This window comes from Pseudomonas gingeri (assembly GCF_013385635.1).
Classification (GTDB): Bacteria; Pseudomonadota; Gammaproteobacteria; order Pseudomonadales; family Pseudomonadaceae; genus Aquipseudomonas; species Aquipseudomonas gingeri_A.
Map to the genome: position 1 here is coordinate 1 of NZ_JACAPR010000019.1, position 57,671 is coordinate 57,671.

A 57,671-nucleotide genomic window follows, 5' to 3' on the forward strand; every position below is an offset into this window, starting at 1 on the left:
CTTTCATGGGGCTCGTTCAGTGGGAACAACAACGGGTGACTTTTCTAGAAGGGAACTGTTGACCTCAGACTGGGGGCATCCTTTTCAAACCATCCAAAGCATGCCCTCAGATGTGCCCCCAATGAAGCAATCCACTGGAAGTGAATGGAGCTCTATGGTTCGTGGAATGGCAAAAATGATCAAATGAACAGCCTGCCAGAAGACGTCTAGAGACTGTCAGGGTCCCCGCAGAACATCTGGATCCGCGAGCGCAGCCAGCGCTCTCCCGGATCGTTGTCCTGGGAGCCGCGCCAGGCCATGTGCAGTTCGAAGCTCTGCACTGGCAGCGGCGGGTCCTCGGCCCGTACCCCGCCAGCGGAGGTCAGGGCATCGGCGGTGTAGTCCGGCACGGTGGCGACGATATCGGTGCCACTGATCAGGGTGCTCAGGCCGTTGAACTGCGGGACTGCGAGCACCACATGCCGTTTGCGACCGAGCTTTTCCAGTTCGGTATCGATAAAGCCGCTCAGGTCTCCGGCAAAGGATACCAGCGCATGGGGCCGCGCACAGAAGTCGTCCAGCGACAGCGGGCCGGGCATGCTGTCGGCGCGCAGCAGTTTCGGCGAACTGCGCCGCAGCACCTTGCGCTTGGCGTTGGCCGGTAGGTCGGTGGTGTAGCAGACGCCGATGGAAATCTCGCCGGAGCCCAGCTTGGCCGGGATCAGCAGGTAGTTGACACGGCGGATCACCAGCACGATACCCGGGGCTTCGGCCCGCAGGCGCTTGAGCAACTGCGGCAACAGGGCGAACTCGACGTCGTCGGACAGGCCGATTCGGAACACCGAGGTACTGGTCGCCGGATCGAATTCGGAGGCACGGCTTACCGCGGTGGAAATCGAATCCAGCGCCGGCGAGAGCAGGGCGAAGATCTCCACGGCGCGGGCCGAAGGCTCCATGCTGCGGCCGGTGCGCACGAACAGCGGGTCATCGAACAGGCTGCGCAGGCGCGACAAGGCCGCACTGATGGCCGGCTGACCGAGGAACAGCTTTTCCGCCGCTCGGGTTACGCTCCGTTCGTGCATCAGGGTTTCGAAGACAATCAGCAGGTTCAGATCGACGCGGCGCAGGTCGTTACGGTTCATCGGGCTCGCTTCACAGGTCGGTCAATAACGAATGAGGTGAATCTTACGGGCAAAGGCGCCTGATTCGCACTGGAAAAATGAACTTTCCTTTTATGAGTCAGGGCCATGGCAGCCGCTGAAACCCGGGGTCCAGTTTTTTTCCTGCGGGAAAAAACCGCCTTTCCTGCCGTCTTCAGCCCCGCTTGCCGACATTGTGTACAATGCCCCCCCAATCAATGACAGGCATGTCGACTATTAATGGGCACGGATAGTCTTCAGGGGAAAGCCCGGATAGAGTTCGTGTCATTAGAGGTTCATTTGGCGAGGTTTGCGATGTCACGCACGATCCGTTTTCACAAGTTTGGTCCGGCCGAGGTGCTCAAATGCGAAGAGCATACGGCCACTCTGCCTGCACCGGGTGAAGTGCAGGTGCGTGTCGAAGCGATTGGCATCAGCTGGTATGACGTGCTCTGGCGGCAGAACCTGGCGTCGTCCCATGCCCGCCTGCCGGCCGGTATCGGTCATGAAATGGCCGGTGTGGTCACGGCCGTCGGTGATGGCGTGGACGATCTGTCGATCGGTGACAAGGTCGCCAGCTTCCCGGCACAGAGCCCCAACGACTACCCGGTATACGGTGAACTGATCGTCCTGCCGCGTTCGGCCCTGACCCGTTACCCGGATGTGTTGACGCCGGTCCAGGCCAGTGTCCACTACACGCCGTTGCTGATTGCCTATTTCGCCTATGTTGACCTGGCACGGGTCAAGCCGGGGCAGTTTGCCCTGATCACCGACGCCAGCCATTGCGCCGGGCCATCCTTCGTGCAACTGGGCAAGGCCCTGGGCGTGAAGGTGATCGCCGCGACCAAGACCGCCGAAGAACGGGATTTCCTGATTGCCCTGGGTGCCGAGAAAGTTATCGTCACCGAAGAGCAGGACCTGCTCATGCAGATCAACAAGTACACCGACGGTCGTGGCGTCGACATGGTCTTCGACGGCCTCGGTGGGCCGCAGATGTCGATGCTCGGCGATGTCCTCGCCCCCCGTGGCAGTCTGGTGCTCTATGGCCTGCAAGGTGGCAACCAGACACCGTTCCCGGCCTGTGCCGCGTTCCAGAAGAACATTCAGTTCTTCGTGCACTGCATCGGCAACTTCACCGGCAAGCCGGAACTGGGCATCGTCCAGGACGAGGCGGCTGTACAGCGGGCCTTGCGCGATATCAACCAACTGACGGCGGATCGTGTCCTGCCGCCCCTGGAAATCCGCGCTTTCCCTTTCGACGAGTTTGTCGAGGCGCATCGTTACATGGACGCTTGTCCATGCCGTGGACGGGTGGCATTGCAGGTCGATCCGGCCTGATGTAACGCTCGCAATCATCAAGCCCCGTATCAGTCGACTGATACGGGGCTTTTTATTTTGTCCAACAAATTATTGAACTTTTTGTACGAAAGTTGCCCGCTGAAATTGCTTCTTGCGGCAACTGAACCGGTTTTTTTCAAAATTCTGTATCTGTTAATCGCCCTGTAAGCACTGATAATTAACCGGTAACTTTCAGCTCAAGGAATGAGTCATGAACGAGTTTCAGTTGTTGTACCGGTGCGATGCAATTGCACAAGCTTCAGTCAGGGCGTTCGCGGGGAGTTGGCGCAAACAAGGGGGCTCGAGACGCTGAGCTCTTTCTCATTAGAATTTGTTTGTGTGATCAATAGTTGTAGGTAAGTGTAAGAATATTCCTAGGAAGTTCTTATCGCCGCAAGGATCTCCCACCGTTGACCGGCAATTCAGTGACTTTGGTCACACTCGCATATCCTTGCTGTGGATGTTACAGGTCTGGAGTAATACTCTTGTTGTGATTCAGCTTGTCTAATAAAGGACGGCGAATACGCTCCTGAACATAACACGCGTTGATAATGACGAGCGCCGGTTGCCCGACACTGAACCCAACCCAGGTGTAAAGGCTATGAGCTCTATTCACGAGCAGGCAATGAACTATGTCTATCAACAGGTTCTACAGCGGTTGATGAGTTACTTCAGCCGTGCCGAACGTATCGCATTGCAATTGTTGATCCAGCGCTTGATCGTGGCCGCGGGCGGCATCGAGCGTATCGGTGAGTTCAAGGTCATGGTGCCCCATGGTGGCGGCAAGGACAGCAGTTATACGCTGGCTTTCCTGCGTGCCGCCCAGTTGAGCATCGCCGGGCGTTCCCCGGCCACGTTCAACCTGCGTATCGCCACCCTGCGTCATGCCGGCGTGACCACCACGGTCATGCACAATATCCACCGTGGCTACTGTGCGCTGTTCGTCTATGACGACCCGCGCGTGGAGCTGCTGATGGTGGACAATAAACATGTCCGCCCATTTCACCACCGCACGCCGATGTCCGATCTCAATCGCGACCTCAATCGACGCAACCTGCTGATGAACGGCCACCTGACGGCGGGTGACGGCCGGGCGACGTTCTGCAACAGTTGCTACCTGTCGATGGCGGATTTTCATGAGCGCGCGAGCGCCTGGGACAAGGGCATCAGTGCCCTGGTCATCGGCGATCCGCCGCGGGAGCAGAAGCAGTACCTGACCTGGCTGCTGCGTTCGACCGAGCGGCCTGACCGGAACCGCCAGGGTGGGCGCCCGCTGGAGTTCGACGAGGCCGTGCGGACCTGCAATGAGCTGAGCCTGGAATACTATCGGGAGCTGTACGGCGACACCCCGGCACAACCCCAGGGCCCGGCCATCGGCCACGCCAGCACGCCCATGCTGGTGAGTGTCTATGACTTGGTGGGCAGCAGCATCGAGCAGCGCTGGCCGTTGCTGACCGAATTCCTCGGGTTTCGCTTCGATGACCTGGCTTTCCACTTCAGTGAGTCGGATTGCGCCAACCCCTTGCTGATGGCGCATATGCGCGGCTTGCAGGCGCAATACGTCAGGGGCTTGAGCTACCAGACGGGCATCACCGAGTACCTGCAACTGGCCGCGGTGATGATGCGCAAGAAACTCATGTCGGCGCGCCTGATCGAGCAGGCCCTGGCCGCCTACGACACCCCGGAAAAACTTCTCGAGCGTCGCTCCCTGGCCGGGGTGTATGCCCAGGAGGCCTATGGCCTGCGGGAAGAGCAACTGATCTGCCTGCTGTTCGCGCCGTTCGTCAACCAGGGGCGTGGCCTGGAGCTTTTCCTGCGGCACTGCCATCCGGGCATGCTGGTGGCGCTGCCGGAGCTGCATCGGGCCTTGTCGGCGCAGCCGAGCAGCGAGCAGGTCGAGCAGTGGCTGAAGGATGTCAGCGGCCTGACGCTTGAGCTGTTGCAGGACCTCTACCAGAAAACCCGGGTCGACTTCAGCACCGCCGGCTCGCTGATTGCCCGGGTGCGGGCTGGCGATCCGGATAAACATCGTATTGACATCATCAATCCCGACAACGGTGAAGTCTGCAAAGAAGTCCTGTCGGGGCGCTAAAAGGATTGGTATTGATAGCTTCAGAAACTTCCGAACCCGGTTCGACCCCAACCGAGCCCGGCGCGGTTCCAAGAACGCCCAGAGGACGCAAGCATTCCGACTTTGCCTACCAGTCGGTCTACCGTTACCTGGTCAGCCTGATCAACGAGGTGGAAACCGATGCACGGGTCAAGCTGCCCTCGCTGCGGCATCTGGCCGAACGGCTGAACGTGTCGATCTCGACCATCCAGTATGCCTACTCCTTACTGGAGAAGGAGGGACGGGTCTATTCCCAGGCCAAGTCGGGCTATTACGCGTTGCCGGTCTCCTGCAACGCGTTCGTCAGCGGCAGCGCCGACCTGCTGGAGCAGATGTATGTGCATTCGCGCCGTCCGGGAACCCTGGTGCTGAGCAGTGATGAACCGGCGTTGCTGTTGTCGCTGGACAATCCGCTGCTGCTGCTTGAGCGCGAACTGGTGCGCCAGTATCCGCGCCAGCAGCAGCCGCAGTTCCAGCCATTTGGCGAACTGGAGCTGCGCACGGCCCTGGCGGTGCGCTACACCACCTCGGCGCAGCGCTATTGGCATGCCGACGACGTCTATATCGGTGCCGATCTGCGCAGTGTCCTGGAAACGCTGATGGCGGCGCTGTCCCTGAAACAGGCGACGGTACTGGTCGAGTCGCCTTGTGACTGGGTGATCCTGCGGCTGTTGCAGGCCGGCGGGGTGAACGTGGTCGAACTGCCCCTGGACAGGCACGGCGCGTTTGACCTGGCAGGGTTCGAGCACCTGCTCCAGACCCAGCCGGTCAAGCTGTTGCTGATGTCCTCCAGGATCAATATGCCCTACGGCAGCCTGATGCCGCTGGAGCAGCGACAGCAGATCGCTCGGTTGCTGGAGCATTTCGGCGTCTGGTTGCTGGAGAACGACAGTCATGGCGAACTGGCCTTTAAAACCGGCGGCGTGTGTATGCGCGACCTGGTCGACCCTGATCGCCTGCTGGTCTTCGCCAGTTTCGAGCGTTTCATGGGCTGCGAAGCGCCATTCGGCTACCTGTTGTCACGGCATCTCGGAGTGGAGTTGCAGCGGCATTTCCTGCTGCGCTCGTTCCGCATGTCGCCCACGCGGCAGAAGGCGATTGCCCGCCTGTACAGCAGCGGACGCATCGACCAGCACCTCGGTACGCTGCGCCGGTTGCTCAACGAACGCATGCTGCAGGTCAGCCAGTTGCTGCGCGAGCGCCTGGCCGACAGCCTTGACTTCGTCACGCCCCAGGGCGGCGCCACCGTCTGGGCCCGGGCCGCACGCCCGACAGACATGCGCAAGGTGTTCGAGCGCCTGCTGGAGCAGAAGATCGTCATGGCCCCGGGCGAGTTGTTCAGCCTGCACGGGTTGCACCGCGATTGCCTGCGCCTGAGCACCACCTCCAACGGCCACCGCCATCTGGAGCAGGCCCTGGGCACGCTGGCCGACGCCTTGCGCCTGGAGTCGACCCCCTGAACGCATTGCCCGACCCGCCTTTTGTCCAATTGTGTTTGCCAGGCGCGGGGATGGCTGTTATCTGTATGTATAACCAGCATTCGATAACCGTGGTCCTGCCTGCCCGTGACGATCCAGCCCCTCGACGACCCGTTTTACTATTTGAACAATTTCCAGCGCGTGCTCGACTGGCTGGTACAGCGTTATGCCGATCTGCTGGACGAGCAGGAAAGGGCGTTCATCGACGATTTTTCCGGATTGCCCAAGGTTTCACGGGCTCTGCTGGTGCGCATGGTGATGCGCAAGGGCGAGCACTTTCGTGCCAGCAAGTTGAACTATGGGGAAATCGGCAGCAGCGAAGCGGCGGCGTTACCGCTGCTGGCCCTGGGCTGGGTCCGGGACGATAGCCCGTTGGAGTTGGGTGCGCTGTTCGCGGTTCTGCAAAAGGCCGAGATCGTGCAAGCCTTCGCGGATTTTATCGCGCAGCCCAAGGCCAGGAAAAGCGAGCTGCAGGTGGCCCTGGTCGACCAGTTCGGCGACGAGGCGCGTTCGTTCGCCCGGTGGTGCCCGCAGTTGCCTGACCGACTCTACAGCCTGCAGGTCATGGCGCTGTGCGACCGCCTGCGGCTGATGTTCTTCGGCAATCTCTACCAGGACTGGTCGGAGTTCGTGCTGGCTGACCTGGGCATCTTCAGTTACGAAAAGGTCGAGTTCTGCGCCGAGTCCCGCGGTTTGCGCAGTCGGGCCGACGTGGACGGCTACCTGCACCTGCACACGGCCCGTGAAGCCCTGGAGGCGGGGGTGGACAGCGCCCGGGTGCTGGAGCATATCCACCAGTTGCAGACCGACAACCCCTGGCTGGAGCGGCGGCGGGGCAAGCTGCTGTTTCAACTGGGCCAATACAGCGAGCGCCTGGAGGACCTGCCCGGCGCCCTGGCGATTTATGCCGGTTGCCAGTATCCCGGCGCGCGCCTGCGCAGCATCCGCGTGCTGGAGCGCCTGGGTGAGCATGAGCGGGCCATGGTGTTGGCTGGCGCGGCCGAGGCGGCGCCGGAGAGTGCCGAGGAGCAACAGCATCTGCAGCGGATCCTGCCAAGGCTGCGCCGCCGTCTCGGGTTGCCGGCGTTGCAGCGCAAGGCACCGACGCCGGTGACGCGGCTGGACTTCAACCTGAGCCATGAGCCGGAGGAGTCGGTCGAACAACGGGTTGCCCGGCATCTGCATGAGGATCATGCGCCGGTACACTTCGTGGAAAATACCCTGATCAACTCGTTGTTCGGCCTGCTGTGCTGGCCGGCGATTTTCGCACCGCTGCCGGGCGCGTTCTTCCATCCGTTCCAGAGCGGGCCGGCAGACCTGCACAGCGAGGACTTTCATCAGCGCCGGGCCGAGCTGTTTGCCGGCTGCCTGGAGCAACTGGCGGACCAGCGCTACAAACAGACCATCCGCAGCACCTTTGTCGCCAAATGGGGGCTGCAATCGCCCTTTGTGTTCTGGAACGTATTGACCGAGGAACTGCTGGAGCAGGCTCTGGAATGCCTGCCGGCGATTCATCTACAACACTGGTTCGAACGCCTGCTGCTGGATATCAAGGCCAACCGGGCCGGTATGCCCGACCTGATCCAGTTCTGGCCGGCGCAGCGGACCTATCGGATGATCGAAGTGAAGGGGCCGGGCGATCGCCTGCAGGACAACCAGCTGCGCTGGCTGGAGTTCTGTCACCAGCACCAGATGCCGATCGCCGTCTGCCATGTGCAATGGTCGGAGCCGGTCACTTGAGCTACAGCGTTGCCGTGCGGGCCCTGTGCGAATTCACCGCCAAGGTCGGCGACCTGGACCTGCGCTTCACCCCGTCACCGACCGCCCTGGAGGGTATTGCCGGTCACCGCACGGTGGCCGCGCGTCGCAACGAAGGTTATCGCGCCGAACTGGCGCTGGAAGGGCATTACCAGGGCCTGCGGGTCAGGGGCCGAGCGGATGGCTATGACCCGGTGCAAAACCAGTTGGAGGAGATCAAGACCTATCGCGGCGATCTCGCCACCCAGCCGGCCAACCATCGCCAGTTGCACTGGGCCCAGGCGCGGATCTACGGCTGGCTGGCCTGTGAGCACCTGCAATTGGCCGAAATCAACCTGGCGCTGGTTTATTTCGATATTCTCAGCGAAAAGGAAACCCTGCTGCGCGAAACCTGGACGTCCGCGGACCTCAGGGACTTCTTCGAACGGCAGTGCTCGCTGTTCCTGCACTGGGCCGACCAGGAAGCCGCCCATCGCAGTGCCCGTGACCTGGCGGCGCAGGCGCTGGCGTTCCCCCATGGCGATTTCCGCCCCGGCCAGCGCAGCCTGGCGGAAACGGTGTACAAGGCGGTGAGCACCGGTCGCTGCCTGATGGCCCAGGCCCCGACCGGTATCGGCAAGACCATCGGCACGCTGTTTCCCATGCTCAAGGCCCTGGCGCCACAGCAACTGGACAAGGTGTTTTTCCTGACGGCCAAGACCCCGGGGCGCCAGCTTGCCCTCGATGCGGCGCGGATCCTGCACGACAGCCGTCCCGGCCTGCCGCTGCGGGTGCTGGAGCTGGTGGCCCGGGACAAGGCCTGCGAGCATCCGGACAAAGCCTGTCATGGCGATGCCTGCCCGTTGGCGCGGGGTTTCTACGATCGTTTGCCGGCCGCGCGCCAGGCCGCGGCCGCCGTGGCGCTGCTCGATCGCCAGGCCCTGCGGGAGATCGCCCTGGCCCACGGCATCTGCCCGTATTACCTGAGCCAGGAAATGGCGCGCTGGGCCGACTGGGTGGTCGCCGACTACAACTACTACTTCGACTTCAGTGCACTGCTGTTCGGCCTGGCCCAGGCCAACCAGTGGCGGGTAGCGACGCTGGTGGACGAGGCGCACAACCTGGTGGAGCGCGGGCGCCAGATGTATAGCGCCAGCCTGGACCAGTACAACCTCGTCCAGTTGCGTCAGAACGCGCCGGAACCCCTGAAGAAATCGCTGCAACGGCTCAACCGCGAGTGGAATGCCCTGCACAAGGAGCAGGTCGCGACCTACCAGGCCAGTGCCCAGGCTCCGACCCGGCTGCTGCAGGCGATGTCCCTGTGTATCTCGGCCATGGGCGACTACCTCAACGAACACCCGCAAGGGGTGGACGCCGAACTCCAGGCGTTCTACTTCGACCTCCTGCAATTCACCCGGGTCGGGGAACTGTTCGACGAGCATTTCATTTTCGATATCAGCCTGCGTGAGCACGGCCGGCGACGTCTGTCGCAGCTGTGCCTGCGCAATGTCGTGCCGGCCGCCTTTATCCGCCCACGGCTGACCGCCGCCCGCAGCAGCGTGCTGTTTTCCGCGACCCTGAGCCCCAGGCATTACTACGCCGACCTGCTGGGGCTGCCGGCCGATACCGCCTGGATCGATGTCGAGTCGCCGTTCCGCCGCGAACAGCTTGAACTGCGGATAGTCAGCGAGATATCCACGCGCTTCGTCCATCGCCAGGCCTCCCTGGCGCCCATCGTCGAGTTGCTGGCCGGGCAGTTCGCGCAACGCCCCGGTAACTACCTGGCGTTCTTCAGCAGCTTCGACTACCTGCAGCAGGTGGTGCAGTTGCTGGCCGAGCGGCATCCAAGGATTGCGCTCTGGCAACAGGAACGGCGCATGGAAGAGGCCCAGCGCCAGGCCTTTCTCGAACAATTCACCGAACACAGCCAGGGCATCGGCTTCGCGGTACTGGGCGGGGCCTTCGGCGAGGGCATCGACTTGCCCGGCCAGCGCCTGATCGGCGCCTTTATCGCGACCCTGGGCCTGCCGCAACTGAATCCGGTCAATGAACAGATCAAGCAGCGCATGGCGGCGCTGTTCGGCTCCGGGTATGACTACACCTACCTGTATCCCGGGCTGCAGAAAGTCGTGCAGGCGGCGGGGCGGGTGATCCGCAGCCAGCAGGATCGCGGCGTGGTGATGCTGATCGACGACCGTTTTGCCGAGGCCGGGGTCCGGCAGTTATTGCCGCGCTGGTGGCAGGCCTGACAGCCGCGTTGCCCTGGCACGTGCCTGGCGGTCGGTTTCCTCGATTGCCTCAAGGCTGTCCATTGCCACCGAAACTGTCTGTTCCAGGGTTTGTGCGACAACACGGGTGATATCGTTGAAGGCCAGCGAGCCCGCGAGAAAGGCCGCTACCGCCACTTCATTGGCTGCATTGAGCACCACGCTGAGTTCACAGCCGTCCCGGGCTACTTCAAGGGCCAGGCGCAGGCAGGGGAATCGCACCAGGTCCGGGCGGGCAAAGACTAGCGGCTCGCAACGCGTCAGGTCCAGCGGGTCGACGCCGGAGTCGATACGTCGTGGATAGGCCAGGGCCTGGGCGATAGGCGTGCGCATATCGGGATTGCCCAGTTGCGCCAGTACCGACTGGTCGGCATACACCACCATCGAGTGCACGATGCTTTGCGGATGAATCAGCACCTCGATCCGCTCGGCGGGCATAGCGAACAGCCAGCGTGCTTCGATCACCTCCAGCCCCTTGTTCATCATGGTCGCGCAGTCCACCGAGATTTTGCGCCCCATGCGCCACTTCGGATGGGCGCAGGCCTGGTCGGGGGTGACGCTGTCCAGGGTGTCCAGCGGCCGGGTCAGGAAAGGCCCGCCGGAAGCGGTGAGGATCAGGCGTTCGGGACGGACTTCGGGGTGGCTCGACAGGCATTGGAAGATCGCATTGTGTTCGCTGTCGACCGGCAATAACTGGGCTTTCGATTCGATGACGCTGGCCATGAACAGCGCGCCGGACATCACCAGTGCTTCCTTGTTGGCCAGCAGGATGCGCTTGCCGGCTTGTGCGGCGGCCAATGTCGAGGCCAACCCGGCGGCGCCGACAATAGCTGCGACCACGGTGTCGCATTCACTGGCGCGGGCCACGTCTACCAGCGCCTGCGGCCCATGCAGCACCTCGGTGTTCTGCCCAAGGGCCAGCAGCCACGCCGACAACCGTGCGGCGGCCGCCGCATCGGCAACGACGGCGACTTCGGGCCTGAAGGCCAGGCATTGCCGGCACAGCTTGTCGATATTGTGATGCGCGGTCAGGGCGAACACGGAAAGCTGTTCGGGATGCCGAGCCACCAGATCCAGGGTACTGTCGCCGATGGAGCCGGTGGCCCCCAGGAGTGCAAGACGTTGCGGCATGATCAGGACTCCTGATGGCCTTGGGGATAGTAACGGCCGGATAGGCGGGTCCAGGCGGTATTGCCATGTACCCAGTCGATGGTGCCTTGGACCAGGGCCTTTTCCTGTGGGGTGCAATGAGGCGAAGCCTGGATGCTCCGAGCCAGGTCGGACATGGCCACCAGGCCTTGTCGATACAGATCGACCGCGGCGAGGAACGCATCCTCCAGGAGCAGTTGCCGTTCCTGCTGGAGCACCGCCACCAGATTCAGCGGGTCGTGACTGGCGGTCTCCTTGGTGTACGAGTGCAGATCGTTGACCCAGGCGGTCAGTTGTGCGCAGTGTTCGCGGAACGCGATCAGCGGCGCGCGAAGCGGCAAGGGCAGAGGGTTCATTTCCAGCAGGATCAGATCAAACACCGGGAGTGCGCCGATGGACCAGGTGCGTAGTCGGATATAAGCGTCCAGGGTCGGGCAGAGCCCCGATTGGCGGTAGGGCAGTTCGAACAGGCAACCGCTGAAATAGTCCCCCATGCTCTGCGCGAACAGCCTTTGCCAAAGAGGTTGGCCCAGTGCTGAAAAACGTGCGTTCAGGTCAGCCAATGCGCCGTGGAATGGCAAAGGCTCAAGGAGAGGCGGTTGCCCGGTCCTGAGGGTTTCCATGCAACTGTCGAAAACCCGTGCCATCGTGATGGCCTCCTGGCCCTCGCCATATTGGTCGTCGAAGAGAAATAACCAGCCGATCAATTCCGCACCCAGGATTACCTTTTCTGGGGGCGCGTGGGGATAGGTATGCCCGGCGAATGCGCCGCACTTGATCCGTTTGAAGCGCTCGAGTGCTTCATCGCCCCTGGCCAGGTGGAAACGCTGCACCCAGCGCATGGCCTCGACCTCAGCCAAAGGCGCATGGGGATTGACCCGCACTTCGTCGTGGGGAAGGGTCTCGATCACCTGCTGCAGGTGTCGCGGTAATGTCGAGCGTGAGCCTGGCATAGTGAGGGTTCCGGTCGTGCGGTGATTCACAGCACACGTACTCTGCCCAGATGCACCAGGAGTTCGTCCAGCTGTCGCCGTGCAGACTCCTGCCGGCCATAGCGAGCAGCGACATAGGCCTCAAGCAGTTGGATGAAGTCCTGGGCGATACCTGGCCCCTTGAGTGTCAACACGCGTTCGCCGTCAATGTAGACGGGAGCCGAAGGGTGTTCTCCGGCACCGGGCAGCGAGACGCCGATATCCGCCAGGCGGCTTTCGCCCGGACCGTTCACTACGCAGCCCATGACGGCGACATGCATCTGCTCGACCCCGTGGAATCGGGATTTCCAGAGGGGCATCTGCGTTACCAGATGATGTTCGATCTGTTGAGCCAGCCGCTGGAAGAAATCACTGGTGGTACGCCCACAGCCGGGACAGGCGACTACGGTCGGGGTGAACGCCCGCAAGCCCATGGTCTGCAGGATCTGCTGGGCGACCTGCACCTCGCGGGTGCGGTCCCCGCCGGGTTCGGGGGTGAGGGAAATCCGCAGCGTGTCGCCGATGCCTTCCTGGAGCAGAACCGCCAGGGCGGTGGAGGAGGCGACGATCCCCTTCGAGCCCATGCCGGCTTCGGTCAGGCCCAGGTGCAGGGGGAAGTCGCAACGGGCGGCGAGGTCGCGGTACACGGCAATCAGGTCCTGGACATGGCTGACCTTGGCCGACAGCACGATCCGCTCCGCCGGCAGGCCGACTGCAATGGCCCGTTGCGCATTCTCCAGCGCCGACACCACCAGCGCTTCGCGCATCACCGCGTCGGCGGCCAGCGGTTGGGCCAGTGCCGCATTGCTGTCCATCATGCGCGCCAGCAGGTCCGGATCGAGACTGCCCCAGTTGACCCCGATGCGCACCGGTTTGTCGTAGCGGCAGGCGATTTCGATCATCTCGCAGAACTGCTCGTCGCGACGGGCGCCCTTGCCGACATTGCCGGGGTTGATCCGGTACTTGTCCAGGGCTTGCGCGCACTCGGGATAGGTCGCCAGCAGCCGGTGGCCGTTGAAATGAAAGTCACCCACCAGCGGCACCCCGATCTGCCGGGCATCGAGCAAATCGCGGATCTTCGCCACCTGGGACGCCGCTTCATGGCCGTTCACCGTGATGCGCACCAGTTCGGCGCCGGCCAGGGCCAACTGTTCGACCTGGGCGGCGGTGGCCCGGGCATCGGCGGTATCGGTATTGGTCATGGCCTGGACCACGATCGGGCTGGCGCTGCCCAGGCTGACCGGTCCGATAGCGACCTGGCGGGTCTGGCGGCGGGTGATCAGGGGATTCATCGACGAGCCTCCTCGGTGAAGCACGGGGCGTTGTAGCGGGGAACCTCCAGTGACCAGTCGAGATTGCCGCTCATCCAGTTTTCCAGCGTATCGGCATAACGCTCGATCGCCTGGCGTTCGAGATCGGTATAGCGCTGCTGATCGAGAAACGCCGGCAGCCGTTCCCGCGCCTGCTCGAACGCCCGGACACGGGAAGTCACCAGGCCATTGACGAACGCCATGGCCTCGCGGACCGACAGGCCCAGGTGATGCCGGCAGACCACCACATAATTGTTGATTTCATCGAAACGGCTTTCCTTGGCGTAGGAAAAAATATCATTGACCAGGACCAGCACATCGCTGGTGCTCTGTTGCAAGGCCTGGAAAGGCCGGGTACGGCAGAAGGCCTCGGGCAATTCGGCATGGTTGGCATATTCGCCGGCGCTGAACATCAACTGGCTGGCGCCGGTATAGCGCCGGACCAGAGCGAAGGCCAGCAGGTCTGGCACCACGCCAGCGGCGCGGATCTCGACTTCTTTCAGGACCGCATCGAAGTAGGCCCGGATCTCGCCGAGGAAACGTCGCTGCCCGGCGGTACTCAGGCCGCGCCGGATCGAGCCGATCAGGGCGCCCCCGGCCAACTCCAGGCCCGGTTTGGCGGCGGGCGCCAGCGGGTCTTGCGCCAACTGCGAAAACAGGCGTTCCAGCAGGGCCTCGGTCGCGATCACATGATGGTTCAGTTCCCCCTGGTCGAGGGCATCGTCCAGCAGGAAAAGCCAGCTCATCAGACTGATCATGTGTTCCAGCCCGGTGGCATCCACATCAGGGAAAACCCTGGCGTTCAGTTCGCCGAAGCACCCGCTGTCCAGTATCTGGCGTGTCGCGGGGTCGATCAGGCCCATCGACTCCAGCCAGGCGTCGGAGGCTCGGCTGGCATGCTCCAGATGCGGGTTGATCCGCGAGGCAAAGGGCAGGTGAATCGGTGGTCGATCGAATGCAGGGATCATGTCGGCTCCTATGCCCTGATGGTTTAGCGGCTGCGGGCGATCAGCCCGTCCGGCAGATTGAATTGCACCCGTTCCTCGCGACCGGGCAGGGTAGTGATCGTCAGCGGTGCCAGCTTGCCAAGGGCGGCAATCACGTCCTCGACCAGCGCCTCGGGCGTCGAGGCCCCTGCGGTGATCCCGACGGTCTCGATATCGCGAAACCACTGCCGGTCCAGTTCGCTGCCATCGGCCACCCGGTAGGCCGGCACGCCGGTTTCATCGGCAAGCGTGTGCAAGGTCACGGTATTGGCGCTGTTCGCCGCGCCCACCACCAGCATCAGGTCGACACACTGGCTGAGGCTGCGCAAGGCGTTCTGGCGGTTCTGCACGGCGTAGCAGATATCGCGGGTATCCGGGCCGACGATGCCCGGGTAGCGCCGTTGCAGGGCCAGGACCACGACGCGGGTGTCATCGACGCTGAGGGTGGTCTGGGTGATATAGGCCAGCGGCGTATCGGGCGCGAAGGGCAGCGCCTGCACCTGTTCCACGTCGCGCACCACGACAACCGGAGCGGGAACCTGCCCGAGAATACCGATCACCTCGGGATGCCCGACGTCACCGATCAGGACCACCTGATAACCTTTGGCGGCGTACTGACGGCCCTGGTTATGCACCTTGGCGACCAGCGGGCAGGTGGCATCCAGCACCCGCAACTGGCGCTGGCGCGCGGCGTCTTCGACGACCCTGGCCACGCCATGGGCACTGAACACCGCGATGGCCTCGATCGGTACTTCGTCCAGCTCGTCGACGAAGATCGCCCCCTGGGCCTTCAGACTGTCGACCACATGGCGGTTATGCACGATCTCGTGTCGTACATACACCGGCACGCCATACTGCTCCAGGGCCAGTTCGACGATATCGATCGCCCGCACCACGCCGGCACAGAAACCACGGGGTTGGGCCAGGATGACGTTCATGGGTGACCTCCGCCCATGGCCTGCCAGCGAATCTCGCCTGCACGCAAGGACGCCTCCTGCGCACGGCTGACCTGTCCGCAAAAGACCTGGACCGCCGCGACAATGCCTGCGGCGTCCAGGCCGCAGGCACCGAGCAACTGTTCCGGGGTGCCATGCTCGATGAACTGATCGTCGAAACCCAGTTGCAGCAGCTTGTGCGACACCACCGAAGCGGCCAGGTGTTCGAGACAGGCGCTGCCGGCACCACCTTTCACACAGCCTTCCTCAACCGTCACCAGCAGGTCGTGACTGCCGGCCAGGCTTTCTATCAGGTCGACATCCAGGGGCTTGACGTAACGCATGTTGGCCACCGTCGCGTCCAGGACCTCGGCGGCGCCCAGGCTGGGCAACAGCATGGAACCAAAGGCGAGAATGGCGATTCGCAAACCCTGGGTCCGGGTCGATTGCCGACGGATTTCACCACGGCCCAGGGGCATGGCGTTCAGCTCGACCAGCGTCGCGGCGCCGCTACCGGCACCACGCGGATAACGTACCGCCACGGGGCCGTTCTGCTGCAGGGCGGTGTGCAGCATCTGCCGGCATTCGTTTTCGTCCGCCGGGGCCATGATCACCAGGTTGGGCACGCAGCGCAGGTAAGCGATATCGAACGCCCCGGTGTGGGTGGCGCCGTCGGCCCCGACAATCCCGGCGCGGTCGATGGCGAGCAGTACCGGCAGATTCTGCAGGGCGATATCGTGGATCAACTGGTCGTAGGCGCGCTGGAGGAAGGTCGAGTAGATGGCGACCACCGGTTTCAGGCCTTCGGTCGCCAGGCCCGCGGCAAAGGTCAGGGCGTGCTGCTCGGCGATGCCGACATCGAAGTAACGGTCGGGGAAACGCCGCTCGAACTCCACCAGCCCCGAACCTTCACGCATGGCCGGGGTGATCGCGACGACGCGCGGGTCGAGCGCGGCCTCATCGCACAGCCAGTTGCCGAAGACCTGGGTGTAGCTCTGGCGGCCGGGTATTGCCGGCTGGATACCCTGCTCCGGATTGAACTTCCCGGGCCCGTGGTACAGCACCGGATCGCTGGCCGCCGGGCTGTAGCCGTGGCCCTTTTCGGTGACGATATGCAGCAACTGCGGGCCGCGCCGGCTTTTCAGGGCCTGCAACGCCGGAATCAGCTCGCCCAGATCATGCCCGTCGACGGGACCGGTGTAATCGAAGCCCAGGGCCTCGAACAGCGTCGCCGACAATTTCTGCCCGGTGAGCTGTGCTAAGAATGCGGGGACGGACCCTTCGCCTGCCGCCGTTTCCTCGCGCAGGATGCGCTTGATGGCGGCCCTGGCCGAAGACGTGCAGCGATGGGCGGTGAGTCTTCCCAGGTAGTGGCGCAACGCGCCGACGGCGGGGGAGATCGACATATCGTTGTCGTTGAGGATCACCAGGAACGGCAGGTCCTGATGCAGGCCGGCGTTGTTCATGGCCTCGTAGGCCATGCCGCCGCTCAGGGCGCCGTCGCCGATGACCGCGATGCCATGCCGGTGCTCGCCTTTGTTGCGTGCCCCCAGGGCCATGCCCAGGGCCGCGGAAATCGAAGTGCTGGAGTGAGCGGTGCCGAAGGTGTCGTACTCGGACTCCTGGCGTCGGGGAAAACCGGATATCCCGCCCAGTTGGCGAATGCCTGCCATGGCCTCGCGGCGCCCGGTGAGGATCTTGTGCGGGTAGGACTGGTGCCCGACATCCCAGACGATCCGGTCATGGGGGGTGTCGAACACATAGTGCAGGGCAATGGCCAGTTCCACGGTGCCCAGGTTGGCCGACAGATGCCCGCCGGTTCGTGAAACGCTGTGCAGGATAAAGGCTCGCAGCTCATCGGCGACTGTCGACAGCGCCCTGGGATGCAGTGCCCGTAAATCGTCCGGGCTGTCGATGGTGTTCAGTAGCTCGAACATGTCATGCTCCTCCGTCCCTGGGTCGCCCCGGCAATACCCGGGGTGGGCGCGATCGGCAACAAGGTCGCCCACGCGTCGTGCGCGTAACGTTTCATGAACGGGATCTCTAGAGTGCCAGATGACTGGTCGAGGGGAGCGTGACCGCCAGCTTTTGCCAGGTGCGCAGGCTCGCGAGGGTGTAGGTGTCGAAGATCCTGCGGAACCAGACCGTGTACCGCTCCGGGGCGGCGGCAATGCAATGCGGAATCTCGGAGAGGGTCATCCACTCCCAGGACAGGGCTTCATCGGGATTGGCTACGGGCAGAGCATCGCTGATGCCGACGAACAGATGGTCGAATTCATGTTCGATCAGATCGTTCGAGACCTGTTCCCGATAGAGCAGGGACGCCACTTTCTTCAGCGGGCAGGCCAGGCCCATTTCCTCGAACAGGCGTCGCTGCGCGGCGGCATGGGTCTGTTCGCCGACGCGCGGATGGCCGCAGCAGGTGTTGGTCCACAGGCCTTGCGAATGGTATTTGCCGAGGGCCCGTTGCTGCAGCAGCAAGCGATCGTAGCCGTCGAAGATGAAGATCGAGAAGGCCCGATGTCGCAAGCCTTGTTGATGGATGAACAGCTTGTGCGCACTGCCGGTTTCGCAATCATCCTCATCGACCAGAATGAGGGTTTCTTCCATGACGCGGACTCCATGATGTCTTTGTCACTGGACGGAACTGCAGACCAGAATACGTGGGGGGGAACCTCGGTTGTCTTGCAACCGTACCCTTAGACAGTAGATCGCGTCTGCCCAAGCGCAAGGGCAGACGGACATTCGGCCTGGCCGTTCGTCACTTCCTTGACTGACAAGAGTTTCACGATCCCCATCGCCGGCAGAAAGCTGCCGTTCAGGTTCATGGGTGCAACCTCGATAGCAGACTAACCTTCAGTGCATCGGGGTGGTGTCCGCTGCGCAGGCGCCAGCGAGGCCCCCGGGGAGACAAGAGTGAAGAGCAGCAAGGGAACCTGGATTTTGCTGGTCGTCGTGGCGCTCGCGCTCCTGGCAGGCGGTTGGGCGCTTTATCACGGTTTGCACACGCCCAGGGGCAAACCTCCGTCGCCGGGCGATCCGGTGACGGCCGTCGCCGTCAAGCTGATGGACGTCCCGGTGTATATCGACGCCCTGGGTACGGTGACGCCGACGCGCAGTGTGACGGTGGTCAGCCAGGTATCCGGGATCCTCGCCTCGGTTGACTTCAAGGAAGGCCAGCGGGTCTCCAAGGACCAGGTGGTGGCGCGCATCGATGACCGCGCACTGAAGGCTCAACTGGCGCAGGCCAGGGGCGTCCTGGCCCACGACCAGGCGGTGCTGGTCAATGCCCAGCGCGACCTCGCGCGTTTTCGCGAACTGATCAAGGTCGGTTCGGTCAGCCAGCAGACCCTCGATACCCAGGTCGCCACGGTCCAGGAACAACAGGGCACGGTGGCCGCGGATGACGGCGCGGTGCAGAACCTGCAAGTGCAACTGGGCTACTGCACCATCACCTCGCCGGTCGATGGCATCGTCGGCCTGCGCCTGGTGGACCCCGGCAACTTCGTCACCGCCGGCAGCACCACGGGTATCGCGGTGATCACCCAGATGAACCCGGCGACGGTGGTCTTCGCGGTGCCTGAAGACGATCTTGGCGCCATTGACCAGGCCATGGCCAAGGGCACGGTCCAGGTACTGGCCTACGACCGCAACAAGCACGACCTGCTGGCCAGCGGCACCTTGCTGGCCCTGGACAACCAAGTCGATACCAGCACCGGTACCGTCAGGGTCAAGGCGCAGTTCGACGATGCGGGACACGCGCTGTTTCCCAACCAGTTCGTCAATGCCCGGCTCAAGGCCGACACCCTGCGACAGGTGGCGGTGGTGCCGACCCTGGCGATCCAGCACGGCAGCAAGGGCGATTTCGTCTTTGTGGTGCAGGGCAACAAGGCCAGCCTGCGCACGATCAAGAGCGGGCCCATCAGTGGCGACCTCACGGCGGTCCTGGAAAACGGCGTGAAAGCCGGCGAGCAGGTAATTACCGAAGGCGCGGACAAACTGGACAACGGCTCCACGGTGAAGGTGGTCGGCCAGTGAGGGTTTGTCCATGAACATCTCACGTCCCTTTATCGAACGCCCCATCGCGACCACGCTGCTGATGGTTGCCGTTTTCCTCATCGGACTGCTCGGCTACCACTTCCTGTCGGTCTCGGCGTTGCCGGAAGTCGATTACCCGACCATTCAGGTCTTCACCCAATACCCGGGCGCCAGCCCGGATGTGATCAGTTCCTCGATCACCGCACCGCTGGAGCGCCAGTTCGGCGAAATGCCCGGCCTCAAATCGATGAGTTCCACCAGCTCCGACGGCGCCTCGGTGATTACCCTGCAATTCGACCTGGCGCTGTCGCTGGATATCGCCGAACAGGAAGTGCAGGCCTCGATCAACGCCGCCGGCACTTTCCTGCCGGCCAACCTGCCGTATCCGCCGGTGTACAGCAAGGTCAACCCGGCCGATGCACCGGTGCTGACGTTGTCGCTGACCTCCGATGTCCTGCCGCTGACCAGGATCGAAGACCTGGCCGATACCCGCCTGGCCCAGAAGATCTCGCAGATTTCCGGCGTCGGGCTGGTCACCATCAGCGGCGGCCAGCGTCCGGCGGTGCGGATCGAAGCCAATACGTCGGCACTGAACAGCCTTGGCCTGTCTCTGGAGGATCTGCGCGGTTCTCTCGGCACGGCCAACGTCAACCAGGCCAAGGGCAATATCGACGGCAAGTTCCAGGCGTTCTCCATCGGTGCCAATGACCAGTTGCAGTCAGCCGACGAATACCGCGACCTGGTAATCGGCTACAAGAATGGCGCGCCGATCCGCCTGGCGCAGATCGCCAGTTCGGTGCAGGGCGCGGAAAACCCCCGGCAGGCGGCCTGGACCAACGATATGCCGTCGATCGTACTGAACATCCAACGCCAGCCGGGAGCGAACGTGATCCAGGTGGTCGACCGGGTCCGGCAACTGTTGCCCAAGCTGCGCGCCAGCCTGCCGGGCACCCTGAAAGTCAGCGTACTGACCGACCGCACCCAGACCATTCGCGCCTCGGTCACCGATGTCCAGTACGAACTGGCGGTCGCGGTAGTGCTGGTGGTGCTGGTGATCTTCCTGTTCCTGCGCAATGTCCCGGCCACGGTGATTCCCGCCGTCACCGTGCCCCTGACCCTGGTCGGCACCCTGGCGGTGGCCTACGCGCTGGGTTTTTCCCTGAACAACCTGACGCTGATGGCGCTGACCATCGCCATCGGCTTCGTGGTCGACGACGCCATCGTCATGATCGAGAACATCACCCGTTACCTGGAGGCGGGCGACACGCCGTTGCAGGCGGCGCTCAAGGGCTCGGCGCAGATCGGCTTCACCATCGTCTCGCTGTCGGTGGCACTGATCGCGGTGATGATCCCGCTGCTGTTCATGGGCGATGTGGTCGGCCGGCTGTTTCGCGAATTCGCCATGACGGTGGCGGTGACCATCGTGATCTCCGCGGTGATTTCCCTGACCCTGACGCCGATGATGTGTTCGCGCATGCTGCGCAACCACCCGGGGGAACGCCGCCCGGACTTTTTCGACCGGATCAACGGGTATTACGTGCGCGGTCTGGACTGGGTATTGCTGCACCGCACCCTGACCCTGCTGTCCATCGTGTTTACAGCGTTGCTGACCCTGCTGATCATCGTGATCATGCCCAAGGGCTTTTTCCCCGAGCAGGACACCGGGCTGATCCAGGGGATTTCCCAGGGTTCGCCGACCGTGTCGTTCCAGCAGATGCAGGCGCAGCAGCAGAAGCTGGCCGCGCGCATCCTCAAGGACCCGGCGGTGGCGAGCCTGTCGTCCTTTGTCGGGATCGACCAGACCAACCCGACCATCAACCAGGGCAACCTGCTGATCAACCTCAAGGACCGCGACCAGCGCGATAGTGCCGCGGCGGTGATCCGTCGGCTGTCCGACGCCAATGCCGACGACTCCGGGGTGCGCCTGTACCTGCACAGCGTGCAGGACCTGACGCTCGATGCGACGATAGCCACCACCAGTTATCGGCTCGGCTTGCAGGCCACCGACCCGCAAGTGCTGGAGCAATGGACCGCCAAGCTGTTGGCGGCCATCGGCAAGGATCCGCTGTTCAGCGATGTGCAAAGCCAGGCGCTGCAGTTCGGCAACCAGATCCAGATCACCATCGACCGCGCCACGGCGTCACGGCTGGGGGTGACGCCGCAGGCCATCGACGACGTGCTGTATGACGCCTTCGGCCAGCGCCAGGTCTCGACCATCTATACCCAGCTCAACCAGTATCACGTGGTGATGGCCAGCGACCGGCCGCCGCGCAATCTCGCCGACCTGCTGAGCGGGCTGTATGTCACCACCAGCAGCGGTGCGGTCGCGCCCCTGGCGAGCATGGCCACCCAGCAGGTGATCCGCACGCCGATCACCATCAACCGGCTGGGCCAGTTCCCCTATGCCGACATTTCGTTCAACCTGGCTCCCGGACAGACCCTGGGCGCGGCGGTGACGCGCCTGGCGCGGATCGAACAGGATGTCGGCCTGCCCGTGACGGTCCAGGCCAATCTCGAAGGCGCGGCGGCGACCTTCCAGTCCTCGCTGTCGAACCAGGTGTTCCTGGTGCTGGCGGCGATTGTCGTGGTGTATCTGATGCTGGGTATTCTTTACGAAAGCTTCGTGCACCCGGTGACCATCCTCTCGACCCTGCTGTCGGCGGCCCTGGGTGCCTTGCTGGCCTTGCTGGTGACGGGGACCCAGTTCGACATCATCGGCCTGATCGGCATCGTCCTGCTGATCGGTATCGTCATGAAGAACGGCATCATGATGGTCGACTTTGCCCTGGAATTGCAGCGCAAGGAGGGCCTGGATCCGGTGGCGGCGATCCGCCAGGCGGCGGAACTGCGTTTCCGGCCGATCCTGATGACGTCCATGGCGTCGTTGTTCGGTGCGGTACCGCTGGCCCTGGGCAGCGGCATCGGTTCGGAACTGCGCCATCCGCTGGGTATCGCGATCATCGGCGGACTGCTGCTCAGCCAGTTGCTGACGCTGTTTTCCACACCGGTGATTTTCCTGGCGATGAACCAGTTGGAACGACGCTTCGGCAAGCGCCGTAGCGAGGCTGAGGGCTGATCGCCATGAATATCAGCGCGCCCTTTATCCAGCGTCCGATTGCCACCACCTTGCTGGCGGTCGGTCTGGCCTTGTTCGGCCTGTTGGCGTTCCTGTTGTTGCCGGTGGCGCCGCTGCCGGAAGTGGATTTCCCGACCATCAGCGTCCGTGCCTCGCTGCCCGGGGCCGATCCGAATACCGTCGCCACTTCGGTGGCGACCCCGCTGGAGCGGCAGTTCGGGCAGATCGCCGGGGTGACCCAGATGACCTCGTCGAGCAACCTCGGCTCGACCCGTATCAACCTGCAGTTCGACCTCAGTCGCAATATCGACGGCGCCGCCCGCGACGTCCAGGCCGCCATCAACGCCGCGCGCAGCAGCCTGCCCAGCGATCTGTCGGGTAATCCGACCTATCGCAAGGTCAATCCGGCCGACTCGCCGATCATGATCATCAGCCTGACCTCCGACAGTGCGACGCCGGGCCAGATGTATGACGTGGCCTCGACCCTGCTGGAGCAGAAACTGCTGCAGACCAGCGGCGTCGGCGATGTCACCGTCGGCGGCGGCGCGCTGCCGGCGGTGCGCATCGAACTCAACCCGGACCGCCTCAACCATTACGGCGTCAGCCTGGAGCAGGTGCGCGGGGCGATCACGGCGTCAAACTCGAACCTGCCCAAGGGCGCGCTGGCCATCGGCAACCAGTCCTATGGCATCGGCGCCAACGACATGCTGTTCAAGCCCGAGGACTACGCGCCGCTGGTGGTCAGGCAGAACAACGGCGACGTGGTGCATATCGCCGACCTCGGTTATGTCCACGAGGACGTCGAGGACCTGCGCAACTTCGGCTTGTCCAACGGCCGGCCGGCGGTGCTGCTGGTGGTGTTCAAGCAGCCGGGGGCCAACGTCATCGAGACGGTGGATGCGGTCAAGGCCGCGCTGCCGTTCCTGCAGGAGTCGATCCCGGCTTCGATCAGGCTGAATATCCTGCTGGATCGCACCACCACCATCCGCGCCTCGTTGCACGATGTGGAAATCAGCCTGCTGGCATCGATCTTCCTGGTGACCCTGGTGACCTTCGGCTTCTTTCGCGACTGGCGCAGCACCCTGGTGCCGGCCATTGTCGTGCCGCTGTCGCTACTGGGCACCTTCGGCGCCATGTATTTCCTCGGCTACAGCCTGAACAACCTGTCGCTGATGGCGCTGACCATTTCCACCGGTTTCGTGGTGGATGATGCCATCGTCATCGTGGAAAACATCATGCGTCACCTCGAACGCGGCGAGAGTCGCCTGCAGGCGGCGCTGGCCGGGACGCGGGAGGTCAGTTTCACCGTGCTGAGCATCAGTGTCTCGCTGATCGCGGTGTTTATCCCGTTGCTGATGATGGGCGGGATCGTCGGGCGCCTGTTCCGCGAGTTCTCCATCACGCTGTCGGTGGCGATCCTGATTTCCATGCTGATCTCCCTGACCGTGACGCCGATGCTGTCCAGCGTGCTGCTGCGGCCGAAACAGGCTACGGGGATGGATCACGAATACCCGGATTCGAGCTTCCACCGCTTCTACAGCCGGACCCTGGGCTGGGTGATCGGACATCCGGCCCTGATGGGTTTGCTGACGGTGCTGGTGATCGTGTTTGCCGGCGTGCTCTATGTGCTGGTGCCCAAAGGGTTCTTTCCCCAGGAGGACACCGGGCGCTTGCAGGGCAGCATCATCGCGCCTCAGAGCATTTCCTACGATGCGATGCAGGCGGCTTTCAGCAAGATCAACCAGACTGCCTCGCACAACCCGAATGTGCAGACCGTCGGTGGTTTTATCGGTGGCGGCGGAGGCGGTGGCGGGGCGATCAACAGCGGCCAGCTGTTTATCGCGCTCAAGCCTGTCGGCGAGCGCCAGGACCGCGCCGACCAGGTGATCGCGCAGATCCGCAAGGCCCTCGGCGACCTGCCGGGCACCCGCCTGTACCTGCAATCGGCCCAGGACATCACCGTCGGTGGCCGGCAGAGCGGGGCGCAGTACCAGTACACCCTGACCGCCGATGACCAGGACAGCCTCGACGAGTGGGTGCCCAAGGTCGTCGCGGTGCTGCACACCTTGGCGCAACTGACCGATATCAACACCGACCAGCAGGACAACAGCCTGCTGGCGAATATCCATATCAACCGCGATACCGCGGCGCGGCTGGGGGTCAATATCGGCAATATCGACCAGACGCTGTATGACGCCTTCGGCCAGCGTCAGGTCTCGACCATCTACAAGGCGGCCAACCAGTACCATGTGGTGATGGAAGTGGCGCCACCGTACTGGAGCGACCCGCAGACGCTCAAGTCGATCTATGTACCGACCGGGCCGGCGAGCAGCGGCAAGAACGCAACGGCGACACCGCTGGCGACCGTCAGCCCGACCCTGGTGCCGCTGGCGGCGCTGTCGGATACCGCTATCCAGCGCACGGCTATTTCCATTGCCCACCAGGGCACGTTCCCCGCGGTGACGGTCTCGTTCAACCTGGCCCCTGGCGTCTCCATAGGCGAGGCCACCGCCCTGGTGGAGAACGCCGTGGCACAACTGCGCATGCCCGCCAGCGTGCTCGGCCAGTTTGCCGGCACGGCCCAGGTATTTCAGTCGTCGGTGGCCAGCGAGCCGTTGCTGATCGTCGCGGCGCTGCTGTCGGTGTACATCGTGCTGGGCATTCTCTACGAGAACCTGATGCATCCGCTGACCATTCTTTCGACCCTGCCTTCGGCCGGCGTCGGGGCGCTGATCGCCTTGCTGCTGACCGGCACCGAACTGTCGATCATCGCCCTGGTGGGGGTGATCCTGCTGATCGGGATCGTCAAGAAGAACGCGATCATGATGATCGACTTCGCCATTACCGAGCGGGTCCAGCACGGGCTCAGTGCCCGCGAGGCCATTCACCGGGCGTGCCTGATCCGCTTCCGACCGATCATGATGACCACCCTGGCGGCCATCCTCGGCGCTTTGCCGCTGGTACTGGGCAGCGGCTACGGCTCGGAGCTGCGCCGGCCCCTGGGTATTTCCATTATCGGCGGGTTGCTGCTCAGCCAGTTGCTGACGCTGTACACCACGCCGGTCATCTACCTGTGGCTGGACAGCGCTTCCGAGCGGCTGCGCCGGCGCAGCAAGGAGTCTTGAAGCATGATGACGGGTCGACGTGTCCCTTGCCTGGTCCTGTTGCTCAGCTTGAGCATGAGCGGCTGCATGGTCGGGCCGGATTACCAAAAGCCACCGATCGAACTGCCGCAGGCGTTCAAGGAGGGCGCGCAATGGCAGCGGGCGGTGGCCAATCCCCAGGGCGCGCTGGACAGCCAGTGGTGGCTGGGCTATCACGATCCGATCCTCAATGACCTGATGACCCGCGCGGCCAAGGCCAACCAGTCGATTGTCGCCGCCGAGGCGGCCTATCGCCTGGCCCAGGCGCAGGTGGCTTCCAGCCGCGCGGGACTGTGGCCGACGATCACCGCCGGATTGTCCGGCTCCCGTGGGGTGGGCGGCAGTTCCGGCAGCAGCGGCAGCACTTCGGGTGTTTCCAGCGCTGGCGTCGAGCAAAGTGTCAGCGCGACCCTTGGTGCCAGTTGGGAGCCGGACCTGTGGGGCCAGGTCCGCCGCGGCATCGAGTCGAGCCAGGCCTCGGCCCAGGCGTCCGATGCGCTGCTGGCCGGGGTACGCTTGTCCATCGGCGGGAGTGTCGCCAGCAATTATTTCGGCATCCGCCAGCTGGATATCGATATCCGCCTGCTGGAGCAGCAACAACGGATCAACCAGCAGTTGCTGGCGATGATCCAGACCGAATACACCCAGGGCACGGCGTCCAACGACCAGTTGCTGCTGGCCCAGGACCAACTGACCAGTGTGGTTGCTGCCTTGCAGGCCGCGCAGCGTTCCCGCGAGCAATTCGAGCATGCCCTGGCGGTGCTGGTGGGGGTGGCGCCGGCGCAATTCAGCCTGGCGGCGCTGGACAGCTTTGCCTTTGCGTTGCCGCCGACACCCCTGAGCCTGCCCTCCGGGCTGTTGCAGCGGCGTCCGGATGTGGTGGCCGCCGAGCGCGCGGCCGCCGCGGCCAATGCGAAGATCGGCGTCGCCGAAGCAGCCTTCTATCCCAATCTCGACCTGACGGCCCAGGTCGGTTACCGCGGCAGTGCCCTGGGCGGCCTGTTCTCCCTGCCGAACCGGATCTGGAGCGTCGGCCCGGCGCTGGCCGAAACCCTGTTCGACGGTGGTGCGCGCAAGGCCGCGCTGAGCGAGGCCGAGGCCAGCTACGACCAGGAGGTGGCCAACTATCGTGGCACGGTGCTGGGTGCCTTGCAGAATGTCGAAGATAACCTCTCGACGCTCAACCACCTGCAGGCCCAGGCCGACGCCTACCAGCAGATCTACCAGCGCAACCGGCAGCTGTTCGGCAGCCAGCAGGCGCAGCAGAAAGCCGGCACCGTCAGCCTGCAAGGCGTGCTGACCCAGCAGTTGATCCTGTTGCAGACCGAACAGACCCTGCGCGATACCCAGGGCCAGCTGACCCAGGGCAGTGTCGCGCTGATCCAGAGCCTGGGCGGCGGCTGGCAGGAGAAATGACCCTCCGGGGCAGAGGGCGTTGAGGTAATATTGCGCCTCGAAACGGCGCCCGAACGCGCCCGACAAAGGACTGTATGCCCGTCACGTCGTACTTTCGCTGGTTGCTTGTCTGCCTGGTGCCGGGACTGTTGCTCGGCTGTCAGCCCGAGCCGCCAAGGCCCCTCGACCAGCAACTCTATGTCTGGCAACGCCAGTGGCGGCCGGCCCACGAGCAGGCCCTGGCCCGGAGCCGGGCGGATTTCTCGACCCTGCGGGTGCTGGCGCTGCAGGCCCAGCCCCGGGCCGGGTGGAGCAGGGCGCTGGTCAACCTGGCGCAGCTCAAGGCCGATGGCCGCCCGGTGATCGCGGTGGTGCGCCTGGACGGCCAGTTGCCGAGCCTCGATGCGGACATGGCGCGCACGCAGATCGCGCAACTGCTGGCCGATTGGCAGGCGGGTGGGGTGATGCCGGTCGGGCTGGAAATCGACCATGACAGCGGCAGCGCGCGCCTGCCCGGCTATAGCGACTTCCTGCTGAAGCTGCGCAGCCAGTTGCCGCCTTCGTTGAAGCTGAGCATCACCGCCTTGCCGGCCTGGCTCGACAGCCCGCAGTTGCCGGCCTTGTTGCAGGCGGTCGACAGCAGTGTGCTGCAGGTCCATGCGGTGAGCAATCCGCGACTGGGCCTGTTCAATCCCGGCCAGGCCAGGGACTGGGCCGAGCGTTGGGGAAGGATCAGCGACAAGCCGTTCTACCTGGCCCTGCCGGCCTATGGCATGGCCTTGCTGCCGGACAGCGAAGGCGCGCCCGTGGTGGAAAGCGAAACGCCGTTGAACCGGGGCGGCGAGCGCCGCGAACTGCTGGCCGATCCGCAACAACTGGCGACCCTGGTCGGGCAATTGCGCGAAAAACCGCCCGCGCACCTGGCCGGACTGATCTGGTTTCGCCTGCCGCTGCCGGGCGATCGTCGCGCCTGGAGCCTGACCACCTTGCGCGCAGTGGCGCGTGGCGAGGTCCTGGCGAGTCAGTGGCGGGTTGAACTGTCGGCGCGGGATGGCCTCTACGACATACGCCTTGACAACGTCGGCAATCTCGACCGGGCGCTACCCGAACGGATTGAACTGACGGTCGAGCAATGTGATGGCGCCGACGGACTCAATGGCTATACCTTGCAGCAAACGCCACGACATCTGGTTTTTACCCGCCGGTCCAGCGCGCGCATTGCCGCTGGCGGCCAACGCGTGCTCGGCTGGGCACGCTGTACCCGAATCGATCAAGGAGCTTGGAATGTCTACCCGTAACTGGCCCCGGCACCTGCTGTGCCTGTCCCTCAGCCTGCCGCTCGGATCGGCGCTGGCCTGCGGTCCGGACTTTCCGTTGCGGCTGCTCGACGACCGCGCACAATCCCTGGCCGAACTGCCGGAAACCAATTTCGCCTTTGAGGTGAACCGTCTCGGCCAAACCATTGCCGGTCTCAAGGCTGCCACCGATGCCACGCTGCGGCCCTACTGGGACAGCGACGACAACACCCGGCCCTACCGCGAACAGCGCGACAAGGTCGAGGCCGGCGAGCTGCCGGAGAACCTGCGGGCCAAGGTCGTGCAGTTGCGCACGTTGCAGGACCCACAACAGGTGGAAACCCAGGGGGCGGACCTGCCGGACGAATTGCGCCTGTATATCGCCGGCGCGGTGGCCTTCGACGCGGGCAATCAGGCCCTGGCGGCGGAGTATTTCCGCAAGGTCCTCGCGCTGCCGGCCGAGCAGCGCAAGCTGCGCAGCACCTGGGCGGCCTATTCCCTGGGGCGTGCCCTGGTGGCCTTGAGTACCGAGGCCAGTGCCGACCCCGAGGTGACGGCGTCGGTGCTGCTGGCTCAAGCGCGCCTGGCGTTCCAGCAGGCACGTGAGTTGAGCACCGGGGATTTCAGCGATCCGCTGGAACTGGGCGTCGCCAGCCTCGGTGAAGAAGCTCGCCTGGCCAAGCTCAACGGTGATTGGGACAGTGCCGTGCAGTTGTATGCCAGCCAGAGCCGCCTGGGTTCCGGCTCCGGCTATACCTCGCTCAAGCAGGTGGCCACGGAGCTGGTGGCGTTGCCGGATGAACAGTTGAAGGAGCAATTGCAGCACCCGACGGTGCAGAAGCTGTTCACGGCCTACCTGTTGAGTCGCGTCGGCTGGTTTTTCGACGAGCAACCGGCGCAGGAGCAACGCTTGACCCAATTGCTGCTGGCCAGCGTCGGCGACAGCTTCGACAACGCCGATCGCCTGGCGGCGCTGAGTTATCAGAAGGGTGACTTTACCGCCGCCAAGGCCTATCTCGAACATGCCGGTGATGGCGGCCTGGCCTGGTGGGTGAGGGCCAAGCTGGCCTTGCGCGACGGCGACAAGGTCCAGGCGGCAGCCGCCTATGCCAAGGCCGCCGAGGCGTTCCCCAAGGACGAGGTCTGGGGGCCACGGCGCAACGCGGACTGGTCTTTCGAGAGCGTCCAGCCCGGTTGTCGGGTCGAGGGTGAAAGCGCGATCCTGGCCCTGGATCGCGGCGACTACCTGCAGGCCTTCGACCAGCTCTATCGCAGCCAGGATATCTACTGGCCCGACGCAGCCACCGTGGCCGAGCGGGTCCTGACCCTCGATGAACTGAAGACCTATGTCGATGCCCATGTGCCGGCACCGCCGCCGGCCACGGCGCAAGACAAGGACAACTATGTCCGGCGTCCGGTGGCCGCGCAGTTGCGTGAGCTGCTGGGACGGCGCCTGCTGCGCGAGGGGCGCTACGCCGAGGCCCCGGCCTATTTCGACAGCCCGCAACTGCAAGCCGCTGCCCAGCTCTACGGCAAGGATCGCCAGGACGCCGCATCGCGCTGGACCGCCACCGGCCGGGCCGAGTCGCTGTACGCCGCGGCGAGCCTGGCGCGCAAGTCGGGGATGGAGATCCTCGGCTACGAGATGTCACCGGATTATCGCTGGTTGGGCGGCGGCTATAGCCTGGGCACCGTCGAGGTGAAACCGGGGCCGTTCCTGGAAGCGGCCGAGGTACAGCGCCAGCAGGGCAGCGAGGCCAAACCCAACCAGCGTTATCACTATCGCTGGATCGCCGCGGATCTGGCGAACCAGGCCGCCGACCAGTTGCCCCGCAGCAGCCAGGCCTTTGCCGCAGTGCTGTGCAAGGCCGCCGGCTGGGTCGCCGGCAGTGACGAGGAAATCCGGTACTACCAGCGTTATGTCGAGCAGGGACCCTATGTCAGCTGGGCAGCGAACTTCGGCCAGCAGTGCCAGGAGCCGAAGTTCGACAAGGCCAACAAGCGCTACCTGACCCAGCCATTGAACAGCGTGCGTTCGGCCCTGCGCCCCTACAAGGCGGTGTTGCTGGTGGCCGCCCTGGTGGCGCTGGGCGGTGTGGCGTGGCTGTGGATTCGTCGCCGCAAGGCCGCGCGGTGAGGCAATCGGCTCCGGGGCGTGCTATTGCTTAAAGGTAACGCCCCGAACAGCCATCAGCCGCAGAGGTGACGATATGCCGGTTAAGCACGATTTGTTCGCAGACCTGAAATTGACCCGGGAGCAGGTCAAGGAGCGCAGGGCGCAGGACAACAAGCTCAATCAGCTGCTCAACGACTATGAAGACATCGACAAACGGGTACTGGCAGCCGAATCGGCCCTGGCGGCGGATGATGAACTGAAGAAACTCAAGGAGAAGCGCCTGCTGGTGAAGGACAAGATCGTGCGGCAACTAGCCCCTCAATAACCCTCGAATGATCGTTCCCACGCTCCCGCGTGGGGACGCCTCACTGGACGCTCCGCGTCCGCTCTACAAGTGACGCGGAGCGTCACGGGCTGCATTCCCACGCTGAGCGTGGGAACGATCAAATAACCCTCAAATGATCGTTCCCATGCTCCCGCGTGGGAACGCCTCACTGGACGCTCCGCGTCCGCTCTACAAGTGACGTGGAGCGTCACGGGCTGCATTCCCACGCCGAGCGTGGGAACGATCAAATAACCCCCGAATGATCGTTCCCACGCTCCCGCGTGGGAACGCCTCAATGGACGCTCCGCGTCCGCTCTACAGGTGACGCGGAGCGTCACGGGCTGCATTCCCACGCCGAACGTGGGAACGATCAAAACCTTCGACATCGGTTATCGGCGCCGACGGTGTGGCAGGTATCATGTTGCGCATGAAACTCGTAATCCTTTCAACGGAGGCTCAATGCGCTCGATGATGTCGTCCACCGCCGAGGCGCCGATCAAGCCCAAGGTCATGCTGATCACCATGTTCGCGCCCGAGGCCCAGACCTGGATCGAGCGCCTGGCGCTGGATCGTGAAATCCCGGTACCGGGGCTCAGCGCGCAATACCCGAACATCCTCTGCAACGACCGGGATACCTGCCTGCTGGTGACCGGCATGGGCCAGACGAATGCCGCGGCGTCGGTGCTGGCCCTGGCGCTGTCGACACAGTTCGACCTGCGCCAGACCTATTTCCTGGTCGCCGGCATCGCCGGGATCAATCCGCACCGCGGCACCCTCGGCACAGCCGCCTGGGCGCGCTACCTGGTGGAGTTCGGCACCCAGTGGGGGCTAGACTCGCGGGATGCGCCGGAGCATTGGCCGACCGGCTATATCGGCATCAACACCCAGGGGCCGGACGAGAAACCGCCGCTGGACTACCAGACCGAAGTCTTCGAACTCAATCCGGCGTTGCAGGCCAGGGCGTTCGCCTTGTCCCGGCATGTGGTGCTGAGCGAGAGCGAGGAATCGGCGGCATGGCGGGCGAAGTACCCATGGGCGCCGGCCAACCAGCCGCCGCGGGTGACCCGTGGCGATACCGCGTCGAGCAGCACCTGGTTCTCCGGGACGCGCCTGGGCGAGCGTGCGGAAGCCTGGACCCGCTTGCTGACCGACAACCAGGGGAGCTATTTCACCACCCAGCAAGAGGACAACTCCACCTATGAAGCCCTGCTGCGAGCTTCCCGGGCCGGACGGGTGGATATCAACCGCCTGGCGGTGGTGCGGGCGGGATCGAACTTCGACCGGCCTTACCCGGGCTACAGCGACGTCGACAACTTGCTCAAGTACGCCGAGCAGGGCGGTTTTGCCCCGGCCCTGGAAAACCTCTACCGCGCGGGCAACCCGCTGGTGCAGGCAATCACTGGCAACTGGTCGGTGTGGGAGCAGGGGGTTCCCGAGTCCTGAGCCAGCCTTTGTAGTGCTTGGGATGGCCTCTTCGCGGGCAAGCCCGCTCCCACAACAGCCATGCAGACACAATGGAACCTTGTAGGAGCCCACTCCTGCAACAATCATGCAGACACGATGGAACCTTGAGGAGCCCACTCCTGCAACAATCATGCAGACACAATGGAACCTTGTAGGAGCTGGCTTGCCAGCGAAGGCGTCGGCAAGAGCAATACAATTAAGCTGTATGCTTATACAGTGAGCTATAATGGCGGCTTCTTGTTCTACCCGAGCGAAGGTCTTGTCTTATCCACCCCCGATTGCGCCCGCCGGCCGGCTGGCCGAGGTCAGCCCTCCGGTTACGCTGTACCTGGCGCGGCTGGCGCCTTCCAGTCGGCAGACCATGCGTTATGTGCTGCAGGATGCGGCGGATCGCCTGGGCCTGGACGACATACCGATCGACGAGATTGCCTGGCACCAGCTGCAACCGGCGCATATCACCGCGCTGGTGGCGGCCTTGCGTGCAGACGGTTTTGCCCCCAATACCTCGTCGCTGTACGTCAATGCCATTCGTGGGGTGATGAACCAGGCCTGGCAACAGGACCTGATCACCCCCGAGCAACTGATGAAGATCCGCGCGGTCAAGGCGGCCGGCGGTTCACGCCTGAGCCCGGGGCGCAATCTGCGGCGCACACTGATCCGCGACCTGATGGACGTCTGCGCCGCCGATCCACGACCCCAGGGCCTGCGCGACGCGGCGATCATCGCGATTCTCTATGGCACCGGCATGCGCAAATCCGAGTCGGTGAATATCGAACTGCGCCAGGTCGATAGGGCCGAACGCAGCCTGCGGGTCACGGGCAAGGGCAACCGCGAACTGATCAAGTTCGCCCCGGCCTGGGCCTTCGACAAACTCGACACCTGGCTGAAGTTTCGCCGTGAGCAGTTGCCCGATGGCGTCGCCGACGATGACTTCCTGTTCAACCGCATTCGTCGCGGCCATCACATCACCCGTGAACGCCTGACCAAGCATGCGATCTACTTCATTGCCAAACAGCGCGGGCGGCAGGTCGGGGTCGAGATCATGCCCCATGATTTCCGGCGTTCCTTCATCACCCGAGTGATCGAGGAGTACGACGTGTCGATTGCCCAGAAGCTGGCGCACCACGCCAATATCGCCACCACGGCGGGCTACGACATGCGTGACGACAACGAGCGACGCAATGTCACCGACCGCTTCCTGTTGTAACGATCCGCCGGGGCGAGCGATGTTAAGCTCTGGCGCTCCCGCAGCCCGACCACCCGAAAGGACGGAACATGTTCAGACCCCTGGCCCTTGCATTGCTGTTGATCTGCTCCCTGGCACAGGCGCAACCCGAGCTGCTCGCGGATATGCCGCTGACCTACCTTGAGCAGGCCAGCGCCGATACCCACGACCAGCCGCTGGTGATTTTCCTGCATGGCTATGGCAGCAACGAAGAAGACCTGTTCGGCATCAAGGACGACCTGCCGGCCAACTACACCGTGCTGTCGATACGCGGTCGACTGGAGCTGGACCTGGGCAGCTACCAGTGGTTTCACAAGCGTACCGATGTCGCGCAGTACGACGGCAACAGCGATGACCTGAAGCTCAGTGCCGAGGCCGTGACCGATTTTATCCGGCGGGTCACCGAGAAGTACCACACCCGGCCGGACAAGGTGTTCCTGGTGGGTTTCAGCCAGGGCGCGATGATGACCTACGAGGTCGCGCTGCGACACCCCGAAGTGCTGCGCGGTATCGCTGCCTTGAGCGGGCGGGTGCTGCCGGTGGTGCGGACGCAGGTCAAGACGCCGCCGGGCTACCAGGCCCTGGGCGTGTTTATCGGTCATGGCACCGCCGATCCGCAGGTGCCCTATGCCGGCGCGACCGACGCCCTGGCGTTCCTCAAGACCCTGTCCATCGAGCCGCAGTTTCATTCCTATCCAGGCGTCGGGCATACCATCAGCGGTCCCGAGGTCAAGGACCTGGCGAACTGGATCAGCACTTCGCTGAAACCCTGAGCTGGAGAGGACCACCGATCGTTCCCACGCTCCGGCGTGGGAATGCCTCACGGGACGCTCCGCGTCCGCTGTGTGCCGCAGAGCGTCACGGGCTGCATGCCCACGCAGAGCGTGGGAACGATCAACTCAGCGCGGGAACGATCGGCCTTCGACTGCACTTGCGCAAATGCCCGGGGTCAGATATCGCATTGGCCGGATAAATCTCCGGCTGCCGCGTTTTCAAGGACCTCGGGATAAACGATGAGCCAGGCTGTCCTCGCCACCGAAACCAACCGCCGCCAATTGCAGCAGATCATCGCCGGCCTGTCCGACGGGGTGATCCTGATCGAAGTCGACCAGAGCATTCTCTGGGCCAATGAGGCCGCCCTGGCCATGCACGGCGTCAGTGAGGTCGGCGAGCTGGGCGCGAATGCCGGGCAATACCGTGAACGCTTCGCCCTGCGTTACCGCAACCACCATCCCCTGGGGGCCGACAGCTATCCCATTGCCCGGGTCGCCAACGGTGAAACCTTCAGCGATGTGCTGGTCGAGGTGACACCCGAAGCCGACCCGGAACGTACTTGGGTGCACAATATCCGCAGCATGATCCTGACCGATCGCGACGGCGAGCCGGAATCCCTGGTGCTGATCATCAGCGATGCGACCGAACTGGCCAGCGCCGAGCAGCGCTTCGAAAAGGCTTTCGGCGCCAATCCGGCACCGGCGGTGATCTGCCGCCTCAGCGACCTGCGTTATATCAAGGTCAACCAGGGCTTCCTGGAAATGACCGGCTATGCCCGCGAGCAGGTGATCGGTCGTTCCGTCTACGAGCTGGATGTCCTGGAGAATGCCGAGCGCCGCGAGTTGGCGATCCAGCGACTGGGGGAGGGGGCGACCATCCCGCAGATGCAGGCCGAGCTGAAGTTGCCGCAAGGCGACAGCAAGCTGGTGATCGTCGCCGGCCAGCCGCTGGATATCAACGAGCAAGACTGCATGCTGTTTTCCTTCATGGACCTGGAGCCCCGGCGCAAGATCGAAATCGCCCTGCGCCAGAGCGAAGAGCGCTTTGCCAAGGCGTTTCGCCTGGCACCGGTGCCGACCCTGGTGTGTGCCGCCACCAGCCGGCAACTGCTCGACGTCAACGAGGCCTTCCTCAACACCTGCGGCTACCAGGCGCCGGAGCTGCTGGGGCAGACGGTTGAAGAGGCCGGTTTTTTCGAAGACGACAAGGTCTGCGAACGGGTGTTCGCCGCGCTGGCGGCTGCCGGCAACCTGGACAATCTCGACCTGAAGATCCGCCGCAAGGACCATGAGCTGATCGATTGCGCCCTGTCCGCCGACAGCGTGGTGATCCAGGACGTGCCTTGTTATCTGCTGGTGCTGATGAATATCACCGAGCGCAAGCGTTCCGAGCTGGAGCTGGTGACGGCCATCGAGGCGGCTATGCAGGACGCGTCCTGGTTCAGTCAGAAGCTGATCGAGAAGCTGGCAACGGTCAAGAACGTCAGTCTGCCGAAGCTGCCGGGCGTTGCCTTTACCGAACTGACGCCCCGCGAGCGCGATGTGCTGGAACTGATCTGCGAGGGCCTGGCCGACAAGGAAATCGCCGCACGCCTGAAACTGGCGCCCAACACCGTGCGCAATCACGTGGCAACGGTGTATTCCAAGCTTGCCGTGCACAGCCGCAGCGAGGCGATCGTCTGGGCCCGCGAGCGTGGCCTGTTCACCAGCCGGTCGAAGGGCTGAGGGTGCAAATGCACCAGTGCCACCAGTGCATATTCGGGTTTATTCCGACGCCTTGGTGTTCCTAGGATGGTGACCTGACGAGGTGGGCGGGGCGCCCGCTTCGCGGCCAATCGGGTACAGGACAACGCCGGTGTTTTCTCTGATGGATCTACGCACTCTGATCGAAAGAGGCTTTGCGCCCCTGGCCTGTGAGTGTGTGTTGGGTGACGCCTCGTTGAGCGTACGGGTCTATGACCGCCAGACCGGTCGGGTCGACCTGATGGTGGCGGGCATTGCACTCAGCGATCTGCAGCAGCGCGAGGACGCTCTGCGTCTGATTGACGAGCTGCGCGATGAACTGGCATGCAATACCCTGTCACGTTCCGCGGAAAAGCCTGGCTAGAGCAGATTCGCCAGCAACTCGGTGGTCCGTTGCGGCTCGCTCAGCATGCACATGTGGCCGGTAGCGATTTGCGCGGTGCTGACACCGGGCCGTAGTTGCATCCTGGCATAGGTTTCCTGGAAGTGCGGTGCGTCGTAGCCCGAGCAGCGGATATAGCCGACAGCTATGTGTTCGGCCAGGGGACCGCAGCGCACGGGCTCGAAGAAGGTTCTCCAGGGTTGCGCGGTGAGGCGCGGAGTCAGGAACTCGATGAGTTCGGGCTGGTGCACGCCAAAGCGCTCCAGGGGCATCGGCGGGATCGACGAGCCGTCGCGGGTCAGTTCGATCAGGGCCTCACGGGATTCGACGGGCAAGTAGTCGACCAGGGCCTTGCCATCCTCCGGCACCATGGCATCCAGGTAGATCATGCCGGTAATGCGTTCCGGCAGGCGCTCGGCCACACCGCTGATTACCATGCCACCGTAACTCCAGCCGACCAGCGTGACCTCCTGCAAGCCTTCCATGTCCAGGTGGGCGATCACGTCGTCGATATGCGTGCTCAGGTCGATGTCATCATGGGCGCCGTCCCGGCGTTCACCCAGCCCGCTCAGGGTCGGTGCACTGACCTCATGGCCAAGCGCCCGCAAGGCGGGGATGATATCGCGCCATACCCAACCACCATGCCAGGCACCGGCGATCAGCACATAGGTTCTTTTTACGAAAGGATTGGTCATCACTGGCTCCGGGGGGTGGTGTCTCACAGAGGGCATTCATACCCAAGGTGAACAACCGCGGACCAATGAATATTCCTTCATCTCATGGAAATAAATATCTGACAGTAAACTCTTTAGAGTTATCGATTAGATAACTGGAGTTATATAACACCTGACATCGGGCTTTTATTCGACGGAAAATAACTATGAGTTCAATGGCTATTTTCAATCACTTCGATAGTTTCTCCGTATTAGTATGCCAGCGCAGTAACCCTTGGTGCCATGCGCAATTGGCGCACGACAAGCAAGTTACCTTCCCAGTCTATAGATACTGTCCCCTTGGAAAATCGGAGCACGTATGAAGTCATATCGTTGGTTGGCCCTTGCAGGTGCACTTGCATTCAATTATGCCCAGGCCGCTACTCTTGAAGTACCGATGAACCTGGTGAGTGCCGACAAGGCCCCGGTGGCCATTGGCAGTGTCACCATCAGTGAAACCGAATACGGCCTGTTGTTCACCCCGAACCTCAAGGGTCTGCCGGCTGGCATCCATGGTTTCCATGTGCATGAAAACGGCAGTTGCGAGGCCGGGGTGAAGGATGGCGTCAAGGTTGCGGGGCTGGCCGCCGGCGGCCACTTCGATCCGGAAAAGAGCGGCAAGCACCTGGGCCCGTACGGCAAGGGGCACCTGGGTGATCTGCCAGCGTTGTACGTCACTGCCGACGGTATCGCGAACTATCCGGTCCTGGCGCCACGTCTGCAGAAAATCTCGCAGATCAAGGGACACGCATTGATGTTCCATGAAGGCGGCGACAATCATATGGACATGCCAATGCCCCTGGGTGGTGGCGGTGCACGCATGGCTTGCGGTGTTATCTGACTATCGATCGTTCCCACGCTCTGCGTGGGAACGCCTCACTGGACGCTCCGTGTCCGCTTTGTGACGCAGAGCGTCATGGGCTGCATGCCCACGCGGAGCGTGGGAACGATCAAACAGCTTCGATATCTCTCTCCATTGTCCGTTTGCAGTGACGTTTTTCCTCTTTCCTGAACCGCGCCTGACGCAAAAGGGCCGCGGGATTTGCAGACTACCGCCCAGGTTACATACTCACGGACGAGCGTCTTGCGGCCATCCGGCTCTTGCGCACCTGACTACGCGGAGTTTCGAATGGCTTTGCCGGAACACACCTTGGCGCTGCACACCCCCTCAAGAATCCGTCAGCTCCTGGCCCTTGGCTGCGTGGTGGTCCTGACCGGGATCGGCGCCGGGCTGGGTGGCATGCTGCTGGCGATGTTGCTGCACGCCGTCCAGCACCTGGCGTACGGCTATGGCCAGGACAGCCTGACCAGCCATGAAACCTTCCTGATCGGGGTAAGCAGTGCATCACCCGAGCGGCGGGTACTGGTCCTGGCGTTCTGCGGGTTGGTAGCCGGCCTCGGCTGGTGGGCGGTCTATCGTTTCGGGCGGCCCCTGGTGAGCATCAAGAAGGCGGTCTCGCCGGCCGCACCGGACATGCCGGCGAAAACCACGCTGGTCCACGCGCTCCTGCAAATCTTCACCGTGGCCCTGGGATCGCCCCTGGGCCGCGAAGTCGCCCCCCGGGAAATCGGTGCCCTGGTGGGCGCCTGGTTATCGCGCAAGGCCGGGCTGCCGGCCGATACCCACCGGCTGATGATCGCTTGTGGCGCCGGTGCGGGACTGGCGGCGGTCTATAACGTGCCGCTGGGTGGGACGATCTTCGTCCTTGAAGTATTGCTCGGCACCTTCAGTTGGCCGGCGGCGATCATGGCCCTGGCGACCTCGGCGATAGGGGCCGGGGTCGCCTGGATCGGTCTCGGCGCACAGGCGCAATACGTGGTGCCGGCGTTGCCGCTGACCCCCGGATTGCTGGCCTGGGCGTTGATCGCCGGGCCGTTGTTCGGCCTGGCCGCCCACGGTTTCGTCCGGCTGACCGGCCGGGCGCGGGCCGCCGCCGCCCGTGGCTGGCGCTTGCCGGTGTTGTCAGTGATCAACTTCACTCTGATCGGTTGCATCGCCGTCTACCTGCCCCAGGTGCTCGGGAACGGCAAGGGGCCGGCACAGTTGGGCTTCGACAGCGAATTGGGCATAGGACTGGCGGCGCTGCTGCTGGTGGTCAAGGTGCTGATCACCAGCAGCAGCCTGCGTGCCGGTGCCGAAGGCGGGCTGTTGACCCCCGGACTGGCCATTGGCGCGCTGTTGGCGATTATCCTCGGCGGACTGTGGAGCCTGGCCTGGCCCGGCATTCCGCTGGGGGCCTTTGCCATTGTCGGGGCGGCGGCGTTCCTGGCCGCGTCCATGAGCATGCCGATCACCGCCATTGTGCTGGTGGCCGAATTCACCCGGATCGACCATGACTTCCTGGTGCCGATCATTCTCGCGGTGGTTGGTTCGGTGTGCATGAGCCGCCTGTGCGAGATGTTTAGCGAGCCGAAACGCTGAGCTGCGGATTGCCGCCAGGACCTGCCTCCGCGTTTTTATCCTCTTCCATGGCCTGACTGACCTGCACGCCTCGCATGGCGTGCAGGTTGCCTGTGGATGGCATTATTTATGTGGTCAGCGTATTGACTATTTGTTCAGCCTGTAAATAGTATTGCATCTTATTCGTAAAAATCACCATCAACGGTTCAGGGAGGAAGCGGTTCAATGTGGCAGTCGTTAAAGGGTAGAACCGCTCTGGGCCTTGTGTATGGCGTCATCTTGAGTCCAGGCCTGAGCGCGTCTTCGGCGATGGCCCAGGAGACTCCGGAACCCGCCCTGGAGTTGCAAAGCATCACCGTGACCGCCCGCAAGCGCGAGGAAACCGAGCAGCAGGTCCCGGTCAGCATGAGCGTGATCACGCCGGAACAGGCCAGGAGCATCGCCCCGGCGTCGAGCAATGCCGATTTGGCGCGGCAGGTGCCCAACTTCAACTACATGGAGTCCGGCGGCCAGTACAGCAACTCCGGCAATATCCGCGGGGTCGGTTCGTTTTCACCGCTGTCGGCCGACGACACCTCCATCGTTTTCAACGTCGACGAAGTGCCGGTGTCTGCCTATGGCGTGCCGCCGGCGCTGCTCGATATCGAGCGGGTCGAAGTCTTGCGTGGTCCGCAAGGCACCCTGTATGGACGCAACACCCAGGGCGGGGCGATCAACGTGGTGCCCAATCGTCCGTCCTTCGAGCATGAAGGATCGGTCCGGGTCGAAGGCGGCAGTCGCGGTTATGCCCTGGGCGAACTGATCAGCAACGAGGCCTTGAGCGACAACGTCGCCGGGCGCCTGGCGATGCGCTACAGCGAGCAGGGCGGTGATATATCCAACCGGGCCTCCGGCGGCAAGGACGGTTCGAGCCAGATCAGTGCCCTGCGCGGTTCCCTGTTGTTCGTACCCGGCGATGACACCCGTGCACTGTTGACCTTCTCCTACAACCAGAACGACGACGATGCCCCGCGCTTTATCCTGCGCAACGGACGTACGCCGGACAGCGGCCTCAATCCGCGCAATGACTTCAGCCGGGAAAGCTCGGCGGTCAACCTGCGGGTGACCCACGATCTGGACTGGGCGCAGTTGACGTCATTGTCGAGCATCCAGTATTCGACTTTCCGCCAGCGCATGGACATGGTCGACGGTGTGCTGTACTCGGCTCTGACCGGCCTGCCGCAATCGGCGTTCAACGGCGATACCGACCGTTATCGCGGCACCTTGCGCGATATCGCCTACCTGCAGGAGTTCCGCCTCGCGTCCCTGGAGGACAGCTATGTGCAGTGGGTGACCGGGGTCAATCTCTGGCATTCGGAATTTACCGCCCACACTGACGGCGAGGCTTTTACCCAACCGCGTTTCGCCGTGTTCAGCGGCCAGCAGAAGAACGACTTCAGCACCAACAGCTATTCGCTGTTCGGCGAGGCGACCGTGCCGCTGACCGAGCGTCTCAAGGCAACCCTCGGCCTGCGCGGGACCCACGAAGGCAAGGAGGCCTCTTACCGCTACAGCGGTGGCGACCTCGGCACCGTCAGTCAATACCGCCAGAACGCCTCGATGTCGGATAACTTCCTGACGGGGCGCGCCAACCTCAGCTACGACTGGTCCGACAGTCTGATGACCTATTTCAGCGCCGGGCGTGGCGTGGTCGGCGCGGACTATTCCTGGAACTCTTCGAACATTCCGTTTGGTCGCGACGAACAGTCCTTCGACGCGTCGAAGAGCTGGACCTACGAACTGGGGTTCAAGAGCCTGTGGTGGGAGGATCGACTGTCGGTCAACGGCGCGTTGTTCTACAACGACGTCAAGGACGGCCACCTGTACGTCTACAACGGCGTCAACTACCAGCCGGTGACCGTGGACTACGACTCGGCGGGCGCCGAGCTGGAGGCCCGGCTCAAGCTGACCGAACGCCTGAGCGTGAACGCCGGCGTGGGTTACACCCATGCCGAACTGAAGAACGTCCAGGCGTCGGTCACTGCATTGACCCGTGGTGCCACCAGCGGCAACCAGGTACCCAATGTGCCGGAGTACTCGGCCAACCTGGGGCTCGATTACCGGGTGCCGGCCGAACAGTGGGGCGTACCGCTCAGTGGCGAACTCTATGGCAGCGTTGACTACCACTACCTCGACAAGCGCGCGGCGGACGTCGCCAACTCCTTCTACCTCGGCTCCTATGACCTGACCAATGCCCGCGTCGGCTGGCAGAACAAGGACTACGGCGTCTATCTGTTCGGCAACAACCTGTTCGACCGGCGCTATGAAGCCATGGGCGCCTACTACAGCCCGACGGTCCAGGCCGTGAAAATCGGCACCGGGCGAACTGTCGGCGTCGGCCTGACGGCGAATTTCTGAGGGCAATGACGATGTCTGAAGAGCGCTCCCCGATGGTGGTCGGCAAGTTGACCGGTCATCGTGAATACTGGCGTCTGCTGCCGAGAATCGGTCTCTTATACCTGGCCTTCGGCATTCTCTTCGGCCTGGTCCAGGGCGGCCTGCCACCCTTGCTGCGGGCCCAGGGGCTGGACCTGGGACGGATGGGCTGGCTGTTCCTGCTGCTGTTGCCCTTTGGCATGACCTTTCTCTGGGCGCCCTGGGTGGATCGCTGGCGCTGGCCCTGGCATGAGCACCGTACCGGCTGGATCCTGACCATGCAGGGGCTGGCGATCATCGCGGTGGTGGTCATCGGTATCGGCGAGCAATTGCCGCCGCTCGCGTTGCTCGCCGTGGGCCTGGTGGTGGCCTTTGCCGCCGCGACCATGGACCTGGCGCTCGATGCGCTGGTGACCGAAACCACACCGTCACATAGCCGGGCCCTGGCCGGGGCGATGAAAGTCGGTGCGTTGAGCATCGGTGCCATGACCGGTGGCGGGTTGTTCGTGATGCTCTTTGAGCGCCTGGGCTGGCAGACCATTTTCCTCGCCGTGGCCGGGTTGCTGGTGCTGACCACCTTGCCGATCCTGCGCTGGTGTCCCACTGCCAGCCAGGGCCACCAATCCGAACCGTCCGCCAGCCTGCTGCACGCCCTTGCACAGCCGATGATGCGCCGGCGCCTGCTGTTGCTGTCGTTGATATCGAGCGTATTGATCAGCCTGTTCAGCCTCAACCGCGTGATGCTGATCGACCTCGGCGTGCCGCTGGAAACCGTCGGTTCAGTGGTCGGCCTGCTGGCGCCGCTGTGCGGCTTGCTCGCCGCCGTGCTGGCGCCATGGATGCTGCGGCAATTGGGTGCCCGTACCAGCCTCGCGACGTTCTGCGTCCTCGGCATGCTGGCCGTGTTCCTGCTGTTGCTGGGGTCCTGGCAAGGCCGACATGAAGTCGCCTTGCTCGGTGCCATCAGCATCAACCTTGGGGTCAGCGGCCTCTATGTAGTGATTTGCGCGGTGATTCTCGGTTGGGCCAACAGCCGCCAGGCCGCCACCGACTATGCCGCGCTCTACGGCATCAGCCGCCTGATCGCGCTGATCGTCCTGATGACATTGATGCAAGGGCTGACCCGCCTGGGTTGGCCGGTGTTCTATGGCCTCGGCCTGCTGGCATTGCCGCTGGCCGTGATCGTGCTGGGTCGCACCTTGCGGGAACCCCCCGACGGTAGCTGAACGCTATTCAACGGCACTTGACTGACTTGATAACAGGAGGTTTCAAAGTGACATATGCCAAGCGAGAATTCCCTTCCGTCGATACCGATGGCGCGACATCATTGCTCGATCAACTGAGCCTGGAAGTGGCCGACCTGCTCGACCTCGGTGTCGAGGACCTGGACCCGCACCGCTCGCTGATCGAATACGGCCTCGAGTCGATCAAACTGATGCGCCTGCAGACCCGGATGGCCGCCAGGGGCATCAAGTTGCCAGGACTGGGCCGCCTGCTCGAACAACCGACCCTCGAAGCCTGGGCCGCGCAAGCCCGGCCAGCCAAGCCACGCGCAGCGCTGGCATCGGTGGCAAAGGCGGAGCCGGGCGCGCCCTTTGGCCTGACGCCGGTGCAACAGGCGTACTGGATCGGTCGCCAGGATGACCAGAGCCTCGGCGGCGTGGGTTGCCACCTGTATGCGGAGTTCGATGGTTGCGGAGTCGATGCCCAGCGCCTGGAACAAGCGATGTTCCAGCTGTTGCAGCGCCACCCGATGCTGCGGGCCCGCTTCCTGGCCAGCGGCGAACAGCAGGTCCTGCCTCGCAGTCCCTGGACCGGATTGGTCCGGCATGATTGGCGTGACGCTGATCAGGCAACCACCGCGCAAGGCCTGCACGCCCTGCGTGAGCGCCTGTCGCACCGTCGGTTGCGAGTCGAGGAGGGCGAGGTCTGTGACCTGCAACTGAGCCTGTGGGGCGAAGGGTGCAGTCGTATTCACCTGAACCTCGACCTGCTGGTCGCCGATGTCCTCAGTTTCGAGATTTTCCTCCACGACCTGGCGATGTTCTACGTCGGTCGCGGCGAGGCACTGCCGACGCTGCATACCGGCTTTGCCGATTACCTGAAGGTCGATGAGCAACAGCGTACCGCGACCCTGGAGTCGTCACGGGATTACTGGCGCCAGCGCATCGCCGACCTGCCGGGCGGTCCTGCGCTGCCCCTGGCCCGGCAGCCGGAACAATTGACGCGCACGCGCTTCGTACGTCGTGCCTTCACTCTGGATAGCGCCTCTCTGGCCGCCTTGCAGCAGCAAAGCCGCGAGGCCGGCCTCACGGTCGCCAGTGTCCTGGCCAGCGCTTTTACCCAGGTCCTGGGACGCTGGAGCAGCGACGGCCACTTTGTCTTGAACCTGCCGCTGTTCGACCGCCAGGAACAGGCGCCGGATGTGGCGCACATGATCGCCGACTTCACCAACCTGACCCTGCTGGAAGTGGACGTCAGCCAGCCCCTGGGCTTTGTCGAACAGGCCCGCCGCCTGCAACGGCAACTGCACAGCGACTTGCAGCACAACGCCTGGTCCGGCCTGGAAGTTCTGCGGGAAATGGCCCACGAAACCCGGCGCAGTGCGCCCGTGGTCTTCGCCTGCAACCTCGACAAGCCAATGCCGGCGCCGTTGTTTCGCGAGGAACTTGGCGACCTCGGTTGGTCGGTCTCGCAGACACCGCAAGTATGGCTCGATCACCAGACCTACCCGCTGGCGGATGGCCTGATGCTGAACTGGGACGCGGTCGATGAGCTGTTTCCCGAAGGATTGCTGGACGAGATGTTCGCCTGTTATCGCCAGGCCATCGAATGGCTGTGCACCCAGGACTGGGAGCAAGCGTTGCCCTTGCCGTTGCCGCCACGCCAGTTGCTGGAACGCGGACAGGTCAACGCCACCACCGCTGAAGTGCCACAAGGTGTGCTGTACCAGCCCTGGCTGCGCTGGGTCAGCGAGACGCCGCAAGCGCCGGCGCTACTCAGCGATTCGCTGTGCCTGAGCCATGGCGAACTGTTCGAGGTCGCCTCGCACATCGCCAGCCATCTGGCGGCGGTCGGCGTGGTCGCCGGGGATCGGGTCATGGTCTGCCTGGACAAGGGGCCGGCGCAGATTGCCGCGACCCTGGGGGTGTTGCTGGCAGGCGGGGTATATGTACCGGTGCCGGCGGATGGTCCGCTGGAGCGGCTGCGCCTGATTCACCAGGACTGTGCCGCCCGCGCGGTCCTGATCGAACGCGACGGTCCTGCTCGCGACTGGCCATTCCCGATCCTCGCGGTGGACCTGTCGACCCGCGCAGTCGCCGGGTTGTCGCCCGAGGTGGGCCTGGGCCGCGACGAAGAGCTGGCCTACATCATCTATACCTCGGGTTCCACCGGTCAGCCCAAGGGCGTGATGATCGACCACCGCGGAGCCTTGAACACCGTGCTGGACATCAACCGCCGCTGGCAGGTCGAGTCCCGTGACCGGATTTTCTGCCTGTCCGCCCTGAGCTTCGACCTGTCGGTCTACGATATCTTCGGCGCCCTGGCAGCAGGCGCGGCCCTGATACTGCCAGCAGCCGACAGCCTGCGCGAACCGCGGCACTGGATCGCCAGCCTGCAACGTCATGGAGCGACCCTGTGGAATTCGGTACCGGCATTGTTCGACATGTTGCTGACCGAATTGCAAGGGCAGGGCGTGCGCCTGCCCGCCGCCTTGCGCCTGGCATTGCTGTCCGGCGACTGGGTGCCCCTGGATCTGCCGGCGCGGGCCAGTGCCTGCGGTCCGCAACTGACCCTGGTGGCGCTGGGTGGTGCTACCGAGGCGTCGATCTGGTCCAACTGGTTCGAAGTCGGGCAGGTGGATCCGTGCTGGGCCTCGATCCCCTATGGTTATCCGCTGACCAACCAGTATTACCGGGTGCTCGACAGCCAGGGCCGGGACTGTCCGGAAGGTGTCAAGGGCGACCTGTATATCGGCGGTGTCGGCGTGGCCCAGGGTTATTGGAACAACCCCGAGCGTACGGCGGGGCAATTCAGTCGAGACCCGCAGGGCGGTGCACGTTTCTATCGCACCGGTGACCTGGCGCGCTACACGGCGGGTGCACGCCTGGAGTTTCTCGGGCGCAAGGATTTCCAGGTCAAGATCAAGGGGCACCGTATCGAGCTGGGCGAAATCGAATCGGTACTCGCCCGCCAGCCCGGTATCCGTGGCACCGCGGTGGATGTCCAGGAAGACAGTGCCGGCAGTCGCCAACTGGTGGCTTATGTGACCCTGGACCAGGAGCTGCTGCGCAATGGCCAGGGTTCGGTCGGCTGTCTGCAGGAGCCGCCCGCGGATATCGATACTCGCTGGCAGGCCACCGTCGAGGCCGGCCGGGGCGAAGTCGCCGAGGCGTTGGCCGAGCTTGACCTGCAACGTTTCAATGCCTTCTGGCACGACATCGAACAACTGGCCGCGCTCGGCATGGCCAAGACCCTGGCCGAAGCCGGGCTGTTCACTGAAGAGGGCATGACCCACAGTCGCGCGGTCATTCAGGAGCGCCTGCAGGTTTTACCGCGTTATACCAAGCTGCTGGGACAATGGCTGGAAACCCTGGCCGCCGACGGTTTTCTGCAGCCGGCCGGAGAGGGCGCCTATACCGCTCGCCGGGCACTGGGGGCGCAGGCGTTCGAGTCGGCCTGGGACAATCTTGTCGATATCGCCATGCTCGGCGACCACTCGGAGCAGGTGCTGGCCTATATCCGCCGCAGCATCGACGGCCACCTGGCACTCTTCCGCGGCACCCTCGATCCGCTGGAAATCTACTTCCCCGACGGTTCCACCCAAGTCGCCGAAGGTATCTACCGGTTCAACCCGGTCAACGCCTTCCTCAACCGGATTGCCGCGCAACTGGTGGCGCACCTGGCGGCCAACAGCACTTCGACCCTGAACGTCCTCGAAGTCGGTGCCGGCACTGGCGGCACCAGCGAATCGCTGTTCGCGGCCTTGGCCGGCCACGACGTACGTTATCGCTTTACCGACCTGTCGGACTTCTTCCTTGAACGCGCCCGGCAGCGGTTCGCCCAGTGGGATTTCATCGACTACTCCCACTTCAATATCAACGACGAGCCCGAACCCCAGGGTGTGCGCCTCGGCTCTCAGGACCTGATTGTCGCGGTCAACGTCTTGCACGATGCGCGCAACCTGGCCAATACTCTGGCGTCGTTACGCCGGATTCTGCGTCCCGGCGGCCAGTTGCTGGTGATCGAAGCGACGCGCAACTGCCGCCTGCAGATGGTCAGCATCGGTTTTATCGAAGGCATGAGCGACTACGACGACTGGCGCGTCGAGAACAACCTGCCGTTCCTTTCGTTGCCGCAATGGGAAGCCGAGTTGCAGGGCAGCGGGTTCGCCCGCCAGCAGATACTCCCCGACGCCGGCAGCGCGGCGGCGGTGATCGCCCAGCATGTGCTGCTGGCGCAGAACCTCGAACCAAGCGGTCAGCTCGATGCCGAGCGGCTGCGTCGACAACTGGCGCAGCATTTGCCGGACTATATGCTGCCCGCCCACTGGGTCACCCTGCAGCGCTTGCCGTTGAGTGGCAACGGCAAGGTCGACCGTGGACGTTTGCCCGGCCTGATGCTCGATGACAAGAACGAGGTCCGCGACTATGAGCCGCCGCGGCCCGGACTGGAAACCCAGGTGGCCGAATTGTGGGCGCAGTTGCTCAAGCGCGAACGGGTCGGTCGTCGCTGCGATTTCTTTGCCCTGGGCGGCGACAGTCTGCTGGCCACGCGCCTGATGGCTTCCTTGCGTCAGCAAGTGGGTTGCGCGGTTCATCTGCGGGATCTGTTCCAGCATCCGCAATTGCAGGACTTTGTTGCCGTACTGGGACAATCCCGGGGTGAGCAACCGCTGGTGATGCTCAACCGCCCGGTGGGTGGCGTCAATGTGGTCTGCCTGCCCAGCGCCGATGGCGAATGCGAGGCTTATCGCCAATTGGCCGGGCGCCTGGACGGGCAACTGACCCTGGTTGGCCTGCGGGACCCCGAGGGCCGTTGTGGCAGCGACTTGGCCACGGCGCTGTACGGTTTTATCCAGACACTCAAGGCGTTGCCCGGACCGTTCCTGCTGCTGGGTTGGTCGGTGGCGGCGAAGCTGGCCACGGCCCTGGCCGCCGAGATGGAACGCGGCGGTCAACCTGTGGCCGGGCTGATACTCCTGGACCCGCTGTCCGGAAGCTGTTTCGAGGAAGACGGCGAGGTACAACCGGCGCGCTTCTTCGGCCTGGCACCGATGCCCGATCAGGCGTTGTACCAACAGGCCCGCCAGGCCGGACGGATTCCCGCGAGCCTCGAGCCGCAGGCATTCGACAGCCTGGTACAGCGCTGTCGCACGTTGCACGCCGGCGTGGGCGGTTACCAGGCTCCGCGCCTGGCGGCACCGGTGCATATCCTGCAAAGCGCGGCCAGTCCGCAATGCTGGTCGGAGCCGTTGCGGGACTGGCAGGTGCTGCTTGACCAGGCGCCGCGACCACAGGTGCTGTGGACGTTGCACTGGGAGTTGTTGAGCGACCCGGAGTCACTCGCCGTCATCGGTGAAGCGTTGCTCGCACTGTCACGCGACTGATCCGGAGAAATCTCATGAGTCTGATATTCGAAGCGCTGGGCGGCCAGTCGCTCAGCCCCGTGCATCTGTTGATTTTTCCCCACGCCGGCGGGCAGCCGGTGGCCTACCGGCCGTTGGCCGAGCAGTTGGGGCAATGTCTGCAGGTCTGCGCGATGCTCTATCCCGGCCGTGGCCGGCGGATGTTCGAGCCACTGCCGACGGCGATTGCCGACCTGGCGGAAGAGGCGTTGATGGCCGTGCCCCGCGACCAGTCGCTGGTACTGCTGGGGCACAGCATGGGCGGCTTTGTCGCCCATGCGCTGGCCAGGTTGCTCTGTGAGCAGGGCCGCCCGCCGGTGCGCCTGCTGCTGTCGTCGGTGCGCGCTCCGCATCAGGTCGCCCATCGGCCCCTGGCCGGTTGTTCGGACGAGGACTTCGTCTCGGCACTCCTGGAGCTGGGCGGGATTGCCCCGCAGTTGCTGCGTGATGCCGAGGCACGGGAGCTGTTCCTGCCGATCCTGCGCGCCGACTTCGCCCTGGCCGAAACCTACCACGCCCGTCCGGCCAAGCCGCTGACGTGCGCCGTCAGCCTGTTCCACGGGCAGGACGACGAGCATGTGCCGCTGGCCGACCTGCAGCGGTGGCGCGACTGGACGGCCATCGACGAACTTCGACAACAGCCCGGCGGGCACTTTCACCTGCTGCAGCAGCCTGGCGCGTTTGCCGCCAGCCTGGCGTCGTTTTTGCCCGGACTGGCCCGCCCGCTCAGCGCCTGAACCCCACTTCATGCAACGTTCATCTTCAACAGAGATCAACATCATGCCGACTGTTAAAGCACCTGAAGCCTGCCAGAACCTGAATGACATCCGCGGCGGTATCGACTCGCTCGACCGCCAGCTCCTGGAGATCCTCCAGCAACGACTGCTCTACGTGAAGGCGGCGGCGCGTTTCAAGCCGGATGAACAGAGTATCCCGGCCCCTGAGCGGGTGGCGACGATGCTTGCCGAGCGCCGCGAATGGGCGATGGAGGCGGGCATGGAAGTGGCCTTTATCGAAAAACTCTACGAGCAGGTGATTCACTGGAATATCCAGCAACAGATCCAGCATTGGCGCGTCACTTACCCTGAACGGGTGCAAGCATGAGCCCGCTCGTCGAGCGTGACGCGTTGCTCGCTTGCCTGGAACAGGCTCGGCAACGCGCGATTCATGGCGAGCAGCCAGTGCTGGCCTGCTTCAGTTGCCCGTGGCCGGTGTGTGATGGTTTGCTCGCGTTCGCCGCGGCCCAGGGCTTCGATCAGGCGGTGTTGTGGCAGTTTGCCGAGTCGGGTCCGGCGACAGTCGGTGTTGGTTGCGCCCTGGAACTGAAACTGCAATCGGGCCAGTCCCTGGTCGAGCTGCAAGAGACCTGGCAACGCTGGATCGCCACGGCGGTGATAGTCGGACCACAACGGCCACGGCTGTTCGGCGGGCGGACCTTCGACCGGGAAAACCCTTGTTCCCGACAATGGCGGGCCTTTGCCGAAGGGGCCTTTGTCTTGCCGCGCCTGAGTCGCCAGGGTGAGCACCTGATGCTCTGCAGCCAGGTCACTGCGCAGACCGATTGCCCGGCGCTGTGCCAGCAACTGCTGGAAGACCTCGGCCACTGGCGTGAATCCGAGGAGGGCGGCACGGTGACGCCGTTGCAGCCGGGACGTCGCCCGCGCATCGCTGAAAGCCTGCCCGCCGAACACTGGAAAACCCGCGTCGCCGAGGCGGTGGCGGCCATCGAGGCCGGTGAGCTGCGCAAGGTGGTACTGGCGCGTGAGGTGAGCGTAGAGGTCGATACACCGTTCAGCTTGCCGGCGATATTGCAGGCTCTGGCCCAGGGCAATCCAACCGCCTATCTGTTTGCGTTGCGCCGGGGTGGCAGTTGCTTCCTCGGCGCCACGCCGGAGCGCCTGGTTCTCCAGCAGGATGGACAGTTGCGCACCACGGCCCTGGCGGGAAGCATTCCCCGAGGCGTCTGCGCACAAAGCGACCGGGCCAACCACGATCGCCTGCTGGCCAGTGCCAAGGATCGCCATGAACATGCCCTGGTGGTGGAAACCCTGCGCAGCGACCTGGGCCGGTTCACCGCCAGCCTGGAGGTACCCGCCGTGCCGGCGGTGCACCGGTTGGCGCATATCCAGCACCTGATGACACCTATCCGCGGTCGCCTTCTGCCCGGCGTGCCGCTGCTGGCGGTGGTCGAGGCCCTGCACCCGACGCCGGCGGTAGGCGGGCTGGACCGCCAGGCGGCGATCCGCTGGATACGCCGGCACGAAAGTCTGCATCGTGGCTGGTACGCCGCACCGGTGGGCTGGCTCGACAGTGAGGGCGATGGCGAGTTTGCCGTGGCCCTGCGTTCGGCGCTGGTCTGTGGTGAACAAGCCTGGGCCTTTGCCGGCTGTGGCCTGGTGGCCGGTTCCGAACCCGAGCTGGAGTACCGCGAAACCTGCGTCAAACTGAAAACCATGCTCGACGCCCTGGCGCCGGGCCTGAGCGAGAATCTGATCGAGGCATCGCTGCTGCAAGCCTGACAGGACGTTAATCCAATGAAAGGGATTTCTAGCATGCACCACAATTTGAACGACCTGAGCGCGCAATGCGTTGCGCCTCCCGCTGGCCTGGCCAGTGAATACCGCCGCCTGCCGCACTGGCAGGAACTGAGCCTGGGCCAGATGCTGCAGATCCAGGCCGAACGCCACGGTTCGCGCCTGGCTCTTATCGATGGCGAACGACGCCTGAGCTACCGGCGACTGTACGAAGGTGTCGAGCGTCTGGCGACGGCGCTCTGGGGGCGGGGATTGCGGCCGGGGCAGGTGGCGATTGTCCAGCTGAACAACCAGGCGGCCTTTGTCGAGCTGGTATTTGCCCTGTTCCGCTTGGGCGTGGTCCCGGTGATGGCCCTGCCGGCCCACGGCGAGCGGGAAATCGGCCAGTTCGTCGGCCTGACCGACGCGGTGGCCTGGTTTCATCCGCAGTATGCCCTCGACAGCGACAACCTGGCGGTCGTCGAACGCATCCGGATCGGCTCGCCGTCCCTGCGGCTGGTGATGGCGGTGGCGCCGGAGGAGTCCTGGCACGATATCCAGGCCGGGCAGGGCGCTGCGAGCATTCCCCAGCCGAGCCCGGATGATATCGCCTGCTTCCAGTTGTCCGGCGGCACCACCGGTATTCCCAAGCTGATTCCACGGCGGCACAACGACTACCTGTACAACGCCCGGGCCAGTGCCCAGGTCAGCGGCCTGGATGTTGATTCGCGCCATCTCGCGGTATTGCCCATGGCCCACAACTTCCCCATGGCTTCCCCGGGGTTTATCGGCACCCTGAGTGTCGGCGGCTGCGTGGTCATTGCCCGGGATCCGAGTCCGCTCGACTGTTTCGACCTGATTGAAGAGCACGCCGTGACCCATGTCTCCCTGGTTCCGACTCTGGTGCTGCTGTGGCTCGAAGCGGCCCAGGCACTGGACCCGGCACTCGACTCCCTGCGGGTGCTGCAAGTCGGCGGGGCGTCCTTTGCCGAGGACGTTGCGCGGCGTGTCGAGCCGACTTTCGGTTGTCGCCTGCAGCAGGTCTTCGGCATGGCCGAGGGGCTGCTGAGCTTTACCGGTCTCGATGACACCCCGCACCGGATCTGTACCACCCAGGGGCGACCGTTGTCGCCGGCTGACGAAGTGCTGATCGTCGACGCCGAGGATCGATCGCTGCCCGCCGGTGAGAAGGGCCATCTACTGGTGCGCGGGCCCTATACGTTGCGAGGTTACTACGGTGCACCCGAGCATAACCGCCACGCGTTTCGGGCTGACGGTTTCTATCGCACCGGCGATCTGGCCCGTTATGACACCGAGGGATACCTGACCTTGTGCGGACGGGAAAAGGAGCAGATCAACCGCGGCGGGGAGAAGATCGCGGTGGACGAGGTCGAAGGACTGCTGCTCAGCCACCCGATGATCTATGACGCGGCGGTGGTGGGCCTGCCGGACGAGTTCCTCGGGGAAAAGAGCTGTGCGTTCGTCATCCTGCGCCAGCCGCTGGAACCCCGGGGCATCAGCGACTTCCTGCGCCAGCAGGGGTTGGCGAGTTTCAAGTGGCCGGACCAGTACTGCTTTATCGACGTGTTTCCGGCCACCGCGGTGGGCAAGATCAGCAAGCGCGGACTCAGGGAACGCCTGCGTGAACAGTACCTGACGGGCTGAAGCTGTTCAGGCGGGACGGATGATCAGGCTCAGGACATAGGTCAGGAAGGTCTGGTCATCCGGTACGCTGTGGCCGCCCACGGCAATGGCGTCCTGGGCTTCGATCTGGCTGTGCAGCCAGTACTGGATCAGCCCGCCGACGGTGATCATCGCCTGGCCGGGCGGGATGTCGCCGCGGATATGGCCGGCCTCGCGGGCCTTGGCGAAAATAGGCACGAACAGGCTGTTGAGTTGTTCGGAGCGCCTCTTGCGTTCCTGGTCCTGGGTGCCCATTACCCGCCAAAGCTGGAAGCGCAGGGCGCTGGGATGGGATTTCCAATAGGCCATGTAGGCGCCTACCAGCGTCGGGATGGTCTGCTCATCGACCACGCAATCTGTCAGCGACAGGTCCTTGAACCAGACCTGGAAGTCCGCGGTGACGCGCTCGCCAACCTGTTCCCAGAGGGTTTCCTTGTCCTTGAAGTGATGATGGATCAGCGGCGGGGAAACCTTCGCAGCCAGGGCCACCTGGCGAATCGATGCACCTTCGAAGCCTGAGACCGAAAAAATCTTCAGGGCCGCGTCAAGGATCAGATCGCGGGCATCGGGGCTCGAATAGTGGGGGCGCAGCTCGGATGTGGGCAGTTCGGACATATAGAATCTCCAGGCAAGCCTCCGAGTGTAGTCAGCACTGATCATTTGTTCAACTTGCTGAACACCATGAAAAATCCGCCGACCGCACGCTACGCACAGGTTGTTGGAGAAAGGGCGTCGGCACTATCGGTTCCAGTGATAGTCACCATTGAGCATCGCAAGTTCTGTTTTCCCCGGAAATCCGGACAATCGCCGTCATCGAAACGAAATATTGTCTTTTTTTCAGGATCCGCCCATGCGCTTTCTACTTCTTCCTGTCCTGGCCCTGGCCTCGTTGCTGCTCTCGGCATGCGCCTCGGCGCCCAACGATCCGACCCTGACCCTGCAGACCAGCAAGACGCCGGAGCAGTACACGGAGTGTGTCGTGCCGAAGCTGCAGAAAAACGCCTTCAATACGACGGTGTCGCAGACCCAGCGGCACTACAAGATCGTCGTCGTCAGCAAGTTCGCGGCCGACAACGTGCTTGAGGCCTACAAGGCCCCGAGTGGCGGCAAAGTGTTTATCTACGAACGCCAACTGCTGGCATCGACCTTCGAGCCTTCGAAGTTCGAACGCGCCGCACAGGATTGCCTGTAACGGCGAGGACCTCATGACGGGACATCAGATGATCCCGTGATCGATGGCGTACTTGACCAGTGCCGCGGGCTTGTCGATGTTGAGTTTGCGGCGGATGCTCAGGCGGTGGGTCTCCACCGTCCGCACGCTGATATCCAGCTGCCGGGCCATTTCCTTGTTATTCAGGCCCTGGGCCATTTTCTGCAGGACCTGGCTTTCCCGTGGCGTCAGTTCGTTGTCCGTGCCTTTGTCGGCAATCAGCCGCTGGGCGATTTGCGCGCTGTAGAAGGTCCCGCCACTGGTGATCGCCTCGATGGCGGCAATGATTTCCCGCGACGGCGAATTCTTCAGTACATAGCCACTGGCGCCCGCGCGAACCGACTCGCTGACGTACTCGTAATTGTCGTACATGCTCAGTATCAGCACCTTGAGCAGGGGGTAGCGGCTGCGCAGGATCCGCGTCAGTTCAAGCCCGTTCATGTCCCTCAGGCCGATGTCGAGCAGCAACAGGTCCGGCTGGCAGCGTCCGACCATCTCGATGGCGTCGGCGCCATTCTCGGCTTCGCCCACCACTTCCAGGGGCTCCATGACCGACAGCAGTGCCTTGATGCCATCGCGCACCAGTGAGTGATCGTCGACCAGGGCGACGCGGATCGGGCAGGGCAGGTTCATCGCAGCTATTCACTCTCGTTGTCATGGGGGCTCAGCGTTCCGTGCCCGGCATCTTCATCGGCAGCAGCACATCCAGCTCGCTGCGTCCGGGCACCGAGACCAGATCGAAGCGGCCGCCGAAATGTTCGACGCGTTCACGCATATTACGCAAGCCGATACCGGCCTGGCTGCGCTCGACCTGGGCGACGTTGAAACCGACGCCGTCATCGACCATGGTCAGGCGTATGGACTCCTCGGACCCGTGCAGGGTAATCGAAACGTTCCTCGCCTGGGCATGTCGTTCGATATTGGTCAGGCCTTCCTGCACGATGCGAAACAGCGAAACGGCCGCGCCATCGACCAGGTGGCAGTCGAATTCATTGTCGTTGTAGTTCACCCGCAGCCCGCTGCGCTGCTCGAATTCCGCCGCGAGCTGGCCGATGGCCGCCGACAGGCCGAGGGTGTCGAGCAACGACGAACGCAGGTCATGGGACAGGCTGCGCACCTCGCCAATGGCTTCACCCAGGCGCTCGGTGGCTTCTTTCAGGATACCCAGGCCCTTGGCGTGCTCCTGCCGGTCGAGCACATGGCTGGCCAGCTCGAACTTGAACTTGATCGACACCAGCAACTGACTGATGCCGTCGTGGAGTTCGCGGGAAACCCGCGAGCGCTCTTCCTCCTGCAAGCTGACGATGCGCTGGGTCAGGCGTTGCAGCTTCTTGTCGGCCAGGCGATGTTCGCTGACGTTCAGCGTCATGCCGCCGGCGAAGACAATCAGCACCGCCACCAGTGCCACCGCGGCGATCGCCAGCATGGTCGTGCGAATACCCTGGGCCACCTCGTCGCGGGCCTGCTGGGTCGCGCGCTCGACGTCCTCCAGGTAGATCCCGGTGCCGAGCATCCAGCCCCAGCGATCGAGCATCACCACATAGGCCAGCTTGTCGGTGACCTGGCCGGAGGAGGGCTTGTTCCAGGCGTAGCGCTGAAAGCCTTCTCCCGATTCCGCGCTCTTGAGCAACGCCTGGATCACCGGCAGGCCGTGGGGATCCTTCATGTCCCAGAGGTATTGGCCCACCAGTTCCGACTGTCGCGCGTGCATCAGGCTGCGGCCCTCGTGGTCGTAGACGAAGAAGTAGCCGTTGATGCCGAAGCTGAGCTTGCGCAGCTCTTCGAGCACCTGCTGCTGTGCCTGCGCGTCGCCCTTGCCGTTGTCGTACATCGGCGCGATCAGGCTTTGCGCCATCGCGACGTAGTTCTTCAACTCGGCGCGCTTGCTGGCCAGGATGCTGTCTTCGATCAGTTGCGCCTGCTGGTCGCCCAGTTGCCGGTTCAGGGAAATCACCAGCCCGCAGATAACGGCGATCGCCAACACCAGCGGCAAAATCCCGAGGGCGACGATTTTGTGTTTGAGCTGCATATAGGTTCCTAAGTAGTACTACGTAGAGCGTGCGTACGTAGTCCTGCGGATTTATTTGTGGACGGCACACGCGGATATTGGGCCAGCTCCGCACCGCGGACACAATTATAAAAAATTACCGCCGCAGTCACCGACTGTCGGCAGGAGACACGCAATGACCCGTCTGGCTAAACACCTCGCCTGGTTTGCCGTGGCTGTCCTGGGAGCGTTTGCGCTGAGTGTCGTGGCCCTGCGCCGCGGCGAAGCCATCAACGCCCTCTGGATCGTAGTCGCCGCAGTCGCTATCTACCTCGTCGCATACCGTTACTACAGCCTGTTCATCGCCAACAAGGTGATGCAACTCGATGTCCATCGGGCCACGCCCGCCGTGCTCAACAACGACGGCCTGGACTTTGTCCCGACCAACAAACACGTACTCTTCGGTCACCACTTCGCGGCCATCGCCGGCGCTGGCCCGCTGGTCGGCCCGGTGCTGGCGGCACAGATGGGCTACCTGCCCGGCACGCTCTGGCTGATTGCCGGCGTGGTGCTGGCCGGTGCGGTCCAGGACTTCATGGTGCTGTTCATGTCCACCCGACGCAACGGTCGCTCCCTGGGCGATATGGTCCGTGAGGAAATGGGCCGCATTCCCGGGACCATCGCGCTATTCGGCTGCTTCCTGATCATGATCATCATCCTCGCGGTGCTGGCGCTGATCGTGGTCAAGGCCCTGGCCGAGAGCCCTTGGGGCACCTTCACGGTGATGGCGACGATCCCGATCGCGATGTTCATGGGCGTCTACATGCGTTATATCCGCCCGGGCCGTATCGGTGAAATCTCCCTGGTCGGCGTGGCCTTGCTGCTCGGCTCGATCTGGGTCGGCGGGCTGATCGCGGCCGACCCGGCCTGGGCCAAGGTGTTTACCTTCACCGGTATCCAGATCACCTGGATGCTGATCGGCTACGGTTTCGTCGCCGCTGTCCTGCCCGTGTGGCTGATCCTCGCACCCCGGGACTATCTGTCGACCTTCCTCAAGATCGGCACCATCGTGGCCCTGGCGATCGGCATCCTGATCACCATGCCCGAGCTGAAAATGCCCGCGCTGACCCAGTTCACCGACGGCACCGGCCCGGTGTGGAAAGGCGGCCTGTTCCCGTTCCTGTTCATCACCATCGCCTGTGGCGCCGTCTCCGGTTTCCATGCGTTGATTGCCTCCGGCACCACGCCCAAGCTGCTGGCCAGTGAAGGCCATGCCCGTTATATCGGCTACGGCGGCATGCTGACCGAGTCCTTCGTGGCGATCATGGCGATCGTTGCCGCCTCGGTGATCGAGCCGGGCGTGTATTTCGCCATGAACAGCCCGGCCGCCCTGGTCGGCAGCGATGCGGTCTCGGTTGCCCAGACCGTCAGCAGTTGGGGCTTTGCCATTACCCCGGACGCGCTCCAGGCGGTGGCCAAGGACATCGGTGAAACCACCATCCTCGCCCGTGCCGGCGGCGCGCCGACCCTGGCGGTCGGTATCGCGCAGATCCTCCACCATGTCCTGCCGGGTGAAAACACCATGGCGTTCTGGTACCACTTCGCGATCCTGTTCGAAGCGCTGTTTATCCTGACGGCGGTGGATGCGGGCACCCGTGCCGGTCGGTTCATGCTGCAGGACCTGCTGGGTTCCTTCGTGCCGTCGCTCAAGCGCACCGAATCCTGGACCGCCAACCTGATCGCCACG

Annotated in this window: 42 protein-coding genes (1 of these 42 running past the window's edge); 29 read left to right on the forward strand and 13 right to left on the reverse strand. The window is 63.7% G+C overall.

Annotated elements, in window-relative coordinates; all coding sequences use genetic code 11:
• Window positions 1-187 (forward strand): hypothetical protein (locus tag HX851_RS33480; protein WP_218173515.1); only part of this gene is annotated, 187 nt, incomplete at its 5' end.
• A 19-nt stretch (window positions 188-206) separates the two neighbouring features.
• Here HX851_RS33480 and HX851_RS23805 read toward each other — a convergent pair.
• Window positions 207-1,121 (reverse strand): LysR family transcriptional regulator, encoded by a 915-nt coding sequence (locus HX851_RS23805; protein ID WP_256262351.1) that lies wholly within the window; start codon window positions 1,119-1,121, stop codon window positions 207-209.
• A gap of 312 nt (window positions 1,122-1,433) precedes the next feature.
• On the opposite strand from HX851_RS23805, the gene HX851_RS23810 reads away from it, so the two are divergent.
• The 5 genes from HX851_RS23810 to HX851_RS23830 all read left to right on the forward strand — a co-directional run bounded on the left by HX851_RS23810 (window position 1,434) and on the right by HX851_RS23830 (window position 10,030).
• Window positions 1,434-2,456 (forward strand): zinc-dependent alcohol dehydrogenase family protein, encoded by a 1,023-nt coding sequence (locus tag HX851_RS23810; RefSeq protein WP_017127248.1) that lies wholly within the window; start codon window positions 1,434-1,436, stop codon window positions 2,454-2,456.
• A gap of 601 nt (window positions 2,457-3,057) precedes the next feature.
• Window positions 3,058-4,548 (forward strand): hypothetical protein, encoded by a 1,491-nt coding sequence (locus HX851_RS23815; RefSeq protein WP_177056959.1) that lies wholly within the window; start codon window positions 3,058-3,060, stop codon window positions 4,546-4,548.
• 11 nt (window positions 4,549-4,559) lie between these two features.
• Entirely contained in the window at window positions 4,560-6,026 is a 1,467-nt protein-coding gene (locus HX851_RS23820; RefSeq protein WP_177056958.1) for an aminotransferase-like domain-containing protein, read from the forward strand.
• A gap of 105 nt (window positions 6,027-6,131) precedes the next feature.
• Window positions 6,132-7,784 (forward strand): VRR-NUC domain-containing protein, encoded by a 1,653-nt coding sequence (locus tag HX851_RS23825; protein WP_177056957.1) that lies wholly within the window; start codon window positions 6,132-6,134, stop codon window positions 7,782-7,784.
• Window positions 7,781-10,030 carry an ATP-dependent DNA helicase gene (locus HX851_RS23830; protein ID WP_177066032.1) on the forward strand — a complete coding sequence of 750 codons (2,250 nt, stop codon included), beginning with the start codon at window positions 7,781-7,783 and terminating at the stop codon, window positions 10,028-10,030. Before HX851_RS23825 ends, HX851_RS23830 begins: the two co-directional genes overlap by 4 nt.
• Here the strand turns inward: HX851_RS23830 and ispC are convergent.
• From ispC to HX851_RS44910, 8 genes are all read right to left on the reverse strand, one after another.
• Window positions 10,004-11,185 carry a 1-deoxy-D-xylulose-5-phosphate reductoisomerase gene (ispC, locus tag HX851_RS23835; RefSeq protein WP_256262838.1) on the reverse strand — a complete coding sequence of 394 codons (1,182 nt, stop codon included), beginning with the start codon at window positions 11,183-11,185 and terminating at the stop codon, window positions 10,004-10,006. The genes HX851_RS23830 and ispC overlap by 27 nt on opposite strands.
• Window positions 11,182-12,150 carry a terpene synthase family protein gene (locus HX851_RS23840; RefSeq protein WP_177066034.1) on the reverse strand — a complete coding sequence of 323 codons (969 nt, stop codon included), beginning with the start codon at window positions 12,148-12,150 and terminating at the stop codon, window positions 11,182-11,184. Before HX851_RS23840 ends, ispC begins: the two co-directional genes overlap by 4 nt.
• Before the next feature lie 26 nt (window positions 12,151-12,176).
• On the reverse strand, window positions 12,177-13,460 hold the full coding sequence (gene ispG / locus HX851_RS23845; protein ID WP_177066035.1) for a flavodoxin-dependent (E)-4-hydroxy-3-methylbut-2-enyl-diphosphate synthase: 1,284 nt from the start codon (window positions 13,458-13,460) through the stop codon (window positions 12,177-12,179).
• Window positions 13,457-14,446 (reverse strand): terpene synthase family protein, encoded by a 990-nt coding sequence (locus tag HX851_RS23850; RefSeq protein ID WP_177066036.1) that lies wholly within the window; start codon window positions 14,444-14,446, stop codon window positions 13,457-13,459. The genes ispG and HX851_RS23850 overlap by 4 nt, the downstream gene beginning before the upstream one ends.
• A 23-nt stretch (window positions 14,447-14,469) precedes the next feature.
• On the reverse strand, window positions 14,470-15,402 hold the full coding sequence (gene ispH / locus HX851_RS23855; RefSeq protein WP_177066037.1) for a 4-hydroxy-3-methylbut-2-enyl diphosphate reductase: 933 nt from the start codon (window positions 15,400-15,402) through the stop codon (window positions 14,470-14,472).
• A complete protein-coding gene (gene dxs / locus HX851_RS23860; RefSeq protein ID WP_177066038.1) occupies window positions 15,399-17,336 on the reverse strand; it encodes a 1-deoxy-D-xylulose-5-phosphate synthase in 1,938 nt (645 codons plus the stop codon). The genes ispH and dxs overlap by 4 nt, the downstream gene beginning before the upstream one ends.
• 106 nt (window positions 17,337-17,442) lie before the next feature.
• The gene (gene idi / locus HX851_RS23865; protein ID WP_017127237.1) at window positions 17,443-18,009 is read right to left on the reverse strand and encodes an isopentenyl-diphosphate Delta-isomerase; all 567 of its coding nucleotides are present in this window, start codon (window positions 18,007-18,009) and stop codon (window positions 17,443-17,445) included.
• 89 nt (window positions 18,010-18,098) lie between these two features.
• Window positions 18,099-18,227, reverse strand: a complete 129-nt coding sequence (locus HX851_RS44910; protein ID WP_256262834.1) for a hypothetical protein — start codon at window positions 18,225-18,227, stop codon at window positions 18,099-18,101.
• Window positions 18,228-18,315: 88 nt separating this feature from the next.
• Here HX851_RS44910 and HX851_RS23870 point away from each other — a divergent pair, with 88 nt between their 5' ends.
• From HX851_RS23870 to HX851_RS23925, 12 genes are all read left to right on the forward strand, one after another.
• A complete protein-coding gene (locus HX851_RS23870) occupies window positions 18,316-19,437 on the forward strand; it encodes an efflux RND transporter periplasmic adaptor subunit (RefSeq protein WP_369680905.1) in 1,122 nt (373 codons plus the stop codon).
• A 10-nt stretch (window positions 19,438-19,447) separates the two neighbouring features.
• Window positions 19,448-22,513, forward strand: coding sequence for an efflux RND transporter permease subunit (locus HX851_RS23875; RefSeq protein ID WP_177066039.1), 3,066 nt, complete (start codon window positions 19,448-19,450; stop codon window positions 22,511-22,513).
• Between the two features lie 5 nt (window positions 22,514-22,518).
• Window positions 22,519-25,638 (forward strand): efflux RND transporter permease subunit, encoded by a 3,120-nt coding sequence (locus HX851_RS23880; RefSeq protein ID WP_177066040.1) that lies wholly within the window; start codon window positions 22,519-22,521, stop codon window positions 25,636-25,638.
• Between the two features lie 3 nt (window positions 25,639-25,641).
• Window positions 25,642-27,072: an efflux transporter outer membrane subunit gene (locus HX851_RS23885; protein ID WP_256262833.1), complete on the forward strand. Its 1,431-nt coding sequence runs from the start codon at window positions 25,642-25,644 to the stop codon at window positions 27,070-27,072.
• Between the two features lie 74 nt (window positions 27,073-27,146).
• On the forward strand, window positions 27,147-28,349 hold the full coding sequence (locus HX851_RS23890) for a DUF3142 domain-containing protein (protein ID WP_177056947.1): 1,203 nt from the start codon (window positions 27,147-27,149) through the stop codon (window positions 28,347-28,349).
• A complete protein-coding gene (locus HX851_RS23895) occupies window positions 28,336-30,483 on the forward strand; it encodes a hypothetical protein (protein ID WP_177066041.1) in 2,148 nt (715 codons plus the stop codon). The genes HX851_RS23890 and HX851_RS23895 overlap by 14 nt, the downstream gene beginning before the upstream one ends.
• Window positions 30,484-30,556: 73 nt before the next feature.
• Window positions 30,557-30,787, forward strand: a complete 231-nt coding sequence (locus HX851_RS23900; protein ID WP_017127230.1) for a DUF465 domain-containing protein — start codon at window positions 30,557-30,559, stop codon at window positions 30,785-30,787.
• Between the two features lie 459 nt (window positions 30,788-31,246).
• Complete coding sequence (locus tag HX851_RS23905; protein ID WP_177066042.1) at window positions 31,247-32,230, forward strand: purine-nucleoside phosphorylase; 984 nt, start codon at window positions 31,247-31,249, stop codon at window positions 32,228-32,230.
• Window positions 32,231-32,477: 247 nt separating this feature from the next.
• The gene (locus HX851_RS23910) at window positions 32,478-33,458 is read left to right on the forward strand and encodes a site-specific integrase (protein WP_370590638.1); all 981 of its coding nucleotides are present in this window, start codon (window positions 32,478-32,480) and stop codon (window positions 33,456-33,458) included.
• A gap of 68 nt (window positions 33,459-33,526) precedes the next feature.
• Window positions 33,527-34,249, forward strand: a complete 723-nt coding sequence (locus HX851_RS23915; protein ID WP_177066043.1) for an alpha/beta hydrolase — start codon at window positions 33,527-33,529, stop codon at window positions 34,247-34,249.
• A 240-nt stretch (window positions 34,250-34,489) separates the two neighbouring features.
• Window positions 34,490-35,974: a helix-turn-helix transcriptional regulator gene (locus HX851_RS23920; RefSeq protein WP_177066044.1), complete on the forward strand. Its 1,485-nt coding sequence runs from the start codon at window positions 34,490-34,492 to the stop codon at window positions 35,972-35,974.
• A 142-nt stretch (window positions 35,975-36,116) separates the two neighbouring features.
• Window positions 36,117-36,356 (forward strand): DUF1652 domain-containing protein, encoded by a 240-nt coding sequence (locus HX851_RS23925; RefSeq protein WP_177056940.1) that lies wholly within the window; start codon window positions 36,117-36,119, stop codon window positions 36,354-36,356.
• Here HX851_RS23925 and HX851_RS23930 read toward each other — a convergent pair.
• On the reverse strand, window positions 36,353-37,069 hold the full coding sequence (locus HX851_RS23930) for an alpha/beta fold hydrolase (RefSeq protein WP_177066045.1): 717 nt from the start codon (window positions 37,067-37,069) through the stop codon (window positions 36,353-36,355). The genes HX851_RS23925 and HX851_RS23930 overlap by 4 nt on opposite strands.
• A gap of 337 nt (window positions 37,070-37,406) precedes the next feature.
• Here HX851_RS23930 and sodC point away from each other — a divergent pair, with 337 nt between their 5' ends.
• The 9 genes from sodC to HX851_RS23975 all read left to right on the forward strand — a co-directional run bounded on the left by sodC (window position 37,407) and on the right by HX851_RS23975 (window position 52,709).
• Window positions 37,407-37,928 (forward strand): superoxide dismutase family protein, encoded by a 522-nt coding sequence (gene sodC, locus HX851_RS23935; protein ID WP_177056938.1) that lies wholly within the window; start codon window positions 37,407-37,409, stop codon window positions 37,926-37,928.
• Window positions 37,929-38,216: 288 nt separating this feature from the next.
• Window positions 38,217-39,509 carry a chloride channel protein gene (locus HX851_RS23940; RefSeq protein ID WP_177056937.1) on the forward strand — a complete coding sequence of 431 codons (1,293 nt, stop codon included), beginning with the start codon at window positions 38,217-38,219 and terminating at the stop codon, window positions 39,507-39,509.
• A gap of 258 nt (window positions 39,510-39,767) precedes the next feature.
• Window positions 39,768-41,885 (forward strand): TonB-dependent receptor, encoded by a 2,118-nt coding sequence (locus HX851_RS23945; RefSeq protein WP_177066046.1) that lies wholly within the window; start codon window positions 39,768-39,770, stop codon window positions 41,883-41,885.
• An 11-nt stretch (window positions 41,886-41,896) separates the two neighbouring features.
• Entirely contained in the window at window positions 41,897-43,129 is a 1,233-nt protein-coding gene (locus tag HX851_RS23950) for an MFS transporter (RefSeq protein ID WP_177066047.1), read from the forward strand.
• A 47-nt stretch (window positions 43,130-43,176) separates the two neighbouring features.
• A complete protein-coding gene (locus HX851_RS23955) occupies window positions 43,177-48,513 on the forward strand; it encodes a non-ribosomal peptide synthetase (RefSeq protein WP_177066048.1) in 5,337 nt (1,778 codons plus the stop codon).
• Between the two features lie 14 nt (window positions 48,514-48,527).
• Entirely contained in the window at window positions 48,528-49,268 is a 741-nt protein-coding gene (locus HX851_RS23960; protein ID WP_177066049.1) for a thioesterase II family protein, read from the forward strand.
• Between the two features lie 43 nt (window positions 49,269-49,311).
• Window positions 49,312-49,635 (forward strand): isochorismate lyase, encoded by a 324-nt coding sequence (locus tag HX851_RS23965; protein WP_177056932.1) that lies wholly within the window; start codon window positions 49,312-49,314, stop codon window positions 49,633-49,635.
• Window positions 49,632-51,050, forward strand: coding sequence for an isochorismate synthase (locus HX851_RS23970; RefSeq protein WP_177056931.1), 1,419 nt, complete (start codon window positions 49,632-49,634; stop codon window positions 51,048-51,050). The genes HX851_RS23965 and HX851_RS23970 overlap by 4 nt, the downstream gene beginning before the upstream one ends.
• Window positions 51,051-51,083: 33 nt before the next feature.
• Entirely contained in the window at window positions 51,084-52,709 is a 1,626-nt protein-coding gene (locus tag HX851_RS23975; protein WP_177066050.1) for a (2,3-dihydroxybenzoyl)adenylate synthase, read from the forward strand.
• A 6-nt stretch (window positions 52,710-52,715) separates the two neighbouring features.
• Here HX851_RS23975 and HX851_RS23980 read toward each other — a convergent pair whose 3' ends face one another.
• Window positions 52,716-53,342: a TetR/AcrR family transcriptional regulator gene (locus HX851_RS23980; protein ID WP_177066051.1), complete on the reverse strand. Its 627-nt coding sequence runs from the start codon at window positions 53,340-53,342 to the stop codon at window positions 52,716-52,718.
• 235 nt (window positions 53,343-53,577) lie between these two features.
• On the opposite strand from HX851_RS23980, the gene HX851_RS23985 reads away from it, so the two are divergent.
• On the forward strand, window positions 53,578-53,919 hold the full coding sequence (locus tag HX851_RS23985; RefSeq protein ID WP_177066052.1) for a hypothetical protein: 342 nt from the start codon (window positions 53,578-53,580) through the stop codon (window positions 53,917-53,919).
• A 24-nt stretch (window positions 53,920-53,943) separates the two neighbouring features.
• Here HX851_RS23985 and HX851_RS23990 read toward each other — a convergent pair whose 3' ends face one another.
• Both HX851_RS23990 and HX851_RS23995 read right to left on the reverse strand, forming a co-directional pair.
• Window positions 53,944-54,570 carry a response regulator gene (locus tag HX851_RS23990; RefSeq protein WP_177066053.1) on the reverse strand — a complete coding sequence of 209 codons (627 nt, stop codon included), beginning with the start codon at window positions 54,568-54,570 and terminating at the stop codon, window positions 53,944-53,946.
• Window positions 54,571-54,601: 31 nt separating this feature from the next.
• Window positions 54,602-55,966 carry a cache domain-containing protein gene (locus tag HX851_RS23995; RefSeq protein WP_177056926.1) on the reverse strand — a complete coding sequence of 455 codons (1,365 nt, stop codon included), beginning with the start codon at window positions 55,964-55,966 and terminating at the stop codon, window positions 54,602-54,604.
• Window positions 55,967-56,120: 154 nt separating this feature from the next.
• Between HX851_RS23995 and HX851_RS24000 the strand changes: the two genes are divergently transcribed.
• A protein-coding gene (locus HX851_RS24000) for a carbon starvation CstA family protein (protein ID WP_177066054.1) crosses the window boundary here: on the forward strand, window positions 56,121-57,671 show its 5' portion. 510 nt of this gene lie beyond the right edge of the window; the window shows 1,551 of its 2,061 coding nt (coding positions 1-1,551); the start codon lies at window positions 56,121-56,123; its stop codon lies off the right edge, out of view.

Bases quoted from the DNA above. Each gene is read 5' to 3' on its own strand.
- HX851_RS23900 (WP_017127230.1), top strand. From the start codon at position 30,557: ATGCCGGTTAAGCACGATTTGTTCGCAGACCTGAAATTGACCCGGGAG.
- HX851_RS23895 (WP_177066041.1), top strand. From the start codon at position 28,336: ATGTCTACCCGTAACTGGCCCCGGCACCTGCTGTGCCTGTCCCTCAGC.
- HX851_RS23920 (WP_177066044.1), top strand. From the start codon at position 34,490: ATGAGCCAGGCTGTCCTCGCCACCGAAACCAACCGCCGCCAATTGCAG.
- HX851_RS23940 (WP_177056937.1), top strand. From the start codon at position 38,217: ATGGCTTTGCCGGAACACACCTTGGCGCTGCACACCCCCTCAAGAATC.
- HX851_RS23910 (WP_370590638.1), top strand. From the start codon at position 32,478: ATGGCGGCTTCTTGTTCTACCCGAGCGAAGGTCTTGTCTTATCCACCC.
- HX851_RS23960 (WP_177066049.1), top strand. From the start codon at position 48,528: ATGAGTCTGATATTCGAAGCGCTGGGCGGCCAGTCGCTCAGCCCCGTG.
- HX851_RS23905 (WP_177066042.1), top strand. From the start codon at position 31,247: ATGCGCTCGATGATGTCGTCCACCGCCGAGGCGCCGATCAAGCCCAAG.
- HX851_RS23810 (WP_017127248.1), top strand. From the start codon at position 1,434: ATGTCACGCACGATCCGTTTTCACAAGTTTGGTCCGGCCGAGGTGCTC.
- dxs (WP_177066038.1), bottom strand. From the start codon at position 17,336: ATGTTCGAGCTACTGAACACCATCGACAGCCCGGACGATTTACGGGCA.
- HX851_RS23840 (WP_177066034.1), bottom strand. From the start codon at position 12,150: ATGCCAGGCTCACGCTCGACATTACCGCGACACCTGCAGCAGGTGATC.
- idi (WP_017127237.1), bottom strand. From the start codon at position 18,009: ATGGAAGAAACCCTCATTCTGGTCGATGAGGATGATTGCGAAACCGGC.
- HX851_RS23995 (WP_177056926.1), bottom strand. From the start codon at position 55,966: ATGCAGCTCAAACACAAAATCGTCGCCCTCGGGATTTTGCCGCTGGTG.
- HX851_RS23925 (WP_177056940.1), top strand. From the start codon at position 36,117: ATGGATCTACGCACTCTGATCGAAAGAGGCTTTGCGCCCCTGGCCTGT.
- HX851_RS23930 (WP_177066045.1), bottom strand. From the start codon at position 37,069: ATGACCAATCCTTTCGTAAAAAGAACCTATGTGCTGATCGCCGGTGCC.
- ispH (WP_177066037.1), bottom strand. From the start codon at position 15,402: ATGAACGTCATCCTGGCCCAACCCCGTGGTTTCTGTGCCGGCGTGGTG.
- HX851_RS23885 (WP_256262833.1), top strand. From the start codon at position 25,642: ATGATGACGGGTCGACGTGTCCCTTGCCTGGTCCTGTTGCTCAGCTTG.
- HX851_RS23850 (WP_177066036.1), bottom strand. From the start codon at position 14,446: ATGATCCCTGCATTCGATCGACCACCGATTCACCTGCCCTTTGCCTCG.
- ispG (WP_177066035.1), bottom strand. From the start codon at position 13,460: ATGAATCCCCTGATCACCCGCCGCCAGACCCGCCAGGTCGCTATCGGA.
- HX851_RS23970 (WP_177056931.1), top strand. From the start codon at position 49,632: ATGAGCCCGCTCGTCGAGCGTGACGCGTTGCTCGCTTGCCTGGAACAG.
- HX851_RS23950 (WP_177066047.1), top strand. From the start codon at position 41,897: ATGTCTGAAGAGCGCTCCCCGATGGTGGTCGGCAAGTTGACCGGTCAT.
- HX851_RS23815 (WP_177056959.1), top strand. From the start codon at position 3,058: ATGAGCTCTATTCACGAGCAGGCAATGAACTATGTCTATCAACAGGTT.
- HX851_RS23980 (WP_177066051.1), bottom strand. From the start codon at position 53,342: ATGTCCGAACTGCCCACATCCGAGCTGCGCCCCCACTATTCGAGCCCC.
- HX851_RS23990 (WP_177066053.1), bottom strand. From the start codon at position 54,570: ATGAACCTGCCCTGCCCGATCCGCGTCGCCCTGGTCGACGATCACTCA.
- HX851_RS23890 (WP_177056947.1), top strand. From the start codon at position 27,147: ATGCCCGTCACGTCGTACTTTCGCTGGTTGCTTGTCTGCCTGGTGCCG.
- HX851_RS23985 (WP_177066052.1), top strand. From the start codon at position 53,578: ATGCGCTTTCTACTTCTTCCTGTCCTGGCCCTGGCCTCGTTGCTGCTC.
- HX851_RS23875 (WP_177066039.1), top strand. From the start codon at position 19,448: ATGAACATCTCACGTCCCTTTATCGAACGCCCCATCGCGACCACGCTG.
- HX851_RS23805 (WP_256262351.1), bottom strand. From the start codon at position 1,121: ATGAACCGTAACGACCTGCGCCGCGTCGATCTGAACCTGCTGATTGTC.
- HX851_RS23915 (WP_177066043.1), top strand. From the start codon at position 33,527: ATGTTCAGACCCCTGGCCCTTGCATTGCTGTTGATCTGCTCCCTGGCA.
- HX851_RS23975 (WP_177066050.1), top strand. From the start codon at position 51,084: ATGCACCACAATTTGAACGACCTGAGCGCGCAATGCGTTGCGCCTCCC.
- HX851_RS23965 (WP_177056932.1), top strand. From the start codon at position 49,312: ATGCCGACTGTTAAAGCACCTGAAGCCTGCCAGAACCTGAATGACATC.
- HX851_RS44910 (WP_256262834.1), bottom strand. From the start codon at position 18,227: ATGAACCTGAACGGCAGCTTTCTGCCGGCGATGGGGATCGTGAAACTC.
- HX851_RS23880 (WP_177066040.1), top strand. From the start codon at position 22,519: ATGAATATCAGCGCGCCCTTTATCCAGCGTCCGATTGCCACCACCTTG.
- sodC (WP_177056938.1), top strand. From the start codon at position 37,407: ATGAAGTCATATCGTTGGTTGGCCCTTGCAGGTGCACTTGCATTCAAT.